The following is a 57671-nucleotide window of genomic DNA, read 5'->3' as shown; positions in this document are numbered from 1 at the left end:
AGGTGTCCCACAGCGAGAACCACTGGTAATAGGTCCAGCCGTCCGCCACATGGTTCTTGTCGTCGAAGCCGCGGTAACGGCCGTCAACGTCTGTCGAAGTGATGGGCTGGAGGAAAGCGTGGTACAGCGCGGTGTAGAAGGTGACATTGTCGTTGGCGGTGCCTCCGTAGGTAGAGGCTTTCTTGAGTTCGGTGTTCCACCCCGCGACCGTCGCATCCTTAACGGCGTCGAAAGGGATGACGGCTCCGCTGTCATCGAGTCCCTCCTTAACGAGGTTGGCGATGGCGCCGGCCATACCGGTGAAGGAGAGTCCGGTCGAGAGCTGAACTGTGCGGTTCTCGCTGGTGTCGAAACTCACCCAGGCGCCCTTCTGCCCGGCGCCGGATGGCTGAGCGGTCGACCCCGGGATGCCGCCGGTCTCATTCCAGGTTCCCGAGGACGCGAAGGGCCGGTCGAACCTCGTAGCGAACCAGGTGGTGTACTCGAAGTCCTTCCCCGAGCAGAATCCCTGCACGCGGATCTCGCTCACGAGGGTGCGGTCGCCGACGATTGTGATCGAGGAGTTCTTCACCTTGAGAGTTTGATTGGCCTGACCGGTGTTGAGGAACACATTGGCGTTGCCGGTCGCGGGGAATGTGTATCGCTGCACCCCGACGCGGGTGGATGCGGTGGCTTCGACGTCGATTCCACCGGAGGAGGTGAGCCTGGTCTTGTAGTAGCCGGCGGTACCGATCTCGCCGTCGTGGGTGAGGGTCGCGGCATATCGGGTGTGGTCGAAGGTGCGCCCGTTGGAGGTGTCGAACGATTTGCCGGGGCCGACCTCGCCGGTCGTGGGGAGCACGGAAAGCAGACCGCCCTGTTCCCAGCATCCGGCGCCCGAGAGGTAGGAATGACCGAAGCCCCGAACCGTCGTGTCGTCATATTGCCAGCCCGCGAAATGTTTGCCAGTCGGACTCACCTGGGCCATGCCGAACGGCGCCGACGCACCCGGGAAGGTGTTCCCTTCGTCCTTGGTGCCAATGAAGGTGTTGACGGACGCTGCGGGGTTGGCGATAGGTTCGGCCGCAAAGGCTGGCTGCGCCACAAAGGCCGGGCCGATCAGCCCCGCCACGAGGGCGATCGCAAGGGATGCCGCTGCGTGCGCCTTCAGGCGTCTGGCCCGTCTCGCCAGGATACGGATCTTCATTTGCTGTGTCCTCCTTGACATAGCCAGAAAGGGCATGGAAACGTTTCCATGCGACGATATCCCAGTATCCATGTGGCGTCAATCGTGCTCCGGCACGCCGGCCGTCTGATGGCCCGCCGTCGAATCCGCTCCGCACCCGCAGACAGGCGTTGTTGGCGCGATCATTAAGCGCTGACGGCAGCCGTGGGCGCCGAACAGGTTCTTCACAACCTGCTCGGCGCCCACGGCGTCGCCTCGTGCGGTCAGAACAGGAACGTCATCGAACGTCGCTACCGCCAGAGCAAGCTGCCGCGCCAGTCCCTCACCGCTGGGCTACGAACCGACCGAGCCCTGGTTCTTATGAACGAGATAGATGGCACCGGTGGTGACGTCTTCCTCGAGTGCTTCCAGGGTGCGGCCACGGGTTTCGGGGACCTGCTTGACGACGAAGACCAGGGCCAGCGCCCCGACGACGGCGAAGAGGAAGAATGTGCCGGTGATCCCGACCCCCGCGACCAGCGACGGGAAGAACAGCGAAAGAAAACCGTTCACGACCCAGAGGAAGAAGATCGAGACGCCGGTGCCGAAGCCGCGCATGTGCAGCGGGAAGACCTCCGACAGGTAGACCCACACCGCGACGTTCAGGAATGTCTGCATGGACCCGACGAAGGCAACCACCAGGAAGAGGATCACGTACGGGCGGATCGGGTTGCCCACGGGCAGCATCATTGAGGCGAACCCGATCAGCAGGTGGCAGCTGGTGGTCAGAGTGAGCCCGAGGATGAAGGTCTTGCGACGGTCGATCCGGTCCATCAAAGTCAACGCGATGACGCCGCCGACCACCGCGATCACACCGGGCGCGATGTTCGCGATGAGCGCGCCGCTCTCGTTGAAGCCCGACTCGACGAGCACCGTCTGGCCGTAGTACATGATCGAGTTGATCCCGGTCAGCTGTTGGGCGACGCCCAGGCCGATGCCAACGAGCAGAATGCGGAACAGGTTCTTGTTGCTGAAGACCGCACGCCAGCCGATCTGCTGGCTTTCCCGCTCCTCCTTGGCGACGTTCTCGACCTCGCCGAGCTCCGCGAGCGCACGGTCCTCGGAGCGGACGGACCGCAGTACCTCGAGGGCCTCATCGTGCCGGCCCTTCTCGACGAGCCAGCGCGGCGACTCAGGCACGCGGAGCATGCCGAAGAACAGCGCGATCGCCGGCAACGCGCAGACCGCAAGCATGATGCGCCAGACGCCGGGGACGTCGCCCCATACGATGCCAATGATGGCGTTGACGACGAAGGCCGCCAACTGGCCGACGACGATCATGAGCTCGTTGCGGCCCGCCAGGGAGCCGCGAATCTCATACGGGGCCATCTCCGCCAGGAACACCGGGACCACTGCCGAAGCGCCACCGACGGCGAGACCAAGCAGGACGCGGCCGACCACGAGCACCCCGAAGCTCGGCGTGAACACGCACACCAAGGTGCCGGCGAAGAACAGCACCGCTAGCAGAATGATCGTCTTGCGGCGCCCCCACCCGTCGGAGATGCGTCCGCCCGAAAGCGCACCGATTGCCGCCGCGAAGACGAGTGAGCTGGCAACGATGCCCTCGGTGAACGGTGTGAGGCCGAGTTCGGCCGTCATTGGCCGGAGCGCCCCATTGATGACACCAGTGTCATAACCGAACAGCAGGCCACCGAAGGTTGCAATCAGTGCGACCAGGCCAAGGCGCTTACGATGCGGGCCGTTGCTCAGTGGAGGAAGCGCGACTGCGCTACTGACTCCCCTGTGGCTTTGCGTAGCAGACATCAGGACTCCTTTGTCTTGTGATGCGGGTCATACACCCGCTCTGAATAACAGACTAACGCGCGAAAGACTTAAATGTAAGGTCAATCTAACAAATGACTTAATTGAGACTTCCTCGCCGTGGGAAGATGAGGGCATGAGTCTTGACCGGCAGCTCCGTCCCGCTACACAGAGCGATGTGGCTCGTGAAGTCGGCGTCTCCCGCACGCTCGTGTCTTTCGCCTTCCGCGATGCTCCCGGTGTTAGCGGCGAGACGAAGCAAGCAATCTTCGACGCGGCAAAACGTCTCGGTTACCGGCCCAACGCGGCCGCTGCCGACCTTGCACGCAAGCATCGCTCCGCCGTCGGGCTCTATTTGATGGACATCCACAACGAGGTTTATGCCGATATCCTCAGCGGCGTAAGGATGGCACTCCCCCAAGCCCGCAACCGGCTCATCCTCAGCGTCTCCCAGTTTATCGACGGCGTGGACGCGGGAGCCGTGGACTCGCTGATTGAGGCGCGGGTGGGGATCATCATCGCCGCAACGCTGCTCGACCCGGACGAACGGGTGCAGGAACTTGCACAAATAGTCCCGATCGTCAGCGTCGCGCGGCCCGTACCCGGCGTCGACAGCGTGTATTCGGACGACGACGCCGGCGCCCGCGCCGCCACCGAACACCTTCTCAGCCTTGGACACACCCGGATCGCCCATCTGGCCGGACCCGACTACGACGGCCATACGGTCCGCCGAAGGAGCTACGAGAAGACAATGCGCGGCGCAGGAATGGTTCCCCGGACCGTACCGGCCGATGACTTCATGCAAGATGCCGGAATGCGTGCCGCAGTTGAAATCCTTGACTCCGCGGACCGCCCGACAGCCATCTTCACCCACAATGACCAGTTCGCATTGGCAGCACGAGAAGCCGCCTACGCGAGGGGCATGGCCATTCCCGGAGACCTGTCACTGGTGGGCTACGACAATTCACGGACCGGCCGGCTCCACGGGATCGACCTGACCTCGGTCGATCTCCACGCAATAGAACTGGGAAACATCGCCGGAGCCGTGGCAATGAACCGGCTCAACAATCCCGAGGCTCCCATCGCGGACGAGCGCCTCACGCCCGAGCTGGTAGTCCGTAGCTCAACGGCGGCGCCCAGGCGCTAATTCCGCGTCATGGACAGATGCCTGGCCCGGTGGGACCATGGCCGTAGATTCGCTCTTGGTCCGGAGGAACGGCCATGAAAAACTTCGCACAGCTTCACGCGGCGATGCACAGGGCCCTCCACAGCTTGCTCCCCTCCCCGGTCCCAAGCCGCCAGATCAAACTCGGCGGCCAGTACGCCAAAGCGGATGGCGTCAATCACGTGATGCCGCTCAAGTCGAACGACTCCCCCATGCTGATCGCGGCATTTCCCATCAACAAACGCGCCGCCGCTGGGCTGCTCCCAGGCAAGGAAATGCGACCCTTCAGCCTCGGCGGCAAAGCCCTGCTGATGGTCATGGTGGTCAACCACACGTCGACGGACATCGGCACATACATCGAATATTCCCTGGCCATTGCCATCACCCACGGCAGCCGGCCCGTCCCGCCGTTTCTGCCGCTCCTCTTCCAGAAGTCGTTCAGGCTTGGCCAGTTCGTGGTGGACCTGCCGGTCAACACCGAAATCTCGGTCAAGTGCGGCAAGGGAGTCTGGGGCATGCCCAAGCATCAGGCCAACCTCGACTTCGTAGTCACGGACGCCACTGTCTCAGCCCAGTACGACCAGGACGGAAGGCTGGGCTGCTATATCGAAATCGAAATGCCTGCTCCGGTCGGGCTCCCGGTGAGGCTCGCGGTCGCCAACTACGGCGCCTTCCGTGGAATGCTCTGGAAGTCGGACAGCTATGTAGAGGGCACCGCTAACGTCGCCTACGGCGGGCAGGCCAAGGCGCGGCTCGTCCTGGGCGACGCTCCCGGCGTCGCGCCCTTGAAAACCCTCCACGTGGCACCCAAGCCGGTGTTCACCGCCTGGCTTCCCGACGCTCATAGCCTCCTGGACGACCACGTCGAAGCGTGGTTCCTCACGGCTACCACGGAAGCAGGTGCGGCGGCCCTGCGCGGCGGAGGCACGATGGACAGCGTAGTCGGGCTTGGCCAGAGCAGGGAGTGGCTGGCACCTCCGGACCGCTCCCTCACAGCGCACTAGGCGTGCAGGATTGACGCCGCGGCGGCGCCTGTGTGATCCAGCTCATTACCGGCTGGTAACCATCAGGGAACGGGCCACCGCCAAATGGCAACAACAGGGAAACACCACCGAAAAACCCCCCGCCTACGCTAGGCACAGGCACATCAACCACAGCTCAGTTCAGCGAAGGGACCCACCATGTCCATCACCCCGTCCGCAGGCACCATCCACCTCGTCATCGCAGGAGCCGGGCCGGCAGCCCAGGCCCTGGTCCGTCGACTGACAGGCAGCAGCACTACTTCGCGACAGCCCGGAACGGCAGTGTTCCATGGCACTATCACCGTCTTGAGCAACCGCGACGAGTGCCCCGATGCCCTCCTGGAGCTAGCCACCCTCCCCCAAGTCTCCGTGCGTTTCGGCCAGGCCGCGAGCTTCATCGATGTCCAGGCCCGCACGGTCACCACCACCGAAGGCCTCGAGTTCCCCTACGATCAGCTGGTGATTGCGACCGGCTCGTCCCCCATGCACCCGCCGGTCCAAGGCGCAGCATGCAGCCTCAACTACTCCACCATCGACGACGCCGAGCAGATCGGCACCGCGGTCAAGGACATCACCAGGGTCCTGGGCCGTCGTCCGCTGGGGATTCTGGTTGGCACCGGTCCGGCGGCCGGCCAGGCCGAGGCCGTGCTGCGCGCCCGCGGAGTCCGCCCCATCCGAACCACTTTGCGTCCAGCTGCCGTCATGCCTTCCGTCGCCGGTTCAGTCCTGCCTGCTACCGGGATCGTCTTCGAGGACGGGAGCAGCATGAACGGCGATCTTGTGGTGCTCGCCGAGGAACGGCTCCCCCGCAATGGGCTCGCTGAAAGCGCGGGCCTGCAGACAGCTCCCGACGGCGGCATCAGGGTGGGGCGCGATTTCTCCACATCGGTGCCGGGCATCTGGGCGATCGGGGACGCCGCCTCGCGGGACGGCATGCGCCTTGGGCTCGTCTTCTCCTCGAATGCCGCCGCGGCACACTGCGCTGCCCGGCTTGAGGAAGACGCCAGGCTCCATTACGCGCGGTCCGGCGTCGCGGCCTGAGGGAATAGCGGGTCCAAGGCGAGGCTGGGGGCCTGAGGGTGGGCTGGGGAGGGAGTCTCACGGAGCCCGATACCCGGCCCGCCAGCCCCGCTGAGGGAGCCTCCGCGGCAGCCGGGCAGTGTGGCAAGATGGTCATTTGACGAGCCGCGACCCTTGCGGCACACCGGGCCCGCCACGGAAGGACCTCCATGAGCAACGAAGCCTCCAGCGCACTGGACAACAGTGCAAGCATCGCTTCATACATCGACCACACTCTTCTCAAGCCGGAAGCCAGCGAAGCCGAAGTGCGCCAAGTCTGTGCCGAGGCGGCCGAGTACAAGTTCAAGTCGGTGTGCGTCAATCCGATTTGGGTCAAGACCGTGACGAAGGCACTCAAGGGTTCCGGAGTGCTCACCTGCTCGGTTGTCGGCTTTCCGCTCGGCGCCACTCCCAGCGACGTCAAGGCTTTCGAAGCACGTGGCGCCGTGTTGGACGGTGCGGATGAAATCGACATGGTGATCAACATCGCCGCGGCCCGTGCCGGCGACAAAGGCGCATTGGTGGATGACATCACGACCATAGCGGAGGCTGTCCACGCCGGTGGCGCCATCCTGAAGGTCATCATCGAGACTGCCCTGCTGAATGACGAGCAAAAGGTCCTGGCTTGCGAGGCATCGGTGGAGGCCGGGGCGGACTTCGTGAAGACCTCAACCGGTTTCAACGGTGGCGGCGCCACGGTGGAAGACGTGGCCCTCATGCGCAAGACAGTGGGCCCGGATCTCGGCGTCAAGGCCTCCGGTGGAGTACGTTCCCTGGCCGATGCACAGGCTATGATTGCTGCTGGTGCAACACGTATCGGTGCGAGCTCCGGAATTGCCATCGTCAAAGGTGAACAAGGTTCATCCGCGTACTGAGTTTCCGGCAGCCGCCATAGTTTTTGAGCCCCGCGGGGCCGAGGAGGAAAGCATGTCCCAGAACGCCAGCCAGCCCATCGAAAAAGAAAACCCTATGGGCCAGAGCATTCTGCTCTTTGTATTCAGCATGGTCCTGTTCCTCGGTGCTATCTACTCCTTGACTTTCCTGACGCTGGAGAACACCTGGCCGATGGCCATTTGCCTGGTCCTCTTTGGCCTTGCCTTCTGGATCCCGCAGACCATTCTCGGCCGCTCCAACTCGGCTGGCGAAAGCTAAGAAAACAACCGCAAAAACTGTGGCCCCGGACTTTCCAGTCCGGGGCCACAGCAGTTTAAATGCGACTCCACCACTTCTGACCTCTTTTGAACGCGGACGACGGCGACACGCCCCAAAATAGGGCGTGTCGCCGTCGTTTTCCCATCAAAGACGGTCAGAAGTGGTGATCGAAACCAAGTATTACCACTCGCTTTGACTGCGAAAGACGGTAATACCACTCGTTGTTAGTTAATGACCGCCCATGCAAGCATTTGGTCATCGATTGAATCGGCAATCGAAGCAAGGGTTGGAAATTTCGAATTCATTGCCGCTGTCGCCTGTTCCGGGGAACACCAATTCAAAAAGGAGTCTCACTCATGCGCAAATTCAGCAAAAAAGGAAAAGTCTACGCGGCAGCAGCAACACTCGCCCTCGTGGCAGCAAGCGGCGGAGCGGCATATGCGTTCTGGACCAACACCGGCAGCGGTGTCGGTTCCGGAGCATCAGGAACAAACACCACCATCACCGTAAACCAGACTGGCGTTGTCACCGGTCTCGAGCCGGGCGGCCCCGCTCAGACCCTTAGCGGCAATTTCACCAACATCAATACGAGCCCGGTTTTTGTTGCAGATGTGACGGCGAGCATCGCGAGCGTGACCAAAGGCGGAGTCGCTGCCGTCGGCTGCGACGCGACCGACTTCACCCTCGCCAACGCGACAATGACCGTCGGCCACGAAGTAGCCAGCGGCACGAATGTGGACAGCTGGCACGGTGCGACGATCGCATTCAACGACAAGGCCACCAACCAGGACGCTTGCAAAAACGTCACCGTCAACTTCGCCTACGCCAGCCACTAGCCATCCAGCTGGTGGGCCCATCGCGGGCCCACCAGCTTGTGCTGTCCGATCGCAGTAGAAACCACGCAGAACCCTAGAGGAGGCCCAGGTGCCGAGCATTCCGGAGTTATTCCACTCGCCGCTTCGCATCGTCCGAGCGGGAGCCAAAGTGCTTCTGGCAGGCCTCCTTTTGGTGACTCTCACATCGGGCGTCGTGCTTGCCGCCAGTAGTAATGGCAATGGCAACCAAAACACGCCCAAAGCCATTACCTTGCAGCTTGCCCCAACCAGCAGATCCGTCACCCAGGGAACGTCTGCAAGCTACAACGTCGTGGTCCAGCCGTCAGGCGGATTTGCTGGCAACGTCTCACTGACAATCTCGGGGCTGCCGGCAGGTGCCACCGCATCGTTTTCGCCCGCAGTCGTCGCCGCCGGTCCAGGATCCGGGTCATCAAACCTCGACGTGTCCACTACTTCCGCCACACCTCTTGGTACCTACTCCCTCAGCCTCAAGGGCAGCAGTGGGACGCTACAGTCCGCCGTCGTCGTCGTATCTTTGACGGTGACCGCCGGCCAGCACCAGCCGTTCACCATCTCAGGAGACCCCACAGGCTTGCTGGCACCGGGCAGCGCTGTACCGATTAATCTTCAATTGACGAATCCGGGCAATTCCAGCCTCAATGTCACGGGCCTTACCGTTTCCGTCACGGGAGTCACCCGGACCGCCCAAGCCGTGGCCAACAACCGGCCGTGCAGTCCTGCGGACTACACAGTGACCCAATTCAGCGGCAGTTATCCGATCTCTGCCCCGCCCGGCAATTCCTCGCTCTCCGGGAGCGGAATTCCGGCAGCTCGGTGGCCACCGATAAGAATGCTGGACACTTCGCTGAACCAAGACGGTTGCAAAGGCGCAACCCTCCAGCTTTCCTACTCCGGAACGGGACAGGGCAATTGAAATGCGGGCAACTGACATGAAAGCGAAAAGGTGGATGAAGGCCGGCTCCTTGGCGGCAGCCAAAGCAGCCGCGACGGCTGCCGTTCTCAGCCTGGTGCTGGGTGTCGGATCGGCCTACGCCTATTGGTCCACGATCGGGATCGGCAGCGGCTCGGCCGCCAGCGCCACCATGCAGACTGTCATCGTGGACGCCTTCGTGGCAGGAGACACCCCCGCAACCACACTCGTTCCCGGCAGTAGCGCCGACGTGATCGTCCGGGCAAGCAATCCGAATGCCTTCGCGGTGCAGGTGTACAGTTTCACCGCGAACGGATCCGCCACCGCGGATGCATCCCACCCGTCGTGCACCACCACGGGCGTGACGTTTAACGCTCCTGCCGCGCCTCTCACTCCAACTGTGTCCATACCAGCGAACACTTCCGTTCTGATCACCCTGCCCGCCGCAGCATCGATGTCGACGGCTTCACAATCCAGCTGCCAGGGCTCCGTATTCCACCTTCCAGTGACGATGGCGGTCCGCAAATGAACAAGCCCCAGCACTCTGCAGGCCGCGGGTACAGGCATGCGCTTCGCCGTCGCATGACCTGGACGCTATTGGCAGTCCTGTTCATTTCCTGGGGCGGCCCGGCCGCCAACGCCTTCTGGCAATCGCTGAGCAGCAGCAACTTCGGCGCAGCAAAGGCCGATAGATTGCCGCAAGGCAACGCACCTTCCGCGTCATTGAGCGGCGCCAATGTCACGGTCAGCTGGGCGGCCGCCACCACAGCGGGCGGACGCGCAGTGGCGGGCTACACCGTGGCCCGCTACTCGTCTGCCTCCGGAGGTACCAAAATCGCCGCTGGAGGAGGCTGCGCCGGTACGGTATCCGGCATCAGCTGCGTAGAACAAAACCTGCCCGGCGGGACGTGGTACTACACAGTCACACCAGTTATCTCTTTGTGGACAGGTGCGGAAAGCACACGGAGCGCAGGCGCCAACACTGATTCGACTCCGCCCACCATCAGCGTGAGTTCAGTTTCCCCGGCGCCGAACAGTGCCGGCTTCAACCGCGCCGGAACGGTCACGGTCAACCTCGCCGCCGTGGACAATACAGGCGGTTCGGGTGTCGCATCCATTACCTACCACGTGGACAGCCTCACCCCAGTCACCGTCAACGCAGCCACAGCGGCGGTGAACGTCAGCGGCGGCGACGGCACCCATACGGTGTTCTACTCCGCCACGGACGTCGCAGGGAACCCCAGCGATTCCCACACTCAAACGGTCAAGATCGACACCACTAATCCGGTCGTGGGGGCCTCAATCTCCCCAACGCCAAACTCCCTGGGCTACAACAGAACCAGCTCGGTGACAGTAAACCTCAGCGCGACGGACATCGGCGGGGGTCGCGTCCATTAGTTTCAAGGTGGACAACGGCACCCTATCCACCGTCAACGCGGCCACGGCGGCAGTGAATGTCAGCGGCGCCGACGGCACCCACACGGTGTCCTACTCCGCCATGGATGTCGCCGGCAACGTCACATCCCAGTCTCAAGCGGTCAACATCGACACGACTGCCCCAACGGTCAGTTCCGTCACCATGGCCAACGGCGGCCCACAAAACTCAAAGGAAGCCGACGCGGGAGACACGCTCACCATCGCCTTTTCGGCAGACATGGACCCACGCACACTGTGCAGTGGCTGGGATTCCTCGTCCGCTTCTTCCCAGACCGCAAGCGGCACCGCCAGCATCAGCCTCGGAAACGCGCTGACTTTCGCCAGTCCGGCCACGTGCTCGGCTTGGTCGTTTGGAAGCGTGGACCTCGTCAGCGCCTATAACACCGGCACGACGCCCCTGAGCTTCGATTCGTCCACGATGACCTGGACATCCGGGACACTGGTCATGACCCTCAAGGGGATCCGTTCAGGCACAGCGGGATCTACCAGCAACAAGGTAAATCCCGTCTACACCCCGGTGTCAGGAGCTGCGGACAAAGCGGGCAACCCTCTGACAGGGAGCTTCTCCGGCGGCATGGCCTCGAGATTCTGAGCTCCACTCACCCACCCGACCCCAACATGAGCCCCAGGAGTGCCGGCCACTGGTTCCGGAGCAATGCCCACGCCGCCAAGCCAAGTCCAACCATGGCGTAGCCGCTCACGGGAATCAGGACCAGCCATTCCCGCCGCGAACCGGCTTTCCCAAGCAAGGGGATGGAGAAGGCGCCGTTGGACCGCCAGATCCCGCTGACCAGGGGCAGCTTGCGCCAGAACTTCGGGGGCTTGATGACGATGGGCCACAGCAGCGGCACTCCACCGGTGGTGATCATGTCGCCGACAATGTGGATCCCGACGCCGGTGAGCATGGACAGGGGCAGCCAGCTCCACTGATGCGGGGCGAACCACGTGACCAGTCCGGCCATGGTAACAGCGAACACCCAGTTGGCGATCCACCCGGTATTCGGGAACAGCTTGAGTGCTTTGGCGGCCAGGTTGATCATGAACATGCACAACAGTCCGGCCCCCACGGACAAACGGCCCACGGGACTATCCAGCTGGAACTGGGCGGCCATGGCGGCGAGGACCACGAAGGCCGAGGCCCCCAACAGCGAATGGGTTCCCTGCCGGTGCCCTCCGCTGGCCTTCTCGATCCCGACGGCGATCACGTTGGACAGCGGCGGTAGGGAGTGGGCGATGGTGCTTGAGCGGTGGTCCCAATCGCACACCAAAGCAGTTCCCGCCGTCGTCATCGCTCCGATGAGGATTCCTGTGGCGTCCAGCGGGTACCAGCCCAAGGCGTACGGGCCGGTTGAAGCGATAGCTATCCACGCCGCGGCCCCGGACGCGGCGTGGTGTCCTCCCATCATCGCTTAGCCTGCGGTCTGCGAAGCGCTGGACGTCGGCGAAGCCGAGAAGAAGATAGCTTCGATCACCGTGTTGGCCCACTCGAGGATCTCGGCGTCCTGCAGGTCGCGGCCGCCGATCCTCGCCGTCTTGGGCTTGGGGAGCAGCACGGCGTCGAGGGCCGGCTTGATTTGCGAGCCGGGGTACAAGCGGTTGAGCCGCATGACTTTCGATTCGGGCAGCTGGGCGGGCGAGAAACGGATGAAGTTGCCTTGGAGCGCGACGTCGGACAACCCGGCCTCGCGGGCACCCACCCTGAAGCGCGCGACGGCGATCAAGTTCTTCGCGGGCAGCGGCGGCTCGCCGTAACGGTCCACGAGTTCAGCCAGCACTTCGTCGATCGCCTGGTTGGTGATGGCCCCGGCCAGCTTCCTGTAGGCCTCAAGGCGCAGGCGTTCGCCGGGCACGTAGTCGTGCGGCAAGTGGGCGTTGACGGGCAGCTCGATCTTCATGTCGGCGGCCTTCTCTTCGGCCTCGCCACGGTATTCGGCCACGGCTTCGCCGACCAGCCGGATGTACAGATCGAAGCCGACCCCTTGGATGTGCCCGGACTGCTCCCCGCCCAGCAGGTTGCCGGCACCACGGATTTCGAGGTCCTTCATGGCCAACTGCATGCCCGCGCCAAGCTCGTTGTGGGCCGCGACGGCCTTGAGCCGTTCGAGAGCCACTTCGCCCAGGGGTTTCTCGGAGGGGTACAGGAAGTAGGCGTAGGCGCGTTCACGGCCACGGCCCACGCGGCCACGCAGCTGGTGAAGCTGGGAGAGGCCGTACTTGTCCGCGCCGTCCACGATCAGGGTGTTGGCATTGGAAATATCCAGGCCGGTCTCAATGATGGTGGTGCAGACCAGGACGTCAAAGCGCTTCTCCCAGAAGTCCACGATGATCTTTTCCAGGCGGCTCTCGGACATCTGTCCATGCGCCACTTCGACGCGGGCCTCGGGGATAAGTTCCCGGATCTGGGCGGCGATGCGCTCAATCGAGGACACACGGTTGTGAACGAAGAACACTTGGCCTTCGCGCATGAGTTCACGCCGGATCGCCGCGGACGTCTGCTTGTTGGTGAACGGCCCGACATACGTCAGCACCGGGTGCCGCTCCTCCGGCGGTGTGGCCAGCGTTGAAGTTTCGCGGATACCCGTGAGGGACATTTCCAAGGTACGCGGGATGGGGGTGGCGCTCATGGCGAGGACGTCCACGTTGGTGCGCATCTTCTTGAGCGCTTCCTTGTGCTCCACGCCGAAGCGCTGCTCCTCATCGACGATCACCAGGCCGAGATCCTTGAACTCGAAGTCCTTGGACAGCAGGCGGTGCGTGCCAATGACCACATCCACGGAGCCGTTCTTGACTCCCTCTATGGTCTCCTTGGCTTCCTTCGCACCCTGGAACCGGGACAGCGGCTTGACGCGCAACGGGAACCCGGAGAAGCGCTCGGTGAACGTCTCATAATGCTGCTGGGCGAGCAGCGTGGTGGGAACCAGCACCGCAACCTGTTTGCCGTCCTGTACCGCCTTGAACGCGGCCCGGACCGCGATCTCGGTCTTCCCGTATCCGACGTCGCCCGAAACCAGGCGGTCCATGGGGATCTCGCGTTCCATGTCGGCCTTGACCTCGTTGATGGTGGTGAGCTGGTCCGGCGTCTCCACATACGGGAATGCTTCCTCCAGCTCCCGCTGCCACGGCGTGTCCGGAGCGAAGGCATGCCCGCGCGAGGCCATGCGGGCCGAGTACAGCCTGATGAGCTCACCCGCGATTTCCTTGACTGCCTTGCGGGCCTTGGACTTAGTGCTCGCCCAGTCCGCCCCGCCCATCTTGCTCAACGACGGCGTATCGCCACCGACGTAGCGGGTCACCTGGTCGAGCTGGTCCGTCGGGACGAAGAGCCGGTCTCCGGGGGCACCGCGCTTGGACGCCGCGTACTCAAGCACGAGGTACTCGCGAAGACCCGCGTCTCCCCCGGACGGACCGGCAGAGGAGCCAGAGACTTTGCGCTGGATCAGCTCCACGAACTTCCCGATTCCATGCTGTTCATGGACCACGAAGTCGCCGGCGTGCAGCTGGAGGGGGTCGACGGCGTTGCGCCGCTTGGAGGGCATGCGCCGCATGTCCTTCGTGGACCCGGCCGAGGTGCGGCCCAGGAGGTCCGCTTCCGTGAGGAGCCCCAGTTTGAGGCCGTCCAGGACAAAACCGCGTCCGACGGCGGCGGTGGTCACCTCGATGATTCCGGCCTGCGGTTCGTGAGCCAGGGATTCGACGCGGGAGCACGGGATGTCGGCATCGTGGAACAACTCGGCGAGACGCTGGGCAGGCCCAGGGCCATCCGTCGCCACCACAATGCGCCATTGGTCCCGCACGTGGGAACCGATGAATTCGAGCATCTCCGCGACGTCGCCCTGGTAGCCGCGCGGTTCACGGGCGTGCAGGTTCAGGACGTCGATGTCGAGGACCAGTTCTTCGTCCGTGGCCAAGGAGGTGATGGACCACCAGGAAACACCGTGGGCCAGCGCCGCGTGCCGGGTGTCCGTCAAGGACTGGAAGCTGGCCGCATGCAACGCCGAAGCGGCTTGGGAGCCCAACACCGAGTCGAGATCGAGGGGCGCCGACCCGCCGTCGGACGCCGTGGACCAGGCCGCTTCGAGGAACTCTTCGTTGGTGGCAGCGAGGTCATGCGCGCGGGTGCGGACCTTTTCCGGTTCGATGACCACACCGATGGAACCTGCCGGCAGCTGGTCCACGAAAGGCACCATCGCGTCCACCAAAACCGGAGCCAGGGACTCCATGCCCTCGACGGCGATGCCGCCCGCGATCTTTTCCAGCATGTCGGCGGCGGCCGGCATCTCGGCCTTGAGCTTGGCGGCCCGGGACATGACCGACGGCGTGATGAGGATTTCCCGGCAAGGCGGGGCGTGCAATTCGCTCGGGTGGTGCACGCTCGGTCCGGAGAGCGAACGCTGGTCTGCCACGGCGAACCAGCGCATCTGGTCCACCTCGTCGCCGAAGAATTCCACCCTGATCGGGTGGTCCTCGGTGGGTGGAAAAACGTCCAAAATACCGCCCCTGACGGCGAATTCACCACGGTGGGTAACCATATCCACGCGCGAATAGGCAGCGTCGGCAAGACGGCGTACCACGTCGGTGAAGGGCATTTCCTGCCCCACCTTCAACGTCACCGGAACCAGTTCTCCCAGTCCCTCTACCACTGGCTGGACCACTGCGCGAACCGGCGCCACGACCACCCGCAGGGGACCCGCCGTCGAGCTCTCCGGGTGGGCCAGGCGGCGCAAAACCGCGAGCCTGCGGCCCACCGTATCCGAGCGCGGGGAGAGCCGTTCGTGCGGCAGGGTTTCCCAGCTGGGGAAGGCCGCCACCGAGTCCGCGGGGAGATAGGCAGCCAAGGCCGCGGTAAGGTCCTCGGCTTCTCGACCCGTGGCCGTCACGGCCAACACCACAGCGCTGGCTTCAAGATCCTGGGAGGCGAGTCCGTCGGCCATCTCCGCGAGCAGCGCCGCCCTCAAGCCTGCCGGGGCGCTGATCTGGTAATCGGAGCTGCGTTCGGCGAAGGCCCGCGAGGCCTCGGGCCTGACCCGGGCGAAGGTCCGGTCCTCACCCAGGGCCCGTCGCAATCCATCAAGGGATGCGACAGTGCCGGCGGGGCTGATTCCGGAGTTGACCGCTGACGGTTGGCCTTTGGGGCTCATGGATGGCACTCCTCGGAAGAGGGAAGTCGGATGGGGAAAGGCAGCACGAAAACCCGAAATTCTCTCGAATCCCGGGGCGTTCCTAGCCTACCCCGCCCACACCGTAGGATGTTTGGGAGCCGCAAGAGCTTTCAACCGAGATATTCACGGAGGACCCCCATGGCCCTGAACGCATCCACCACCCTGCCCTACGGCGTCGACCGCGTAGCCGCCACTTTCATCGATGAAGACTTCCTGCGCCACACGAGCGAGTATGTCGGCGGCACGTTGGAATCATTCAAGATCGACGGCGACGTCGCCGGTGCCTTCACCACCACAACGGTGCGCACCCTTCCCACCACGCGCCTCCCGGAGATCGCCCGCAAGTTCGTCGGCGAGAAGCTCACCGTCACCCAGACCGAGAAGTGGGACGCCCCGACGGCCGATGGCTCGCGGACGAGCAACATCTCCCTGAAGATCTCCGGCGCCCCGCTTGATGTGACCGCGGTGCAGAGCCTGGTGGCCGACGGTGGCAACACCCGCGTCGAGCTCGAAGGTGCCGTAACCTCCTCGGTTCCGTTCCTCGGCGGCAAAATCGCCGAAGCAGCCGAACCGATGGTCGGCAAGGCTTTGAACATCCAGTCCCAGCAGGCCCAGGCCTGGCTCGAAAGCCACTAACGTGCAGCTGGGAGCCGGACTGTCGATTGTGCTGATCGTCGCGGGTGCGTGGTCCCTCATCGTGTGGCCGCAGTTCCTGCGCCGCGTCATGGCAGACTCGCGTGCCCGCGACGCCAACGGGAAAGCCACGAAGTTCCTCACGGTCCACGTCGTGTTGGTCACCATCTCGATGGTGCTCGGACTCGCGACGGCGGTCATCGGGATCGCGGCGCTGCTCACCTAACGCCCCTTCCGGTGCCCAACTGTCCCCACCGCCACCCTCGCCTCGCAAGCTCGGCCAGGGAACCCTGGCGGCGTGGGCCCCCGCAGTTGTTGTCGTTTTGACGGCTCATAACGACATTAACTGCGAGTCAGTTGGGGGCCGCGGCCGGGTGCGAGCCCCCTTCCGCTAAAATGGAATACAGGTGCGCCGGGAAGTCTGGTCGGCAACAGTTTTGTCGACCCGCAACTCCCCAAGGAGCCACATGGCGAACCGCCCGCACCCCGCCGCCCCTTCGAAGGTTTTCAGCCGCTCCAGCTTCCCGGAGTACCAACGGATCCTGGCTATTCTCCGCACTGAAACCGTTGGCGGCGCGCTTTTGCTTGCCGCCACGGTGGCCGCGCTCGTCTGGGCAAACTCACCCCTTGCCAACGGCTACTTCGCGCTGCGCGAAGTCAAGATCGGCTACGCTCCCTGGCATCTGGAATTGAGCTTGGGCCACTGGGCCTCGGACGGGCTCTTGGCCGTTTTCTTCTTCATCGCGGGGCTGGAGCTCAAGCGTGAATTCGTGGCCGGGGAACTGCGGAAGCCCGCAAAAGCGATCGTCCCGGTTGCGGCGGCGGTGGGCGGCGTGATCCTTCCTGCGCTCATCTACGTAGTCATCAACCTCGGCTCGGGCGCGGAAACACTCAAGGGTTGGGCCATCCCTACGGCCACTGACATCGCCTTCGCTTTGGCCGTCCTGGCGGTCATCAACACCCATTTGCCTGCGGCGTTGCGGACCTTCCTGCTGACACTTGCAGTGGTGGATGACTTGATAGCCATCGGCATCATCGCGTTCTTCTATTCGAGCGGCCTCGAGCCCCTCATGCTGCTGGCCGCCGTCGTGCCGCTGGCCCTCTTTGCCTTCCTGGTCCAGAAGCGTGTCCGTAGCTGGTACCTCCTCCTCCCCCTGGCCGCAGCCACCTGGGCCTTCGTCCATGCTTCAGGCATCCATGCCACCGTCGCCGGGGTCCTGCTCGGTTTCGCCGTGCCCGTCGTGGCCTCAGGCAAGAAGGGCGAGCCTGCGGCCGGGCTCGCCGAAAGCTTCGAACACCGCTTACGTCCCTTCTCCGCCGGCTTTGCCGTACCCGTTTTCGCGTTCTTCTCCGCCGGCGTGGCTTTGGGCGGCGCTGAGGGACTGGGAGCTGCCCTGCGCGATCCGGTAGCTGTAGGGATCATCTTGGCCCTCGTCGTGGGTAAGACGGCAGGAGTCTTCGGCACCACATTCCTCATCACCAAGACCACACGCGCACGGCTGGATGACGGCCTGGCCTGGATCGACGTCGCAGGGCTGGCCATGCTGGCGGGGGTCGGCTTCACCGTCTCCCTCCTGATCGCCGAGCTGGGGTTCGGTTCCGGTTCACCGCACGATGACCACGCGAAAGTGGCCATCCTCGCAGGTTCGCTCGCGGCGGCAGTGCTTGCCGCCGTCGTGCTCAAGGCCCGCAACCGGCACTACCGCAACGTAGCGCGGGAGGAAGAAAGGGACGACGACGGCGACGGCGTGCCTGACGTTTTTACCCGCGCCTGACGTGGCGGGGCCGCATACGAGTAGCCCGCATTTTAATTGGAGTAATGCCGCTTTCAATTGGGGTGGTTGGCACGCTGTTTGGGCGGTATCGGCAGGAATACCTTGCTGCTATGGACGCGAATAGTATGGAACGAGTGTGGCATGGGGCCCACAGGAAAACCCAAGAGAAGAACTGGTCATTGTTCTTTGTTTGGGCAATTCTCGGTCTCATGACGATTTCGGTGCTCATCGCAGCGGTACCCAAATGATGCGGTGACTAGGCCAACGGTACAAAAAAGCTCGGACCGGTTATTGCGGGTCCGAGCTTTTCTTTGCCGTACGGTTTTCCAAGCTATAAATAGTCAGCCGTGAACGCCGCAGCATGCTGCGTTGGAGCATTCGCCCCTTACTGCATCAGTCCCGCGACGGCGGCAAGAATTGTCGCGGCGACGAGGGCGAGCAACAATCCCACAACAACGAATTCCGCCCGGCGGACCCGATGCTGGCTCTGGCGCCATTCGCGCCTGCTCTCCAAGGTAATCATGCTTCGAGGCTAAGTCCGGACCACTGCCCGGAATAGAGTGGACGGTACTCGTCCTCGAACCACCCGCATTAGAGAGCCGGGGACACCCCTTGGCTCGCCTCGGCCTGGCGCAGCGCGTCCTCCGCAGCAACCCATGCGAGCATGGCGCACTTTACCCGGGCAGGATATTTGGCAACGCCGGCCAGCGCGGCAGCGTCTTGGAGCAGTTCCTCATCCGCTTCCAGCTTGCCGCGCGAACGCATCAATTCCCGGAAGTGATCGATGGTGTGGCGAAGGACCCCCGGGGACATGCCCGGTGCCATTTCACTGAGTATGGACGCCGACGCCATCGAAATGGCGCAGCCGTCACCGTCCCAATGGATTTCCGTGACGGCCTGTCCGTCTCCGGCGGTGCCGAGACTCAGCCGGAGGGTGATTTCGTCACCGCAAATGGGATTGAGCTGGTGGCTCTGTCCCGTGTAGCTCTGTTCTGTGCGGCTCTGTCCCGTGGCGGGGGCACCCGTTCCGGCAGCCGGAAGCTTGGCAAGGTCTCCGCCGCTGCGGGCCTTGGAATGCTCGAGGATCAGCTGCTGGTACAGGGAATCCAGGCCGCTCATGATGCGGCTCCGGCAGCCGTTACCCCGAAGTAAGCCCTGACCTGGGCAACGGCCTCCACCAGCAGGTCGACTTCGTCGGATGTGGTGTAGAGGTAGGTACTGGCCCGCGTGGAGGCGCTCAGGCCCAGCCTGCGGTGCAAGGGCTGGGCACAATGGTGGCCCACGCGGACAGCGATGCCCAGGTTGTCGAGGTACTGCCCGACGTCGTGAGCGTGCACTCCGGCGACATCGAACGCGGCAAGACCGGTCCGTTCTTCCCCCGGCCCGGGGCCCAGCACACGCACCCCATCGATGGCGCTGAGGCCCGTAACAAGCCGTTGGCCGAGCTCCGCCTCACGAAGGGCGATCCGCTGCATTCCCGTTTCGCTAAGGTAGTTCGCCGCGGCAGCGAGGGCCACAGCCTGCGAAATAGGCTGGGTTCCGGCCTCGAAACGCTGGGGGGCAGGCAGGTATTGGGCTTCCTCCATGGTCACGGTGGTGATCATGGAACCGCCGGTCAAGAACGGGGGCATGGCATTGAGCAGTTCGCTGCGGCCATAGACCGCGCCGATTCCCGTGGGCCCCAGCATTTTGTGGCCGGAGAACACGGCGAAGTCCACGTCCATGGCCTTGAAGTCCAAAGGGAGGTGTGGCGCGGACTGGCAGGCGTCAAGGACCACCAACGCGCCTACTTGCCGTGCCATTCCGACCAACACGTCAACGGGGTTGATATTCCCGAGCACGTTTGAAGTGTGGGTGAAGGCCAGGATCCTGGTGCGCGAGGTCATGAGGCGTGCTGCTTCCTCAAGACGCAGCGCACCGGTGCCGTCGAGGGGAATGTACTTGAGGCTTGCTCCGGTCCGCCGGCACAGTTCCTGCCACGGGATCAGGTTGGCGTGGTGTTCCATTTCGGTGACAAGCACTTCGTCGCCCGGCTTGAGGGCAAAGCGCCCGGCTTCCCCGCCCACCCGGCCCACGCTGGCGTTCGAAAACGAATAGGCCAGCAGGTTCAGACCTGCGGTGGCGTTGGCGGTCCAGATCAACTCATCGTCCTGCACGCCCACAAAACGGGCCACGGTGGCACGCGCTTCTTCGAAGGCGTCCGTGGCCTCTACCGCAAGGTGGTGCGCGCCGCGATGGACGGCTGAGTTCCGCTGTTCATAGAATTCCTGCTCAGCCTCAAGCACGCTCCGGGGGTTCTGCGAAGTTGCGCCCGAATCCAGGTAGACCAGGGGTTTGCCATTGATTTCCTGCCCAAGAACGGGGAAGTCGTTGCGGATGCGGCGGACTTCATCGTCATCAAGTGCGGAAACCTGGGCATCTCCCCACGCGGGGGTGGAAACCATCGTCAAAACCGGTGCTCCTCGTTAGGACTACGTGGCAATCGCCAGCGGCTGACCGCCAGGAGTGGCGGCGTCACCTAGTAATTGTCCCACCAATCGGCTTCTCTGCCTTCATCCGCGGAGCGTTGGCCCTACTCCTCCGGCTTCGCCAACTCGTCCCACAGTTCGGAAAGCTTCTGCCTACGTGACACTCCAAGCTTGCCGTAAACCCGCTGCAGGTGGGCGTTGACCGTGTTCACGGCGATACCCAATCGGGCAGCCACCTCCGCGCTGCTTAGGCCTGAGGCCACCAAGGCAGTCACTTCGCGTTCACGCTGTGAAAGCTTGACCACGCCGGGAAGGACTGAGGACGCGGCCTCCGGACTGGCCGGGCGGGGCTCGTCAAAAACGAAAGCCTCCTCCTCGTCTGACCCTTGCTGAGGTTCACCTATGCTTAGCTGTCCTGTTCCCATTTCCTGTCCTGCTTCCTGTCCCGACGGCATGCCGGACTCGGCGCTCCACACCAGCTCGGACACTCCCGCCCCAAGCTGCCGGTCTCCCCGGCTGCCGGTACGGGCCGCCAGGCCTAGATTCAACATTTCAAGCGCCCGGTGCCCCTTCTTGGCGGCAGACCCGGCAAGTTGGAGCAGTTTCCGGTGCGAGTGCTCAGCGCCAATCAGCACTGACCGGGCGGCGGACGAATAGCTTTCGGCGAGCTGCGAAGCAAGATAGTTCCCTCCGCTGGACCTCGAATCGTAGGTCGCCAGTGCCCGGCGTACCTGGTTGACGTCGCCCAGCAACCACGCAGCCGCGGCAAGTCCGCCCAGGGCCGGTGGGAGGAGCCCTTCAGGGTCGGCTTCATCCAGCCGGGCCTTGGCTTGGCGGAACTGTTCACATGCCAGTTCCAGGCTCCCCTGCCTGGCAAGTACGAGTGCCCTGTAGAGATGCGCAGACCCGCCGAAATAGCTCATCCGGTTGCTAAAGCTGGAACTTCCGGCGCAGAACATTTCGGGGCCACCCCATTGCCCGCGCCAGATCAGATTGGACCCGTGGATGGTCAGCACGGTGGAGTGGAAGTCCACGGGGCACCGTGGCAGCCGCCCCACGGCTTCGAGGGCCAGCGTCGAAAGAGCGACGGCGTCAGCGAACCGCCCGCTGACGGCCAGCCCTTGGGAGACGAGCGCCATCAACAGCACGCCGGCCTGGACGGGCGGTGGCGGATGGTGCTCCGTACGCAATCCAGGATCGACCAATTGGCTATGGCAAAGCCTTTGGAACAGCTCACCGTTGGCTGAAGGCCAGCTGCCGTTCTGGGCATCCAGATACAGCTGGAGGACATCCAGTTCGTCCCGGACAGCAGACTCGTCAAGATGGGCCGGCTCGCCCGGCTGGATGCCGACAGCGGCAGCCTCCAGCCGCCGTCGGGCATCCTGGAGGACCGCCTGCAGGACACTTGCCCCGGGCGATGTCGGCAAAAGGGCACGCAGCAGAAGCCATACCGCGTGGGCGAAGTCAACAGTCAGGACGGCCGGGGTGTTTGCCACCAAACCCTTCAAGACCGTCACCGCCCCGGGGAAATCCCTTGTCTGGTAGAGCGCCCGTGCCAGCTCCACACCGGCAACCAGTTCGAGTTCCGGCGCCCGCACCGCTTCCGCGGCCCGCCGGGCCCTCCGATTGTCGTGAATATCGTTTGCGGTAATGGCCACGGTCAAAAGATCGGCGTCGGGCACCGGCAAACCGCTTGCCTGTTCAAGGTCCACGCGACGGAACAGGGTCCAGAGCGAGTCATCGGCAACGGTTGAGCTCGTCGCGTAGATGCCCCGTCGAAGTTCGAGGATCCGTTCAGGTCCCAGCTGCTGCCGGGCCAGCCGCGCTTCGATGGCGTGGCTGAGCGTTGCCGTCTTCTCACCATCTTTCAGGACTCGGATCGTTCCGTCGGCGCGCAGCGCTTCGATCGCCCGCTTTTGGCCAAGTTGTTCAAGGACGGCCAGCGGTATTGGCTCCCCCACTGCCAGGAAGTCCACGACTTGCCGCTGTGGCACCGAATAGCCCTCAAGCCGGTGGCGGGTCAGCTCGAGCGCTTGCGAGCCGTCTAAGCGGATCGGTCCGGACAACATCCAGGAATCAGCCTGCTCCACGATCTCGCCACGCGCTGCGGCTTCGTCCAACAGCAACTTCGCAGTTTGCAGGTTCCCTCCGGTGAGGGCATGGATGTCCCGGACCAGGCTGCGGGCCGCCCGTCCGCCGAGGCGATCATCAAGGAATTCGCGAAGCTGCTCCTGCGTGAGATCATCCAGCGTCACCACGGACAGCTGCCGCGACACCACGGATTCCATGAGTTCCATTCTCAAGGGCCGGTCGGAGCGGTGGGTGGCAATCAGGCGGATGTCCGGTTCGACAAGCAGCTGGCTCAGGAGCCAAAGAGACATGTCATCGAGGAAATCTATGTTGTCCAGCACCAGCAAGGCAGCGGATCCGGGTGCCGCTGCGCCACGCACTGCTTTGCGGCAATCCGCCACGATGGAACCCGGCCACACCTTGACCCTGGCAGGCAGCTCCGGAACAAGTGCCATGGCGATTCCAAACGGAATGTCCGCGAATGACTCCGAGACGTTGTGCGCGATCAGGCTGAAGGAACCGCTCAGCACTGAGGCCGCTGCGTCCAAGAGCGTGGTCATTCCTGAACCCCCCGGCCCCGAGATGACTACCCCGGCCGGTTCCGGCCCTGACAAGGCAATAGCAATCTCCTGGAGCTCCGCTGCCCGAATGATCGGGGGCGAGGTGTGGGTCCCTTCGGTATCGTCCATGGTCCTGTCTCATCTTCGGGCCGCCGGACACACGTTCCTGACGGCAGTGGCACGGACCGGTGTCATTTCCAAACGTTACCTTCGGGTTTCGATCCTGGATTGAGTGGTAACTACTTGGTTTTGCGGGGCCACTTGCACGAAACATCCCTGCTCCACGGAGCCTCCCCGCGAGGTACCACGGCGTCGTTTCCAACCCGGTTTTCCCGCGGGGATTTGCCTCCTCTGTTACCGCCCTGTGATCTCACTGTGTAAGCTGGTGCCGCAAGAGTAAGTTCCGGCTGGCTACTTCTGGGGAGTTGAAGCGCAGCCGATTTTCCCGACAACTCTGTCGTGCACACCATTTGGCCGTGTACGGCACTGCGGCGTGTTCGCCTGCAGTTCGCCCAATCCGTTGCCCAGGTCTCGTATGTCTATGTCCCCAACAGATATGTCACCCAAAATATGAAACACCTGTTCACAGCTCTCGTCGCCGTGGCGCTTCTTGCCTTCGGCGGCTTCGCCACCATCTCCGCTGTCCAGTCATCACACAAATCCTCCTATCAGGCCGGCGACCGCGGTTCATATTCGCGGCCCAGCTCATCACCCTCCGCTTCATCCGCACCGGCTCCAGCCGCAACAGCCGCCGCCACGCCGGCACCGACGCCGACGCCCAGCAATGCTCCGGCCGCGGCGCCGTCGAGCACGCCCGCTCCAGCTGCGCCTGCTCCGACCGCAACAGCCGCTGGCGCGCCCGCACCAACGGCTGTGCCCCTGCCTGTGACGGGAACATACCCCCTGCACACCAACATCGTGAGCACCACCTTCTGGGTGGGCGAGATCTTCAACGCCAGCCTCTCGGACGGCTCCCAGGTCTGCTCCACTTACAACGGCCAGTGGGCTTTGCAGCACACTGGCGTCAACATGGGAGCCACTCCGTCCAGCGCAAGCGGTTGCCCCGGCAGCACTTACGGCGGTTGCGACGGAGTCAGTTCCGGCACCGGCACGAGCTTCCAGTGCGCCACGGAACAGCGCGTAGCCAGCAATGGGTACTTCCCGCTGCACCAGGCCAAGCCGTTGCAGAACCCGTTCTACTTGGATCTGCCTTACGACGACGTCAATGACAGCGTCGCTTTCGCCGAGCGTTGCAAAGTGATTCCGTGGGCCGCCGCGGACAACGCCAAAACAGGCGTCAACCACTGCGCGGACTCCAGCTACAGCTACATGAAGAACGCATGGGTCCAGATAACCGGCGCCAATGGCGGCGTTTGCTATGGACAAGTTGAAGATGCCGGCCCCTCCAGCGGCTCGCTCTACCACGATTCCGCCTACGTGTTCGGCGCGAACAACGCCCGTCCGGCCAACAAGTCCTTCTCCGGCGACCCGAGCCAGGGTGCAGGCATGGACGTGTCCCCTGCCCTGAACGGCTGCCTGGGCTTCGCTGAGTTGAACGGCGACAATGACCACGTATCGTGGCGTTTCGTTGACCGCGCCAGCGTGCCGGCCGGTCCGTGGCTCAACATTGTCACGACTTCGGGAGTCACCAACTAATATCCCGGGACCCCCGGGTCAGCAGGACACTACGCACTCCGGGAGTGTCGGACGCCCATGCCACACAGCCGCAATGGCTGCCTGGCATGGGCGTCCGCGTGTCCGCACACTAGGCCAACGCCTGTGCCCTACCCTGTCCGCACTACAGAAGGCCCCGGGGTCGCGATTTCCTGAGGTTCGCGTTGGATCCGCCGGACGGGGCTGACCCAGACTCCCGACGAATTCGCCGAGTACGCCCTGGGCAAGACCTGGAGGCAGATGACCGCGTCCAGGATCCGCATCAGCGGAAAGAAAGGAGCCATCAACAGAAAGCGCGGGTTGCGCATCGAAACAGCGGCAAGGACTGTCAAGAAGAGGTCCGGCAAGAAGACTCCGATGAGAACGTCCTGAGGCCGCAGGACACCCGACAGGAAGATAAAAACTTCCGATCGATTGCCAAAAATCCACACTTCGACCGCAGCGAGGGACGATAGCAGGAATGCCGGCACCAGAAGCACGAAGAAGAGGCAGCTGGCTATGAGCTCAACAATGTACAGCCCGAGGACAAACCAGAATCTGCTGAACTGCAGGCCGTGCCGCCTGACGGTCTGCCAGAAACCAAGTATCCACCGGCGCACCTGCTTGATGTAGTCCTTCAGGTTGTCCGGATCCTGGGTGTACGCAACAGCCGCGGAGGGATGGAACGCGATCCGTCCCAGTTTCTTCGCATGGATTTCAAACGTCATGTTGAAGTCTTCGATCACCAGTCCGGGCGCAAGGACCTCGATCTTTGCGAGCGCGCTGGTTCTGTACATGCTGGCAAATCCAGGCACGATGGAGACGACGTTGGCGCCCTGCGCTGCCTGGCCGTACTTGAGCAGCAGTTGGACCACAATGTACAAGCGCTCCCGGTAGGCCACCAGGAAGCGGCCGATCGTCGTCGGAGGCGCCGGGCTCATGATCGACTTGGCGCGTCCCGCGACGGCGACCACGGTGGGATCGTCAAACAACGGCAGCCCGGTTTCGAGGTAGTCCGGTGTCGGGCGGGTGTCTGCGTCCAGGAGCATGACTACCTTGAACCGCCTGCACAGATCGAAATGGGCGATGCCCGCGGCGAGTGCGCCGGCCTTGCCACGGTTTGGTTCGAGGTCAAGGACCTTCACACCTGCGGCCCGCGCAATGGCGGCCGTGTCATCAGTGGACATGTCCGAAACGACGTGGATGTTGCGTCGAGGGACCAAAGCGGACGCAGCGAGGATTGTGTCCCTGATGACCAAAGCCTCGTTGTGGGCGGCCACGAGGACCGCGACATTCGCCGGGGAGATCCGCACCCCCTTCGAACGATGGCGGGCCCGTTGACGTCGAGGGATCGGCAACCTGCCGCCGCGCAGCAGGGCGATCCACCCGCGGATCCGGGAGGACAACCCCTGGACCCGCCACCACTCCTCAGCGGTCAGGCGGACCAGCCCGGCAACGGACCAAAAGATCGTGCTTACCCCCAGAACCAAAAAGATCGAAAGAACTATCACGGCGACGGAGCTCCCACTGTGTCGTACATTTCGTAATCATCGGTAGCAAGCTGGCCATCGCTGAAGAGGTTCATTCCAAAGCTGATGGCCTCGGCTCCTGCCGGAACGGGCGGCGTATCCCAGATCGCCTGCTCATAACTGGTGTTGGCCGCGAACCACGGACTGGCCGTCCAGTAGGTCCACGTGCCCAGCTTGTTGCGGTAATACACTTCGAACTGGGTCTTTGCGGTGGACTGGTACCACGCCCTGAGCGAATAGCTGTGGCCGGCACTCACGCTCGGAGCGCACGCTCCCAGATCGAGGACGGGAAGCAGTTTCGCGTCACCGGACGAATATTCGGTCACGTCCAGGCGACGGGCCACCGCACCACTGTGTCCCGGGGTCAAGGTGCTCAGGACCACGGCATTCTTGCCATAGGACGATACCTGCCAGCATTCCGGTAAGCCATACTTTCCAGCGGTTTCCAGCCCCGGATTCCGAAGGGCGTTCTTCCCAGGTGCTGCCGGCGCCGCCCCAGAACCGTTCACCACGGGTTTCGCCACGCCGCCGATCACGTCATGTACCGTCCGCACGGCCATGGTCCCTTGTTGGGTCCTGGCCGCCAGCCAAGTGGCGAATTGTTCGAACAACGCGGGGCTGATGGAGCGGAGACTGCCGCTGTTGTCGATGTCGTAGAAGGTCAACTGCAACCAGCCCCCGGCCTTTTCGGCCTGCGTTACTGTCGCCTCAAGGTCGGCCAATGTCCACTTGCTGCCGACCTCCGATGTTGCCTTTGTCCGGAACAGGTCGGCGGGGCGGACAGTTTCCGCGGCCGCGCAGCCCGCGCAGTCGATCGGGGTGGTTATCTCGCCGAGTCCACGCGCGCTGTTGTAGCCGCATCCGGCGACCTGTTCTTCCGATTTTGGCGTTGAAGCCGCAAAAGGATAGGCAAAAGAGGTGACCTTGAAGCCCCAATCCGTGAGGTTCACCCGATCGTTGCAGATCTGCCTCGAGGCTTCGTCCGGCTCTACCGAGGTCACATCGGCAAGAGTGACCGTATGGCCACCGATTTCATTCTGATCAGCGGCCAAGCTGTGGAGATTGTCCGTTGTCATGTAGTCAGGTGCGCCAACAAAGCCGGAGTCGATGAAAAAGGTGCCCCGGAGGCCGTGGTCCTTCAAGATCCGGGCCGCCTCCATCTGGCTTGACCGGCCCGCATCAAACGTCAAGCTGACGGATGAGAGCGGGGCGGCAGAAGGTGTTGGGTCGGCGTTCCCGGGCCCAACGAGGGGAGCCTGGCTACCGCCGATCAGCGATGTGGCGCCCGTCAACAAGAGCAGCACCGACACCCAGGAGGCAGCCCACAGGCCTGCCCGCTTCCTCGAAGTGCGGATCGGGCCGGATACGATAACCTTCCCCCGGGAACTCATCGCCAACCCGCGCTGCCGCGGTTCCTGAAGGGGCCGGTGGCGACTGGGGGAAGCCTCGGTCTCAAAGGCTTATTCACCACCGGCCCCCGCTCAGGGGCCCTCTCTAAGAGGGCGCGCTGCCGTTCGGCAGCACCATCAATTGGCGCAGGGTCGATGGGAGGGACTGTGCTGAATCCCCCAAGAGCAGGCTCGAACTCCAGGTAAACGCCTTCTCGGATAAATCCGCCGCGTCCTGTTGCCGCTCGGACCAGAGCGTCCGTTTCCATTGCGAGACCTGTCTTTCCCCCGTTGCCCTCCACCAACTGACACCATCAGCGTATGAATTGAGGCGGCGACGGACACGAGTAGGCCCTACCCGTCTTTACACTCAACCTTGACGTCGGGACAGCGCCACTACTCGTGCGCTACGCGCGAAAACATCGGGATCAAACCCGGGGGGCGCGGCAGGGACGAATCCGATCTGTTCGTGGTCAAATGGTGCAATCAGGGCAGTCGGAGTTTAAGGATGGCGGAAGAGAGTGTCCAGGAAACAGGGAAGCGGCACTTCCGTTACGCCTGAGGCAGGCAGTGCGCGTGAAGTCCGTGGCTGGTCCGCCCAAACCCTTGGACCTCTCCGCCGGCTGTCAGGTTTCGCCCGGGCCTGCATTGCCGCAGTCCTTGTGGTGCTGGGGATGGGAGGGATCCTCGTGTGGCGGTTTACTACGGACGCAAACGGTTCCCTCGAGCCCCCGTGGTTTTCCGGCTACGTCGACGTCACTGTGGTCCCTCAGTACGCTTTCGAGTCACCCGTGGGCGAGGGCACCAAGAATGTCACGCTGGCGTTTGTGGTGGCAATGGCTGGACAGGCCTGCACACCGAGTTGGGGTAGCACATACAGTCTCGATGCCGCGAAGACTTCGCTCAAGCTCGAAGAGCGTATCGCCAAGCTACGGTCAAACGGCGGCGCCTTCGCTGTGTCCTTCGGCGGCTCAGTGAACAGTGAGCTCGCCAACTCCTGCCAGAATGCAACAGATCTGGAAAGGGCCTACCGGGCCGTGCTGGAGCGCTACAACCCCGCAACTATCGACTTTGACATCGAGGGCGACAATCTGGCGGACAGCGCAGCCTGGCAGCGCCGGGCAGCAGCCATCGCTGCCGTCCAGAAGGAGCGGATCCAGGAAGGGCACGCCCTTTCAATTTGGCTGACCCTTCCGGTCACCCCGCAAGGGCTGACCGACGCCGGGACGTCAGCTGTTGACCAGATGCTGGCGGCCGGCGTCCAGCTCTCCGGGGTCAACATCATGACCATGAACTACGGTTCAAGCCGGAGTCAATCGCAGAGCATGCTCGATGCCGGAACCTCGGCGGCCCAGTCCACCCACGATCAGATCAGCATCATCTATCAGCGCGCAGGAACGACCCTCAACAGCGAACAGATCTGGGGAAAGATGGGGTTGACCCCCATGATCGGCCGGAACGATCTCCCAGGCGAGATATTCGACCTCGATGCGGCCCGCGGATTGAACTCCTTCGCCATCAGCAAGGGAGTTCAACGAGTGTCCATGTGGTCCTTGAACCGGGACATGTCGTGCCCGCAGGACACCCCTGAGGATCCGGCCAGCCACGTTTGTAGCGGTATCGATCAAGGAACCCAACGCTTCTCCGACTTGTTGAGTGCAGGATTCCACGCCAAACTGCCTTGACCCCGCCGATTAACAAGCGATCATGCCTGGCTTGGACGTTCCGCCCTGTTCTGGTCCTTGGCTTCGGCCGGGCGGGCGAGGTGCCTCCCGTTGCCGTGTCGAAACAGCTTCTTAAGCCACTGCATGGATACCTCCAATTTTCGAGGGACTGCCCGTACCGGGCTGCTTTACCGGGTTACTTGGACGGCCCCGGCGGCCGGTGCTACTTCACTTGGCTGACCGTGACGATTTTCAGCCACGGTCCCGCGGGAACCTGGTCCCGCGGCACGAACTGCCAGTCGACTTTGTCCGACTCGCCGTCAAGCTCGGAGAAGCCAAGGCACCCGTTAAGCGCAGGCGAGACATCCATTCCGGCTCCGTTGAAGTTCTTGTTGACTGGACGTGCATCATTGGAGCCGAAAACGTAATTTTTGTCGTGATATTGCCCCGGACCGGCATCTTCAATCTGTCCGTAGCATTCGCGGTTGCCCATCCGGATCCTGACCCACTGGTTCTTCATGTAGCTGAAGGAACGGTTCTGGGCATTGCCCGCGAAACCCGGATCGTTGGCCCACGGAATGACGCTGGCCCGTTCGGCGAACGCGGTGGGATCGTTGACGTCATCGTAGGGAAGATCGAGGTAGAACGGGTTCTCCTTCGGAGTCATGCTGGTGGGCGCGTATCCTTTGGCCTGCGTTCTCGCCTCGGTCTTGCAGCCGTTTGTCACGACCCCGTCACAGCCTCCGTAGCTCTGCATCCATTGGGAGTCGTATGTCGACATCACTTGGCTCCCGTCTGCAGCCTTGGGATCAAAGATCTCGCCAACCCAGAAAGTCGTGGACACGATCCCGGTGTGCCAGGGATACCGGCCGGCTGTTGTGGCTGATTGTGTCGGACTCGGGGACGGACTTGGACCGGTGCAGGCCGCCGTCAGCAGGGTCAGGACCGCAAGTACAGACACTCCGCCCCGGCTGTGGCGCCTCGGTCCGGATGCTGGGCGATTCACATCGTGCTCCTGGAAAAGGGTTCGTCGGATCTTTCCTTGGACAGGGGCAGGCGACCGGTCAGCGCATACTCCACTCACCCAGCCGCCTGTCCTTACGCTGTAGGCTTTCCCGTCCGTTGGTTCAAGATGCGAGGGTGATCTTCCAACCTGCGGGATCCAAGACTTTTGCCGGTTTGTAGTCGGCCGCGACGTTGAGGATGATTTCATCCAAGGTGGTCTTCGGCTCGAAGCCAACAAGCCCGAAGGACTTGCTGTTGTCCGGAACCCGCCGGCGCATGTCCTCGTAGCCTTCCGAGTACGCCTGTTCATAAGGCACCAAGGTGATGGTGCTGCCGCTCCCAAGGAGTTCAACAATCCTCTCGGCCAACGTCAGGATGGAAATCTCGTAGCTACCACCGAGGTTGTACGCATTTCCGTAGGCAAGCGGTTCCTCGGAAATACGGACGATGGCGGGAACGATGTCGCCGACGTAGGAAAAGCACCTGGTCTGGTGGCCGTCTCCGTATACAGTCAGGGGCTCACCGACGAGCGCCTGCCGCACAAGTCGCGGAACAACCATTCCGTAGCGGCCCGTCTGCCGCGGGCCCACCGTGTTGAAGAGCCGCACGATGGCAACCGGCAAACCGAATTGGCGCCAGTATGCGTGGGCAAATGCTTCGTCAATACCCTTGGCCGCAGCGTACGTCCACCGGGATTTGAGCGCGGATCCCAGGATGCGGTCCGCTTCCTCCGAGAGGCTGTCCGAGGTGTTCTTGCCGTAGATCTCGCTTGTGGATGCCAGCAACAGCGAGGCACCTGATTCCAGGACCGAGTCCAGGACCACTTCGGTGCCGTGGATATTCGTGCGGAGGCTCTCCAACGGGTGGTCGACAATCAGATTCACGCCAACCGCGGCGGCCAGGTGGAAGACCCTGTCTGTACCCGCAACCACCTTGTCCACTGCGTCACGATCGAGGATCGTACCCTCGATGAAGTGGAAGTTCCTGTGGCCGATGACGCCTTTGAGGTTCTCCAAGCGTCCGGTCGACAAGTTGTCCAGCACGGCGACTTCGTCCCCGGCCGCCAACAAGTACTCAACAAGGTGGCTTCCTATGAACCCGGCACCACCGGTTATTGCTGTTTTCATTACTCCTGCTTCCGTCGAAAACCTGGTGGATCTAGAGCCGGGTTACGTTGTCGGCCTTGGGCAAGCGGTACGTCGTGTCCAGGACTGCTGGTGCTCCGGCCAGCCAGTCAAGTTCCATCTGGCTGTGCCTCGTGTGCAGGATCACCAGGTCCGCAGCCCAGTCGGCAGGCGATTGCTCGGATTGGAGTGTCCCGCCGTGACCGTCGGGCACCGTCTCGCACCAAGGATCGAAGAATGCCACTTCCGCTCCGTCGGCAATCAAGGCGGCAATGATTTCCAACGCCGGGGATTCCCGGAGATCTTCGACGTCGGGCTTGTATGCGACCCCGAGCACCATGACGCGGGCACCGGCAATACCGTGGTTGCGGTCCGACAGGATACGGCGGGCCTTCTCCACCACCTGGTGCGGCCTGCCTGCGATCCCGGCCATCGCTTGCTCGATCACCGGGGCCGTCAATCGGGCCTTGCGCAATTGCCACAGCAGGTAGTGCGGGTCGCACGGTATGCAGTGTCCGCCGACTCCGGGACCGGGGGTGAACGCCATGAAGCCATACGGCTTCGTGGAGGCCGCATCGATGACGTCCATGACTTCCATGTTGAGTTCGTGGCAGATATCAGCAAATTCGTTGGCCAAAGCGATATTGACGGCCCTGAAAGTGTTCTCCACCAGCTTGGTCATTTCGGCGACATCCGCAGACGGCACAACGTGAACCAGTTTGGTGCTGGCGCTCAGGAGCCGTTCGGCAACTTCGCCGCAGGCCGGAGTCACGCCGCCAACTACCCGGGGCACGTCCTCGTGGGAGAACGAATCCACGCCAGGATTGATGCGCTCGGGCGAGAAGGCCACGAACACGTCACGTCCTGGAATGAGTCCCCTCGCAGCCAAGGGCAGAGCCAGAAGGTCGCGCGTGGATCCCACGTAGGTTGTAGAGGTCAGCATCAGCAACTGGCCGGTGGTAGCGAAATCGACCACCGAAGCACAGGCCGCCCGGAGAATACCGAGGTCCGGGACCAAGTACTCGTCCACGGGGGTGGGAACGCAGACAACCACCGCCGCCGCGCGGGCAAGCAACGACAAGTCGCTGCTAAGCATGAAGGTCGGATCCAGCAGCGCGTTGCTGAGCCGCTCCTTGTCGGAGTCCAGAAGATCTGCACGTTGCTCGCGGATCACGGCCAGACGGGCGTCGGATACGTCGAGGCCGAGAACACGCCGACCGGAGGCGTTGATCGCCAGGGCCGTGGGCAGGCCGACATAGCCCATTCCTACGATCGCCACGTCGAAAGTAAAAGCCTGGTCCTGTGTGGTTGTCCGTGTTCCCGCGCCCTCAGACCAAGCTGGTGCCTGCGTGTGTAAGGATTGCGGGCTCCCACCCGGCTGTGCATTGAGGGTCTTTACTTTCGTGTTCGGTGCCATGGTCAGTCGACCTCCCGGTGCCTGTTGTCTCCAATGTGGAAGAAAGCCGGCGGCGAAGCGGGATGTGCCCTGGTCTCAGAGGGCACATGACCGCCCGCCGCCGGCTCGATTGTTGGGGTACCCGCCGGATGGGGGAGACCGGTCGCATTGGAGTTGACTTCTCGCCGGATCACCGGGAGGTTTTCCTGTTGCATAGAATTCTTCCTGCGCTTCATCTCGAGACTCACTTATCCCCAAATGAGTGGCGGTTGCCATCAAGAAAAGCGTATTAACGAACCCCTAGGGCGGGCGCGAGTGGGCTCTACCCGTCTTTGGATACGCGGTCCCTTCCGAGGCTTTTGACTACCCGTCCGGGCGCTTTTAACCACTCGATTCAGTACTCGCTTTTAGGCCTCGCGCCTTTTGCGTGCCTTTTGCTGGAGCGCACGACGGCGGAAGGCGGCTTCCGGGAAGCGGTCACCCCATCGCAGTGGGCATATGGGTCGCGCGTGCGATCAGCCCACGCCCTGCATGCCGTGGCCACCGTTCATCAAGTCTTCCCGGTGGCTGATGCCAAGCTTCGCAAACATTCGGTACAAGTGACCTTCAACGGTGCGCAACGACAGGCCCAAGCTAAGCGCAATGTCCTTGTTGCTCGATCCGGACTGCACGAGCGTTGCGATTTCCTGTTCGCGCCGGGTCAGCTTCTGGAGATCCGGGGAGACTCCTTCAACCGCCGGGCCGGCCTTGTCGAGAGCAGCCGTTCGGCGCTTAAGGAGCCGCTGTCCCTCGAGCTGGCGCGCCTTATCTCCCCTGCTCTCCAGGATCCGCAGGGCGTGGCTCGCGCAGTCAGCGGCGGCAAGCTCCAGCCCGTCCCTGGCTGCCGAATCACTCAGCTCAATGAGGCGATCCGCGTCCTTGTGCGTGAGGGCAAGCCCGACGCTCAAGGCGAACTCCGCAGTGCGGCCTTCGCTGCCCTCGGCTACTGCTATCAGCCGACGCGCCACACCGGGGTCTCCCAGCCTCAGGACCAACATCAGGATGTCTATCTCCGCGCCGATGGCTCCGTCCGCGGCCGCGGAATCCGCAAGGGACATGAGTCTCGCGATCGCTGTTTGCGTTCCGGTATGCTCGGCTCGCGCTACTGCCGCATGACCCTGTGCAAGCAGCGACGGATGCAAGCCTTCCCGGATCAATGCGTCGTATTCGTTTGAGTACGTCATTGCAGTGTCCCGGCGTTTCAGGATCGACGCCGCGTACGCGGCGGCAGCAACGGCGTCGGGCAGGTCGCTTCCCATGTCGGAGACACGCAGCATGCTGACCGCCTGGCGAAGCCGTGGCAGCGCCACCCCCAGGTCTCCCCGGCGCAGGTCCACCATTCCCGCAGCCAGGTGGAACATCCCGCCTGCATAGATCAGGGAGTTCGGTGCCTGGGAAACATGGTTCTTGAGGAACGTTTCCAGGACGCCGAACTCGCCTGCCTGTTGCAAGGCCAGGATGTAGCGGCGCATCACCATTCCTGCGTACTGGAGGCTCCAGTCGCCGCTCGTGGCGACCATCTCCTGTATCTCCATCAGAATCTGGATGGCGGAAACCGGCCGTCCAGTGACAGCCATGGCCTCTGCGAGGAGGGTGCCCGCGACGAGGCGGGACTCGTCGTCGTCCGCTTCTTTCCAGATCTGGCGGAGCTCACGCTCCGTCTCGATGTAGTGGCCTTCGGTTTGGCGGCCTTCCAGCGAAAGGAGCCTGCTTCCCAGCTTTCCGCGTTCCAGCTCATCAGTGCCGATGCCCTGACGGGATTCGGCGAGCCTGGCCAGGGCTGCTTCCCATTCGTACGCGGCCTGTTTGATGGCGTTCGGCCCGACGCCTTGTCGCCCGGCAAGCTGGGCCGCCAACATCGATGCCTGCCGGACCGTCCGCGGATCATTTGTCCGATCCACGACCCCCGCAAGCGACGACACCGCTCCCCGGATGTCGCCCCGGTACCATTTGGCCCGCGCCACCTCCACTTGGGCCGCCAGCCTCAGGGAAGGATCCTTGATTGCGCCGGCTACCCGTTCCACGTAGCTGGGGATGAACAACCGGTTGGCCAGCTGGGCCGCTTCCAGGATGTCGGAGTCCGGAATCTCGGTGCCAGATTCCAATCCCCAGGAGACGTAGCGCAGCAGTCCGTCCATGGTCTGGGGCTTGGACTCCATGAGGTTCACGATGCGCCGCCGGATGGTCATGCTGTGGGCGGTCGGGACCAGTTGGCGAATCACTTCGCCAACCAGCGGCTGGGCAAGCCGGACATGCCGCTCGCGGTCGGACGCGATCTCGATGAAATGCAGTTCCTGCAGTTCGTCCACGGCGCTGGAGTCGCTGGCCTGTTGCACGACATTCAGCGGGACGGGCTCCGCCAGTGCCACGGTCTCCAGGGTCTCACGCTGCGCGGCTCCCAGCATCAGGATCTGGTTCCGGACAAGGTCCATCAAACGCACGCTGGTCCCCCGGAGCTCGCCCGAAAGCATCCAGGCGTCGTTGCGGCAGACCAATTGGCCCAACGATTTGGCGTGCTCGATGAGTTCCAGGAGGAACATCGGGTTTCCGCCGGAGTACTTGCAAAGGACGGCGCTGGTGCCTTGGACGACGGGCGCATCCAAGGCCTGGGCGCAAAGTTGGTTGACTTCCTGCTCGTTGAGCGGCTGCAGGTCGAATCGGTCCACGAGCCCTTCGGACCACATCGAGAAAACCTCTGCCGGCGGCGCGGGATACGGACGGCACAAGAACACGACTTTTGCCGCTTCCGCTGCCGCCAACTGTGCCAGGACAGCGACGCTGCTGTCATCGATGTGATGTGCGTCCTCCACGATCAGCACGGCTGGGGCCGGATGCGGCTGTCCTGCCGGGTTCAACGCCGCGACTACGGCCCTCAGGACCGACAACGGTTCGTTGATCTGGCTTGGGGTCAAGGCCGTCAGCAAGGGTGCCAAGGCAGCAAACGGTACCGAGGCCAGGGTGGGGCCGGCAAAGACCCTGAACGGGCGGACGCGTTGCCCCAATTCATGGACCACTTCGTTAATCAGTGCTGTCTTGCCGATGCCCGCGTCACCGAAAAGCAGGACCCCGGGTCCATTGACGTCAAGAAGGCAGTCGACGACGGCTGCCATCACGTTATATCGTCCGACGAGCGCATCGGCCGCAACCACTTCAGTCATTTCGCACCACCTTCGACGTTTCCAAGCGCGAAGCTCAGCTCGGAGCGTTCAACGATTTTCAGCTTGCCGAAGATCTGGTACAGGTGCCCCTCCACCGTGCGAACTGAAACATGGAGCTTCGCAGCGATACCTTTATTGCTCTCCCGGTTCGCCGCCAGCTTGGCGATCTCCATCTCGCGGGCAGTCAGCTTCAACCCCTCTTGGTTGCCGCTTTGCGGGGTGCGCAAGCGCTGCCGGCACGTCTCCGCGAGTTGCCGCGCCTTCCTGAGGGCCGTCTTGTCCAGCTGAACCTGGTCCAGGTGCAACACGGTCTCAGCGATATCGAAGGCGAACCTGTCGTTCTGCATGTCTTCGGCCAACCGTGCCGCCTCAAGAAGAAGCTCTGCGCTTCTGGACATCGTCGCCCGCGCATACGCAACGCACAGTTCGGCGAATCGCCCCTGGCACCGGAGTGCCGAGTCCAACAACCGTGGAGCCGCTGCAACTGCGCCAAGCCGAACCGCTGAACTGAGGCAAAAGATCTCGTGACCGGGGGCACCTTCGTCCCGGTCGGCGTCGGCCAAGCGGAGGAGCTCCTCGACGGCGGCCTCCGGTCCGTCGACCCGGTCCCGGGCCAACGCCGCGAGGTACCTCTTCGTCCGCTCCTTGCGCCACGTCGGCCGGCGCGGCTGGGTGGAAGCTTCCTTCAGATAGCGCAGGGCCTGCTCCTGCCCACCTTGCAAGGCCGAGGCGTAGGCCGCCGCCGTGCAGGCGACATCCAGCATGCCTTCGTTGTCCTGGACCCGCAACTGGCTTATCACCGGAATGAGCGCGTCCAAACCGTCCTGGCCCCGCCCTTGCAGGCACCGGAAGATCGCTTTGGGAAGATCGATCGCCGTGGGCAGTGCCTCGGCCGCGGAAACCAAGAGGTCATCGCCGGGTTGGACCATTTCCGCCTCTTTATCCCACCGTCCTGCAAGGACGAAGGCGAACCGGAGCCGCGACGTGGCGCGCCGGGCTGCGGCGACCGAAACAGCGGGATCATGGCAGTCAGCCATCAGCTGTTCCGCCATGTCCGCCGCCTCGGATTGCCGTCCCGTCAGGGCCCACGCCTCGCACAGCCAGCTTCCGGCAAGGAGGCGGAATTCGGTGCCGTGCGATTCAAAGTCTTGAAGGACCTCTTCCAGTCTTGCTGCCATCTCGACGTAGGAACCCGAATAGCTGGCTGCCTGCGATTCGGACAGGACAAGTTCCTCGCGCAAGGCGGCGATGTCCTGTCCTTCGCCGACTTCTTCTTCGAGCCGGTGGCGGACGCGGGCCAGCGTTTCGCACCCTTGCGCCGTAGTTTCGGGAAGGGCCAGAAGAACCGCGGCCTCGGCCAGCTTGAGCCGGACCCATTCGGCAAGGGTGGATTCATCCCCGGGTTCATCCAAATGAAGACTCAGCAGGTCCCTGGCCCCGGCGACGTCACCCAGGGTCATCATCGCCCGGGCTTCCTCGGCTAATGCCCCAGGCATCGTCGCGTGGCCTGGAATAGACCGGACCAGGCGCAGGGCCAGCCGCGCATCAAGCTGCCGGTTCGCGATCGCGGCAGCTTCAAGCGCTTCTTCCCTTCCCAGCTTGGCTCCGCAGTCCAAGGCCCACGCGGCCATGGATAGCAGCATCGAGCGTTGGCCAAGGTCCGGATTCATCGACCTAAGGAGCAGGCCCCGGAGTTCGTTGCTGCGGCCAGGGGGAACGTTCGCCCGGACCACGTCACCCACCAGCTGGCTTTGGAGCCGGGCCATCCTGGGCAGCGAATCGTCGACGACGAGGACGCTCCTCTTTTCCAAGGAGTCCACATCGTCCGCCGGGGCGAGTGCCAGCAGGGATTCCAGGGGCACGGCCCTTGCCAGCGAAAGGATCTCCAGGACTTTGCGCTCACCGTCGCCCATTCGCCCAAGCCGCGTGGTGATGAGGTCGGTGATCGCCCTGCCGTGCTGTTCGCTCCGGGAAGTCAGGACCCAGACACCGTCGCTTTTCAGTAGCGAACCGGATTCGGCGAGCTCCGCCGCGAGCATCTTGAGGTAGTGGGGGTTGCCTCCGCTTGCTGTCCAGAGGGCATGGGCGCCGGACGCAGAGACCTGTGCTCCCAGTCCGGCCTCGAGCCAAGCGTGCGATTCCTGGAATGTCAGTGGTTTGAGGTCTATCCGGTGCAGGAACCCATCACCGCAAAGCCGCGTGATCTCGCCGCAGAGGCGCTGCGGGTCGGTGCAGGTGAGGACAAGCTGAGCAGTGCCGTTCCTCGCGAGTTGGGCCACTGTCATCGCCGCCAACTCATCAAGCTCGGCCGCGTTTTCTATGACCAGGTATACCGGCTTTCCCTCGGAGCGCTCACGGAGCAAATTGGTGAGCGCCGACAGCACCAGGACGGGATGCGCCAGGTATCCAGGGTCAAGGTCGCTCAAAAGGATATTGAGGGCGCCGTACGGTGATCTCGCCAACGCTGCGCTGCCCCGGATGACGACGACGAAAGAGCGCCCGCGTAGTTCGTTCACCGCGCGAGTAGTCAAGTAGCTCTTGCCGCTCCCCGACGGGCCCGTAACAAGGACACCACCTTTGGAAGCTGCCAGCGCAACGGCTATGTCTTCAACAGCGGCCCTAGGTCCAATCGGCGGCCAGGCCGTCGAAATTGCCGATTTGCCTCCGGTTCCATCAGGCGAGGACGGAGCCGAAGATGCGTCGAATGCCTGGTACCGGGATCCGCTCCCGGACCGAACGGCATGGACCGTAGATGCACTGCCTGCTGTCAACATGAGCGAGACCCCCAGTGATCGAGTGGTGACACCCCCCAATTAACCAGCTAGCCGTCGGGCCCACACCAGTAGTGAGTACTCGACTTTCATACTGCCGGATACTCGTATGCGGGTGTGAGTACCTTTTCCCCGGGTGGCAGGTACTCGTCACTGGCAGTGGGGCCCGTTCGAAGTCGAGAGTGCACTACTAGTGCCCTGCGGTCATTCCCGGCTTCAGCTTGTACTCGACGCTCCCTGCGCGACGGCGGCGGCCCCTGCAAGTTCGTCCCTGCCGGTGATCCCCAATTTCGAATAACAACGGTACAGATGCCCTTCGACGGTCCGGACCGAGATAAGTAACGTGTCCGCAATCTGCCGGTCGCTGAGGCCCTGAACCGCCAGATTGACAATGTCCCATTCCCTCCTTGTCAGCTTCGGAACTACCGACTCGTTCTGTGTCTCCTCGCTGCCCTGGCCTAGTTCTTCGTTGCAGCGCGCCAGCCCCGCGCGCGCAACGGCACTGAGCTCTTTGGTGCGGCCGCGATCCGGTGCTGCCAACGCCAAACCATAAGCCTTCGCGGCAAGATGGTAGACGGTGGCCGCCTGTAGCTTCTCCCCTGCGGATAGATACCGGGCAGCCCCCCCGAATTTAAGTGCCCGCCCATATTCGGCGAGCGCTTGTGCCCACTCGCCCTCCGTTGCAGCCGCGGTTTCACAAAAGCGGTCCAGCCTGCTGAGATCGCCCAGGCCAAGCGCAAGCTCCAGGGCATGAAGTTCAAGGTACGTGGCGTTTTCCTTCGCCGCGTAGTCAGCGTTGCGGTGCAACCCTTCCACGCCGGAACCGTCGGCGTGGAGGAGTTCAAGCGCGGCGTCGAAAAAACTGTTTGCCTGTGCCGCGAGAAGGTGGGTGCTGTGTTGTCCCCAGTCCTTGTAGTCCGCCCGGAACCGTTCGGCTTCAGTCAACCCGGCGCCGGCTGCGGCGTAGAAAGCCATGGCGGCACACAGTCCGAAGAGATTCTGCGGATCGCTGTCCCTCAAGGCTTCGAGTCCCGCAGTCAGCAAGGGCAAGGCGTCGCCGGACTTTCCCTGCCTGATGGCAATGTACCCGGCCACCACGTAGGCCGCGCCGCCGAAGGTCGCCATCGAGACACCCGACGATTCGTAGTACCTGTCGAGGAGCGTTTGTGCGTCGGCCCAGTCACCTACAGCCAGTGCGCAAATGACGAGGCGGGCAGAAATGAATTCGGGGATGAAGAAGACATCGTTCTCCTGGGGCTGCGCCAAGCCGGCAGCCTCGAGAACCAACAGCCTTGCCTGCCGCCCGTGGCCGAGGGCGCAAAGCATTTCTGCCTTCAGGGCCAGCGCCAGGGCCCTGAATAGGGGGGCCAAAGAGCCTTCCACGGTTCCCGACTGAAGGAGCACGTGCTCCAGTTCGGGGCCCATCCTCTTGTAGTCGCCGTCCACGGAGCCGGCAAGCAGCCCGATCACGGTGACGGCGAGCGTCACCGAGGCTTTCGCGTCCGGCGTCCGCTGGCCCTCGATGCCTGGCTGCTGTTCGCCCCATTCGCGGAGGACCTCGGCCTCTGCCCGTATCACGGAAGCGGACTGCCCGACGGCGGCAAGTGTGACCGCGCGGAGAACGCTGCTGGATACGACGTGGGAGGGTCCGGCAGTGCCATCCACTGTTTCTTGGGTCAAGGCTGCCGCAGCCTCGTCCCGGCGGCCGAGATTGAAGTACGAGCGAGCGATAACCGCCTGAGCAACCGATTGCCATTGCATGTCCTGTACCGCGCCCGCCATGCGCAGTGCCGTCTCGCTCTGCAGTAATCTCGCCGAAAGCACCGCCGCCCGGATCAAAAGACGATCCGGTACGTCCGCTCCGCAGTCGAGTGACCACGTCACCATCCGCAACAAGGAATCCGGGTTGTCCTCCAAAACATCCATCCGGGAGATCAACTGCCGATGCAGTTGGAGGCTCTGCGCGGCCGGAACGATGCTTCTAAGCACTTCTCCGTAGACCGGATTGACGAGTCGAAGGTTTGGCAACCCATTGCCCCCGGGCTTGATTAAATGCTGGTCCACGAGCTCTTGGACGGCCGTTTCTCCGGCCACAACGTTAATCAACGTCTCGTCCACCGGTTCTGCCAATGCGATCAAACTCAACGCTTCCCTGCCCGCGGCCGAAATGCGCATCAGCTGAAGTTTGACAACAGCTTCCAGCTTTACCGTGTGGACCGGTGTCGCGGCTGTTTTGAGCCAAACGCCGTGCCTCTGGACGAGGGTACCCGAGCTCTCGGCTTCGCGGACAAGGGTCTTCAAAAGAAGGGTGTTGCCGCCCGCCTCGGTCCAGAACCCATGGCTTGTGCTGTTCAGGACGATTCCCCCCAGCAATGCCTCGCACAGTTCGTGGCCTTGCTCAGCGGTCAAAGGCTCCAGGTCAAACCACTCGGCAGTCCCCTCGTGCCACAAGCGCAAGAGCGGCCCGGGAACTCCCGGCCGTGGAATGCATGCGGCCACGATTTTGGCCCATCCTGCCTGGACAAGCTCGGTCAGCATCGCGCATGTGGCATCGTCAAGGTAGTGCGCGTCATCGACGAGCAGCAAAGCTGGTCCGGTACCTACGCGGACGCCCTCAAGATGATCCCAGAGTGAGCGAAGCACGGCGACCCGGGAGGATATGTCGGCAAGTGAAAGATGGGCAAGAAAAGGAGCCAGTACCCCGTACGGGACCGCGGTCAGTGACGGACTTCCGTGAATCGGGACAACCGCACGTTCCCCGTCAAAGGCGCTTCCCAGTTGGGCCAGGAGAGATGACGCGCCGAGACCGGAATCGCCCACGATGAAGACGGCCGAACAGTCATCCGCACGGATGGCAGCTGTAATTCCAGGAAGCAAATGCCCATAGTCGAGCCACGGTTCGGGCGGCCTTGTACCGCGTTCTCCGACATGACCATGCACCGCCGCAGCGTTGTCATGACTGCGCGGTTCCTTCAAGCTCGCTCCTCGATGAGATTCCCATTTTCGTGAAGATTTGGTAGAGGTGGCCTTCGACTGTGCGCACGGAAACTTGCAACTGGTTGGCTACCTCTTTGTTACTCAACCCTTGACTGGCCATCTTTGCAACCTGACGCTCCCTTTCCGTCAGTTCGGGTCCGAAAGTGTGTGGTGTCAGGGGTAGTACCGGCACGGTCCCGACCAAGCGGTCCAGCCGCTGTTGTGCCAGCCTGGCGGACGCTGAATCGCCGGCTTCCCGGGCGATGTCCAAGGCCAGGACGGCACAGCGGGACTCTACCGCATCCAATTTCAGTTCCTGGGCAACCGAAGCAGCAAGAAGCAGCGTCTTCGGGTCCTTCTTGCGGGTTCCCTCCGCCACCATCCGGTTCACTGCGGCCATCTTGCCCTGGCGGCGGGATGAGACCTGCTCCAGGAGCAGCAGCTCCTCTTCGGTGCCGTGCACGGTGGCGCCGAAGAGGCTGATTGACGCCGTGGTGATCCGTCCCCTCGCCAAATCCCGGTTGGCCGACTCGATGAGACTTTGCTTCGCCCCGGGATCCTTCAGCCAGCGTCTTGCCATCTTGACGCAGAATTCGGCCATCCAGGCGGGGAACCAGGCTGTTTCCCCTTGTCCCTTTTCCGCCAATTCGAGAAAAGTCCGGGATTCCTTCACGTCTCCGGCCTGGGCGTACGCAAAAGCGAGCGCGGAGTAGGCCAATGCTGGTCCATAGTAGTTGCGCCTGATCTCCAACTGCGCCTGGGCCCCCAGCAGGGTGTCGATCGCCACTGTTGCCCGTCCGGCATAGGTGTAGGAAACGCCAAGGGCAAGTTCTGCGGCACCGCCAAGGTAGTGGATGTTCTTTGGTTGCTGATCGAGGGTTGCCGTCAGCATCCGGGCGAGTTCTTCCCACTGTCCGCTGCATAGGAGTGCGGCAAACAAGCCTTCGGACAACCAGTTATGCAACCGCGGCCTTGCCTTTGCGCGCTGAATCTTGTGCCTCAGCTCGCGCGCCAGCTCGATCGCCTCCATTTCCCTGCCTAGTACTGCCCAGGCCATGGTCAGCAGGCTCCCGCAGCTCAGCCTTTGCTGAAGATCAACGCCATCCCGGTACTCCTGCTCCAAGGCTTCGGCAACTTCGGCATACTCGCCCTGATGGACGTGGAGCTCGAAACCCGCGAGCCTCAGCATCCCGCACGCCCGTTCGATTTCAGTGGCATCGGCTCCGGCTTCCTGCGATCGGCGGGAAAGATCCTCCCCCGCCTCAGCGATGAGGCCCGGGATCTGGAGGTGCCCGCCTGGAATCCACAGCAGCGCACTGCAGAGCTCCTGCACATAGTCCGCATAGTCATACGCCGGGAGGCGCCGAAGCTGCTCGGGCGCCACATCCTTCAATGCGGCCACCGCGGCCTCGTGCTCGGCCAGAATGACGTGGGAAACGCATCGTTGCTGGGCGGCAGCCACCCATTCCTTGTCCTCGCGTCCGATCTGCCGGGCGCATTCCAAGGCGAACCAAGGATCGAATTGCCTGTTCGCTGCCGTCGCAGCCGCGAGGGCCACCCCGGGTTCAAGGGTTTCGCGGACGTTCAGCGTCGAAGAGGCAAAGCCCAGGAGCGCCTCGGCATCCAGGTCCCGTGTAATGCTGCCGATCACCCCGGCGGCGAGCCGCCGCAGTTCATTCCTCCGTGGCAGGTCCATCCAGCCCCGAATGACCTCCCCCATGTACTCGTCGCGCAGCGCCACCCGGCGGGCCCCTGACGCTTCGATGCGGAGGTAGCCGGACCACTCCATCTCGGCAACCACTTCAGGTTCCAGGACGTCCAACAACACGGCGAGTGGGGCCGTTCGAATGAGGGCAAGTAGCTCCAGCGCTTCCCGGACCGCAGGGCTCTCCCTGGCCAGGCGCGAGCGGACCAGATCGGTCAGGACTTCGGCGGATGAAAGGTGGATTTCGCCCTTCATCGCCCAAACCTGCCCGGCCAGGTGCAGGTTGCCTGAGCGGAGCTGTTCAGTGACGATGGCTTGGAGCACCAGGGGATTTCCACCGCTGGACGCGTGCAAAGCGCTTGCAGCCGTAGCGGTCACCCGTTTCCCAAGGACGCCGCTGAGCAATTTGGCAACTTCCGCGCGGGAAAAGACCTGAAGTTCAACCTCGTCCAGGAGGCCGTCTTTCAACAGCCTGACCAGATCTTCGGGCATGTCTGTGGCTTGGCGGACAGTGACGAGGACCTTTGCTGTCCCACTGATTAGTAAGTGCACGAGAAGTGCTGTGCTCATGGTATCCAAAGCGGGAAGTTCCGAAAGGATCAACAGCACTTCGCGTCCCGCGGCGTCCGAACTTATCAAATGCGAGATGCCGTGGATAATCGCGCCAGGGGAATCTGCGGCATCGATTGGCAGCCTCGCGAGCAGATGGGCCAAGGCCCCAAACGGAGTGGTGACGTCCGTGGAGCCGTGCAGGTGCAGTACGTGGGTCCTTGGAGTGAGGCGGGCCTCTACCGAACGGGCAAAAGTCGCTTTGCCCACGCCCGGGGCGCCAACCACCACCACTCCATACAAAGACGGGTCGCCGAGCGCTTCAATAACCGTGTTCTGAAGATCCTGCCGGACCAGCGACGACCATTTTCGACGCTCTGCAGCGCCCAGTGCTTGCCGCTCCGTTGAGGGTCGCTCTGTTTCAGATTCCGGTGTTGCTCGCAATTTAGATCACGCTACCTTCGCAGCTCTGGCGGACGTGACGTTCAGCGGGTCGTTTGCTTTTGTATTTCCTCTTCACCCCCAGCAGTGATTTGCAAAGTATCATAGCGATCGGCGCGAATCAATTAGTCAGCCGACGAACCATCAGAGTACTTGTTAACCATTGAAATGAGTGCGCATGGGGCCCCGCCGCTAGGCCTTGACGGGGTGGAACTTTTGCTGGGCGGCAATCAAACCCTCAGTCATCAATACCTCAACAGCGTCCGCTGCTTCATCCAGGAGGAACGGCAGCTCTTTCCTCTCTGAGGGTGCAAAATCCCTGAGGACATAGTCCGCGGTGTCCATCCTCCCGGGTGGTCTGCCGACCCCCACGCGAACCCGCAAGTAGTCCTTTGTAGCCAAAGCCTTGGAAATATCGCGCAGGCCGTTGTGCCCGCCTTCCCCGCCGCCGATCTTCAATCTAACCGTATTGAAGGGAATATCAATTTCGTCGTGGACAGCAATAACGTGATCCGGAGCGATGTCGAAGAACCTGGCGAGGCCGGAAACGGGTCCTCCGGAAACATTCATATAGCTCATCGGTTTCGCCAGTACTACGCGGGGCCCCCCGATTCCTAGCCTGCCCTCGACCACCTGGGCCCGGGCCTTGTGGGCTTTGAAGCTTCCGCCCATCCGCGAGGCAAGTTCGTCCAGGACCATTTGGCCGACATTGTGGCGGTTGTGGCTGTATTCGGCACCGGGATTGCCAAGGCCTACGATCAGCCAAGTGTCTGTCATGGAGTCATCCTAGGGAATCAAGAGGGTGGAATGAAAAAGAAGTGGCCGGGACCCCTCGGGGACCCGGCCACTCACAAAGGCTAATGCCTCGATTAGTCCGAAAGACTACTCAGCAGCAGGAGCTGCCTCTTCCTCGGCTTCCGAGGTGGCCTCCGAGATGTGGATGACGAGCGTCTCCGGATCGGTGAGCAGCTCCGAGCCAGTCGGCAGGACGATGTCCGAAGCGTGGACGTGCTCGCCGGCCTTGCGGCCTTCGATGCTGATTTCGACAAAGGTCGGCAGGTGGGTGGCCTCGGCTTCGAGGGAAACCGTGGTGGCTTCCTGGTTGGCGACAGCGCCAATGGCAGCTTCCCCGATAACGTGGACGGCCACGTCAACGGTAACCTTCTCGCCCTTGCGGACGGTCAGCAGGTCGATGTGCTCGATGATCTGCTTGATCGGGTCGCGCTGGATGTCCTTCACGAGAGCCAGGTGCTCTTCGCCGTTGACGTCCAAGGCCAACAGTGCGTTGGAGACGCGGACGGCCAAGGTGGTGGCACGGCCCGGCAGGTTGATGTGGAGGGGCTCAGCGCCGTGGCCGTAGATGACGGCCGGGATCTGGCCGGCCGCACGGGCGCGGCGGGCGAAACCCTTGCCGAATTCGGTGCGCAGTTCTGCTGCGAGCTTCTGCTCAGACATGTGTACTCCTTGATTACTGTGGCGCCGGCAAATTGCCGGCAAGTCGATCAGCAAGGGCGGAGGTCTGTGGTGACCTTCCACGCCCGGCAGAGTACCAGCCGCTGAGCAGCAGGTTCAGTCCGCCTTCGTTGAAGGAGATTCAGACCCAGTCGATAACGGAGACCCGCAATCCGGTTTTAACCCGGATGTGCTCTCCCTCGCCAAGGTATCCCCAAGAGTTTAGCAGCCGCGTCCCGCCAAAGGGAAAACGGCCCCGACCCGACCCAACTCACTGGCAGTAGTTGTCGTTTTGAGGGCCGAGAACGACAACTACTGCCAGTCAGTTGGGTGGGGGACTACGCGTTGCCGTCGAAGAGGCTGGTGACGGAACCGTCGTCGAACACTTCGCGGATGGCGCGTGCGATCAAGGGTGCGATCGACAGCACCGTGAGCTGCGGGAAGCGCTTGTCGGCCGGAATCGGCAAGGTGTTGGTGACGACAACCTCGCGGGCACCGGAATCGGCCAGGCGCTGCGCCGCCGGCTCGGAGAACACTGCGTGGGTGCACGCTATGATGACGTCCTTGGCACCGGCGTTCTTGAGGACCTGGACAGCGCCGGAGATCGTTCCACCGGTGTCGATCATGTCGTCGATCAGGACGCAGGTGCGGCCTTCGATCTGCCCGACGACAGTCTTCGAGACAGCCTGGTTCGGGACCGTGAGGTCGCGGCTCTTGTGGACGAACGCCAACGGCGCGCCGCCCAGGCGCTCGGCCCACTGTTCCGCGACGCGGACACGGCCGGTGTCCGGCGAGACGACAGTGATGTTGTCGGCTTCGACCCTGGTGCGGATGTAGTCGGCAAGCAGCGGGATGGCCATGAGGTGATCCACGGGGCCGTCAAAGAACCCCTGGATCTGGGACGTGTGCAGGTCCACGGACATGATGCGGTCCGCGCCGGCGGTCTTGTAGAGGTCTGCCACCAAGCGGGCGGAGATCGGCTCGCGGCCGCGGCCCTTCTTGTCCTGCCGGGCGTAGGGGTAGAACGGCGAAACAACCGTGATCCGCTTCGCCGAGGCGCGTTTCAGGGAATCGATCATGATCAACTGCTCCATGAGCCAGTTGTTCAGCGGGGCCGGGTGCGCCTGGATGACGAAGGCGTCCGTGCCACGGACGCTCTCCGCTGAGCGCACATAGATCTCCCCGTTCGCGAAGTCGTAGGCGTCGATAGGCAGGAGTTCGGTTTCCAACTCCTTGGCGATTTCCTGCGCCAGCTCGGGGTGCGCCCGTCCGGCGGCGAGAACTAGTTTCTTCTCGCCGTGTGCGGTAATTTCGCTCATGCCTGTGTGCCCTCTTCTGTGGTTGCCGGAGTACTTGAGGAATCGGGGGTGGCAGTGGAGCCATGCGCGGCTTGCGCAGCCTGCGCCAGCTGGGCCGAGTTGCTGCCCTGCCGGTTGGCGATGACCCAGCCTTCTGCGTTGCGCTGGGGAGCGACACTCAAGGTGAGGGCTCCGGCGGGAACGTCTTTGCGGATGATTGCGCCGGCACCGCTGTACGCGCCGTCACCAATCGTTACCGGGGCAACGAAGACGGTGTTGGAACCGGTCCGTACGCCGGAGCCGATCACCGTACGGTGCTTCTTCTCGCCGTCGTAGTTGGCCGTGATGTTGCCGCAGCCGATGTTGGTGTCCTCGCCGATCTCGGCATCGCCCGCATAGCCGAGGTGGGACAGCTTCGAACCGCGGCCGATCGTCACGTTCTTCGTTTCGTAGAAAGCGCCGATCTTGCCGGTCTCCCCGAGGACTGTGCCGGGGCGCAGGTAGGTGAACGGGCCCACGCTTGCCCTGGCGCCAATGGTGGATCCGGAACCGTGGGTGCGGGTCACCTTCGCGCCTTCGCCCACCGAAACGTCGGTGAGGGTCGTGTCGGGCCCGACGACGGCGTCGCGCGCCACGGTTGTCGTGCCGTGGAGCTGTGTGTTGGGCAGGAGGCGGACGTCCTCGTCCAAGGTGACGGTGGAATCGATCCACGTGGTGGCCGGGTCAACCACCGTGACGCCGGCACGCATCCAGGCCTCGATGATGCGGCGGTTGTGCTCGGCACCGAGCGCGGCGAGCTGGATACGGTCGTTGGCGCCCTCGACCTGCCAGCGGTCTGCGGTGACGACGGCGGAAACCCGGCCTCCGGCGTCGCGCGCCAATTCGAGAACGTCCGTGAGGTACTTTTCTTGCTGGATGTTCTCAGTGGTCACTTTGCGCAGCTGCTCGCGAAGAACTTTTGCGTCAAAAGCGTAGATGCCGGAGTTGACCTCGCGGATGGAGCGCTCGGCGTCGCTGGCGTCTTTGTGTTCGCGGATGCCCAGCACGGTGCCGTCCTCGGCACGAAGGATGCGGCCATAGCCATTGGCATCGTCGAGAACCGCAGTCAGGACCGTCACCGCATTGCCCTCGGATTCATGCGTGGCGACAAGCTCGGAGAGTAGGGAACCGGTCAGCAAAGGCACATCGCCATACGTGACCACTACCGTGCCAGTGAGTTCGGCCTTCGCGTCCAAGGCGTCAAGGGCTACCTCCACCGCGCGTCCGGTTCCCGGAACATCGTCCTGGTCCACGATGACGGCGTCGGGATCGATCAGTGCAATGTGCGCCGCGACGAGGTCGCGTTCGTGGCGCACCACCAAGGCCAGCTGCCGGGGATCGATGGAGCGGGCCGCGAGGATGGCGTGCGCCACCATCGAGCGTCCGCCGATTTCGTGAAGGATTTTGGGAGTCCGCGACTTCATCCGTGTACCGGCTCCGGCAGCTAGGACAATTACAGCGGCGGGGCCAGTAGTATCGGGGCTCACGAAGTCGCTCTCCTTGCTCGGTTACGTCCGGGCGAACCCGGCTGCGGCATCTGCTCTATCCTACTCTTGCCGATTCACAGCCTTCCGTGCAGCCAGTGGACAGCTTCGGGAGAGACGGTGCCTTCAGAGGCGGCGCCGGCAGACCACCGACAAGTTCCGCCCATAGGATTCGAACCTATACTCCACGGCTCCAAAGGCCGGGGTGCTGCCATTACACCAGAGCGGACCGTGCGCACGTGGCCCTTGCGGACGCAAGGTCCTCGGGCTTCCCGATTGACCGGGTCGCACACACAAGAATCTAGTTTGCCATGACCATTGCGGTGTTCGCGACTTGGTGCATTCTTGAGTCCTTTTCAGCGGCACTGACAAGCCCTCGCGAGGCCGCTGCACGCTTGACATGAGGCATGATGGATGCGTGAGCAACAGCACAGGACTTCCCCGGCAAACGACGGGTTCCAGGGTGATCAACCACGCACCCGCAGCCCAGGTTGTCCGTGCCCGGATGACAGGCTCCCAACGCCGCTCCCAGCTCATCGAAATTGGCCGGGGCCTCTTCGCCGCCCGCGGCCTGGACGCTACGACCATCGACGAAATCGCAGCGGCCGCAGGCGTGTCCAAGCCCGTGATCTACGAGCACTTCGGCTCGAAGGAAGGCCTCTACACGCAGGTTGTGGAGTTCGAATTCCGGATCCTCCTCGACGCCATCAACGAGTCCCTCGCCGCCGAAGCCAAACCGCGCGTCCTCGTTGAACAGGCGGCCCTTGCCTTGCTCGGCTACATCGAAGAGCGAAGCGACGGCTTCCGGATCCTCATGCGCGACGCCCCGCCCTCCCAACCCGAAGGCGCCTTCTCCGCCCTGCTGTCCCACGTGGCGGATCGCGTGGAAAACCTGCTCGCCGAAGAATTCTCCCGGCGCGGATTCAGCGCAGCAGACGGCGCCATGTACGCCCAGATGCTCGTGGGCATGGTGGCCATGACCGGCCAATGGTGGTTGGACCACCGCGAGCCCGACAAGCGCGCAGTAGCCGCCCACCTGGTCAACCTGGCATGGAACGGCCTGACGGGCCTGCAAAAAGAGCCGGAGCTGCGGAGCGAGGGCTAGGGGCTCGGGGTGCCTTGGCTGGTTCACCTCTGTCGCCTTTGCAGTTGGCGTTGCGTCCGTGCTCGCCTTCGCGGCGCAACGGCCCTTTCGCACGTTTCCATGGTCGCCTTCGCGGCGCAACGGCCCTTCGCCGTCGCTTAGACACGAGGCAAATGGGCACCTGCGGTCGCTGAGCGACCTCCAGTGCCCGATGCCTCGCGATGCGCTCCTACCCGAAGGCCCGCAGCACCGCTCTTGCCTGCATTCCGTTCAGGATTCACCCTATGCGCGCCTCGACTTCCGACACCGACGAGCCCGCCGACACGCAGAATCCCTGTCGACACCGGAATCCGCGCATCGGTTTTCTCGATCTTTGTCGCGGGCAAATTTGGGTGTCGGTTCGCTCGTTCGCGACGACCTACCGTCTCCCTTGTGCCTCGAGGTCCACGGCCCCCACCCATCTCACCGCTGGCGGACGACGCCGGAAGTCCGCCGCCTCGCGAGGTGACTTTCCCCGCCGGAGGCGGTTCTTCCGAAAGGAGCGCATCGCGGCCCTTCGTGGGCCGGAGGTCGCTCAGCGACCGCAGGCCCACACATGGGCCGTGTCTAAGCGACGCGGAAGGGCCGGCTCCGGCACCCAAGGTACCCGGCGCCAGGGTCGCGCAACAGCGGGCGCCGGCCGACAGAGCCTACTCCCCCAGGATCTCGGCCGCCTCGAGCCATTCGAGCTCCAGGCCTTCTTTTTCTTCGAGGAGTTCCTGGAGCTTGGTGTTCAGTTCGCCGAGGGCGTCGAAGTCGCCGGATTGGGACTTGGCCGCCATTTGGACGTGGAGCTTCTCTTCTTGTTGGGCGATCTTGCCCAGCTGCCGGTCGATCCGGTTCAGGTCCTTCCGGGCTTCACGCTTCTCTGCTTCGCTCGGACCGGAGGCGGCCGCACTCGAGCCGCTTGCCGCCGTCGGCCTGGCGCTACCGCTCGACGCGCCGCCGGTCACCGCACCGCTCGCGAGCGCGGCTTCGCGCAATTCGAGGTACTGGTCCACGCCGCCCGGAAGTCCGCGCAGCTTGCCATCGCCCAAGAGTGCCATTTGGGAATCCGTGACGCGTTCCAGCAGGTAGCGGTCGTGGCTGACAACGACCAGCGTGCCGGGCCAGCCGTCAAGGACGTCTTCAACGGCGGCCAGGGTGTCGGTATCGAGGTCGTTGGTGGGTTCGTCGAGCATCAAGACGTTCGGTTCGCCCACAAGCAGGCGCAAAAGCTGCAGGCGGCGCCGTTCGCCACCGGAAAGGTCGGTGACGGGCGTCCACTGCTTTTCCTTCGTGAACCCGAGCTGCTCCACGAGCTGGCCGGCCGTGAACTCCTTGCCGCCAACGCTGAAGGAGCGTTTCTCACGTTCGATGACCTCGATGACACGAAGGTCGGACACATCGTCGAGCTCCTTCACGTCCTGGCTGAGCACCGCCGTGACAACGGTCTTGCCGCGCTTGACCTTTCCGGAACTCGGCGTGATCTCGCCGTTGAGCAGCCGCAGCAGTGTGGACTTTCCGGCACCGTTGACGCCCACCAGCCCGAGCCGCTGCCCGGGCGCCAAGCGCAAGGTAACGTCGTCGAAGAGCTTCCGGCCGGCGTCGTCGCCCTTGAAGTCGAGGGAGACACCTTCAAGGTCCAGCACGTCCTTGCCGAGCCGGGCGGTTGCCATCTTGCTGAGGGCCACCGAGTCGCGCGGATCAGGAACATCGGCGATCAGCTCGTTGGCGGCTTCGATGCGGAACTTCGGCTTCGAGGTTCGCGCCGGGGCGCCCCTGCGCAGCCACGCCAGCTCCTTCTTGACCAGTTGTTGCCGTTTGCTCTCGACGACGGATGCGCTCCGGTCGCGCTCGGCGCGGGCCAACACGTAGGCCGCGTAGCCGCCGTCGAACGGGTCCACCATGGCGTCGTGAACTTCCCACGTCCGGTTGCAGACTTCGTCCAGGAACCAACGGTCGTGCGTCACCACAAGGAACGCGCCCTGGTTGGCCCTCCATCGGGTCTTCAAGTGCCGGGAGAGCCAGGCGACCCCTTCCACGTCGAGGTGGTTGGTGGGCTCGTCGAGCATGATCACGTCGTGGTCCTCGATGAGCAGCTTGGCCAAGGCGACCCTACGCTTTTGTCCGCCGGAGAGGGCATGCACGTTGGCGTGCCAATCGACGTCGGCCACGAGGCCGCCCATGATCTCGCGGATTTTGGGGTTCGCGGCCCATTCATGGTCGGCTTGGTCGCCGACAATCGCGGCCCCCACGGTGAGGTCGCCGTCGAGCACGTCGGACTGGTCGAGGTAGCCGACATTGACGTCGCCGCGTTTGGTGACGCGGCCGGAATCCGGCGTCGATCGCAATGCCAGCAAGCGCATCAGCGTGGATTTGCCGTCGCCGTTGCGCCCGACCATGCCGATCCTGTCGCCGTCCTCCAAACCAAGGGTTACGCCGTCGAGGATGGTGCGGGTTGCGAACGAAACGGTGAGGTTTTCACCGCCGAGCAGGTGGGCCACTGGTACTACTTTCTGATGTGAACAGTCAGTGCGACTTGTCAAAGGAGGGTATCGGAGATGATCCGGGCACCGGGAACCGGGCCGTGCACAGCAAGGGCGTTGTGTCCCAGGTGCCGAAGGTCTTCGGCGAGCCCTTCGGCCGCCCGGGGGTTGTGGGCGAGCAAAGCCACGGTGGGGCCGGAACCCGAAACAATCCCGGCGAGGGCACCGCTCGACTCCCCCATCCCGATGGTGTCCCGCAATTGCGGAGACAGCTCGATCGAGGCGCGCTGAAGGTCGTTGACAAGGACTTTGCTCAGGGCGTCGGGATTCCCGTCGCGCAGCGCCTGCAGGATCTTGGCGTCGACCTCGAGCGGTTCGGGGATGTCGAGTCCCTCGGAGTTCCGAAGCCTGTCCAAGGTGTGGAAGACCTCGGGTGTGGAGAGTCCGTAGTCAGCGCAGACCAAAACCCAGTCCATCTGTGCTTTCGCCAGGGCGGGTGAGAGTTCGTCGCCGACGCCAAGCCCGACGGCGGTACCTCCGAGGAGCGAGAACGGCACGTCCGCACCCAACTCGGCGGCAAGGTGGGCCAGTTCTTCACGGGACAAACCACTGTTCCAGAGCGCATCGCAGGCCAGGAGCGTCGCCGCGGCATCGGCCGAGCCGCCGCCCATGCCTCCGGCAACAGGCACGCGCTTGGTGATTTCCAAGTGCACCCCCGTGGCGTTCTCCGAGACATCCCTCATGATGGCGGCAGCCTTGTAGGCCAGGTTCCGCTCGTCCAGCGGGATGTCCACACCGTCGAGGTCCAACGTGCTTGAGGGAGCGATGCTGACCGTGATCCCGGGCCCCTCAGTGCTCGTGGCGGCTACTTCCTCGTACAGGGATACCGCGAGATACACGCTGGCCACCGAGTGGTAGCCGTCGGGCCGCAAGGGGCCGACGTTGAGGGAAACGTTCACCTTGCCGGGCGCCCGGACGCGGACGGTCCGTGCGACGAAGCGGCCGCGGATCGCACCGCTGATTGCCGGATTCATGCGTCCAGGGGGTGGCGTGCCTCGGCGATCCGGACAAACGCGTTGATATCGAGCACCTCTCCGCGGGCCGTCGGATCAACGCCTGCAGCCACGATGAAACGTTCGGCCTCGGCCGCGCTCCCGGCCCAGGTCGCGAGGGCCGCGCGGAGTGTCTTGCGGCGCTGGGCGAAGGCGGCGTCGATGACCGCGAAGACTTGCTCGCGCGTCGCGTGCGTTGCCGGCGGTGTACCGCGGGTGAAGGACACGAGTCCGGAGTGGATCTTCGGCGCCGGCCAGAAGACATTCATGCCGATCACGCCGGCTTTGCGCATGTGGCCGTACCAAGCGGCCTTGACCGAGGGAACTCCGTAGATTTTGGAGCCGGGCCCGGCGGCCAGCCGGTCCGCCACTTCGTCCTGGACCATGACCAGCCCGTGTTGCAGGCTCGGGAAATGCTGGAGCAGGTGCAGGACCACGGGGACCGCCACGTTGTACGGCAGGTTGGCCACGAGGGCCGTGGGCTGTACCGGAAGTTCGGTGATCTTCATGGCGTCGGAGAGGACGAGATGGAAATCGTCCGCGGACTCCGGGCGCCACGCGCGCACCGTGTCCGGCAACTTGCCGGCCAGTACGGGATCGATTTCGACGGCGACAACTGTTTTGGCGGCGTCGAGCAGGCCGAGCGTCAACGAACCAAGCCCCGGCCCGACCTCGAGCACGGTTTCCTCGGGATCGATACCGGCGACGGAGACGATCCTCCGGATCGTGTTTCCGTCGATGACGAAGTTCTGGCCCAGGGTCTTTGTCGGGCGGACACCGATTTCCTCGGCGAGCCGTCGGATGTCCGCAGCTCCCAGAAGGGGTGCGACGGCGGCGTGTTCGGAATTCGGTTCAGTCACCTAGGTATCGTATCGTCTGAGCGACTAGCGGGAGCGCCCGCTCCCCATCTTCGGCACGCGAAAAGGCCGGGCCCGAAGATTCCGGACCCGGCCAATTTCATTTCGTTTAGCTGGAAGCTGCCCAGCCACAGCCCCAAGGTCCGAGGCCGCGCTGCGCGTAGACGCGGTTGGCGATGTCAATCTGCTGGGCCTTGCTGGCGGCGGCTGCGTTGGGAGCGTAAGCGCCACCGCCGGAACCGATCCAGGTCTGGATGTCGAACTGCAGGCCACCGTAGTAACCGTTGCCGGTGTTGATGGCCCAGTTCCCGCCGGACTCACACTGTGCAATCTTGTCCCACATTGCCTCGTTCGGTGCGCCGGTAGGTCCTGAGGCAACAGCCGCGGCGGGGGCGGGCTTCGGGCGCTCCTTGGTTCCGACCGTCACCTTCGCGGAGACCGGCTTGACGGTGACGTCAGAGGAGACCAAAGACCGGGAAGCTTCGCGACCATCTACCAGGACGAGCTTGAACGTCTTGCTGAGCAGTCCGAGGACCCCTTCCTGGGTTACAGTCTTCTGGTCGCTGAACTGAGTGGCGTCTTCCGTCGTGACCGTGTCAAAGGGGACGTTCTCCGTCTCGGTGGCGGTCTTGCTGGTGTCCACCCGGGAAACCTTGATCACCATGTTCTGGACGACGGGAGCCGAGTTGGGCTGCGAAACCCGGTCGTTCGCGCCGAGCGAGACGCCGGCATCGCTGAGGACGGTTCCCACGTCGGCCGCCGTCGTGGTCTTTGAAGAGCTCTGACCGTCGACAATCAGGCTGATCGTCTTGGGGGTAAGGATCGAAACGTAGGATCCGGAGACAGCCAGCTGCGTGTCCTTGGGCTGGGAGACGGCCGATGCGCTCGCCACGCCGAGCTCGGAGACGAGGCCTTCGACGTTCGGGGCCGTGGTGTTGACCGTCCGCTGGGCGCCATCAAGGCTGACCGTTACGGCCTTGGCCAGATTGACGTTGATGATGGAGCCGTTCTGCACCGAGGTGTCCAAGGCCGGGGAAACCCGGTCCTCAGCCTTCAGATCAACCTTGGCTGCCTTGACCACCTGGTCAACGGTATTGCCGAAGGTCTGGACGGAACTCACTTTGCCGTCGACGTTGAGGGTGACTGATTTGTTGTTGCCCGTAAAAGCAACTACTCCCAGCACCAGTGCCAAAAGCACCAGCAGCTGCGCACCGACCTTGACGAAACTGAACTTGCCGCCCGTGGTGAAGAACTTGACCATGTTTGCCCGTAACTTTTGGACCATCCGGGCACGGGGAAAAGCGCACAGGGGCCTCCTGCCGCGGTCCCGGATGCAGGCCGAAGCATGCGTGAGGACTGCAGCGGAGTTGTGCGCCGCCACACTCAATTCAACTGAAAACACCAATTGCGAACGGAGTTAGTTGTCCGAAGGCCTTCCCCGACCCCGGCTACTGGTTACCCACTGTAACCGAAGCGTTATAAAGTGACCAAGATTTTTACATACTGGGTATGCATCGTGAATGCTGCTTAGTCCCAGGATCCGTAGGTGGCGATGGTGTTTTGAGCCAGTTGCGAGCACAGCATCGATAGCTCTGTGCCGGTCACTTCGGCCATGGAACGGACGGTGTACGGCACCATGTAGCTCGCGTTCGGACGGCCCCGGTAAGGGTGCGGCGTGAGGAACGGGGAGTCCGTCTCGACGAGCACCAGCTCCCGATCCGCGATGGCCAGCGCGTCCCTCAGATTTGCGGCGTTCTTGAACGTCATGGTGCCCGCAAAGGACATGTACCAGCCGTTCAAATTACAGATCCGTGCGAGTTCTTCATCGCCCGAGAAGCAATGGAACACCACCCGCTGGGGAGCCCCCTCCTCCCGGAGAACCTGGACCACGTCGTCGTGGGCGTCACGGTCGTGGATCTGGAGGGTGAGGTCCAGTCTCTTCGCGATATCGATGTGGCGGCGGAACGAATGGCGCTGGTGCACCAGTCCGTCGCCATGGGTGCGGAAGAAATCAAGCCCGGTTTCACCGATCGCACGGACCCTCGGATGGGCCGCCAGCTCCTCGATTTCCGCGAGCGCCGATTCCAGCTCTCCGCGGCCCGCGTAAACGGGGGCATCGTTGGGGTGGATGGCGACAGCTCCAAGGAGCCGCCGGTCCGCCTCAAGCGCTTGGACCGTGAACCGCGATGACTCGAGGTCGCAACCTACCTGCACTGCGCCCTGGACACCTACGGCTTCGGCTGCGTCCAGGGCATCCGCCACCACGACTTCGAGCAGGCCGTGCCGGAAGTCGAGGTGCGTGTGGTTGTCCATCACGGGGACCGGAAGCGGTTCGGGAGCGGGCGGGTATTCTTTGCGGGAATCGCCGGTTTCAGGCGCGCGGTAGGAAGCCGGCGGGAGGGAATTGCACATGGATCCACCCTATCTTTCCCTGCTGATGCCTTCCTGATCGCCCAAGTATCCCTCCCTGATCACCCCTGTATCCCTTCCAGCGGAACATGCCTCTGTCTGCGGCGGCCCTAGGCTGGGTAGTCTGGTACAAAAGGCGGTAAATCCCGGCCAGGGCACCGCGGCCCGGCCGGGGTTCTGTCATGGCTGAGGGGATTGTCCATGGACTCAAAGCGACACGGCACCGTTGATGAAGAGTTGCTACGGGATGAGGCCGTGGTTGCCTTGCCGCCTGAGCGCGAGTCCTTCAACGGGCACAAGCCGACGGTCATGGATCCTGAGCAATTCCACGCTGCCAGCGAGAAAATCCTGGCGGCCATCAACAAAGTCATCGACGGCAAAGCCGAGGCCGCCAAGCTTGCCCTCACCGTGCTCCTCGCCCAAGGCCACCTGTTGGTGGAGGACGTGCCGGGTGTCGGCAAGACGCTGCTCGCCAAGACCCTCGCCCGGACCATCGATTGCAAGGTCAGCCGGATCCAGTTCACCCCGGACCTCCTTCCTTCGGACGTCACCGGCGTCTCCATCTACAACCAGTCCTCAAGGCAGTTCGAGTTCCGGATGGGTGCGGTGTTCGCCAACATCGTGATCGGAGACGAAATCAATCGCGCCTCCGCCAAGACGCAGTCCGCCCTCCTCGAATGCATGGAGGAACACCAAGTGACGGTGGACGGCCATTCGTACCAGCTGGGCGAACCGTTCATGGTTGTCGCGACGCAGAACCCCATCGAAATGGAAGGAACGTACCCGCTGCCGGAGGCGCAGCGGGACCGTTTCATGGCCCGCATCTCGATGGGCTACCCGGACAAGCTCTCCGAGATCG

Annotated in this window: 45 protein-coding genes and 1 tRNA gene (2 of these 46 cut by a window edge); 18 read left to right on the top strand and 28 right to left on the bottom strand. The window is 63.2% G+C overall.

Annotated features, from left to right (window positions below; translation table 11 throughout):
• Positions 1-1186: the 5' end (the start) of a GH92 family glycosyl hydrolase gene (locus tag AB4074_RS04380; protein WP_441412270.1), read on the bottom strand. Its footprint begins 1985 nt before the window's first position; 1186 of the gene's 3171 nt are visible here — the first part of the coding sequence; its start codon is at positions 1184-1186; its stop codon lies off the left edge, out of view.
• Positions 1187-1498: 312 nt separating this feature from the next.
• A complete protein-coding gene (locus AB4074_RS04375) occupies positions 1499-2968 on the bottom strand; it encodes a sugar porter family MFS transporter (protein ID WP_441412269.1) in 1470 nt (489 codons plus the stop codon).
• Positions 2969-3101: 133 nt separating this feature from the next.
• Between AB4074_RS04375 and AB4074_RS04370 the strand changes: the two genes are divergently transcribed.
• From AB4074_RS04370 to AB4074_RS04325, 10 genes are all read left to right on the top strand, one after another.
• Entirely contained in the window at positions 3102-4112 is a 1011-nt protein-coding gene (locus AB4074_RS04370; protein ID WP_441412268.1) for a LacI family DNA-binding transcriptional regulator, read from the top strand.
• Positions 4113-4186: 74 nt separating this feature from the next.
• Complete coding sequence (locus tag AB4074_RS04365) at positions 4187-5134, top strand: acetoacetate decarboxylase family protein (RefSeq protein WP_441412267.1); 948 nt, start codon at positions 4187-4189, stop codon at positions 5132-5134.
• Between the two features lie 177 nt (positions 5135-5311).
• Positions 5312-6193 (top strand): FAD-dependent oxidoreductase, encoded by an 882-nt coding sequence (locus AB4074_RS04360; RefSeq protein WP_441412266.1) that lies wholly within the window; start codon positions 5312-5314, stop codon positions 6191-6193.
• A 188-nt stretch (positions 6194-6381) separates the two neighbouring features.
• Complete coding sequence (deoC, locus tag AB4074_RS04355) at positions 6382-7086, top strand: deoxyribose-phosphate aldolase (protein WP_441412265.1); 705 nt, start codon at positions 6382-6384, stop codon at positions 7084-7086.
• Between the two features lie 52 nt (positions 7087-7138).
• Positions 7139-7363, top strand: coding sequence for a hypothetical protein (locus AB4074_RS04350; protein WP_236816379.1), 225 nt, complete (start codon positions 7139-7141; stop codon positions 7361-7363).
• Positions 7364-7719: 356 nt separating this feature from the next.
• The gene (locus AB4074_RS04345) at positions 7720-8199 is read left to right on the top strand and encodes a hypothetical protein (protein ID WP_441412264.1); all 480 of its coding nucleotides are present in this window, start codon (positions 7720-7722) and stop codon (positions 8197-8199) included.
• Positions 8200-8287: 88 nt separating this feature from the next.
• The gene (locus AB4074_RS04340) at positions 8288-9133 is read left to right on the top strand and encodes a COG1470 family protein (RefSeq protein WP_441412263.1); all 846 of its coding nucleotides are present in this window, start codon (positions 8288-8290) and stop codon (positions 9131-9133) included.
• Between the two features lie 16 nt (positions 9134-9149).
• Positions 9150-9659, top strand: coding sequence for a hypothetical protein (locus tag AB4074_RS04335; RefSeq protein WP_441412262.1), 510 nt, complete (start codon positions 9150-9152; stop codon positions 9657-9659).
• Positions 9656-10528 (top strand): hypothetical protein, encoded by an 873-nt coding sequence (locus tag AB4074_RS04330; RefSeq protein ID WP_441412261.1) that lies wholly within the window; start codon positions 9656-9658, stop codon positions 10526-10528. The genes AB4074_RS04335 and AB4074_RS04330 overlap by 4 nt, the downstream gene beginning before the upstream one ends.
• A gap of 7 nt (positions 10529-10535) precedes the next feature.
• Positions 10536-11159, top strand: coding sequence for a hypothetical protein (locus tag AB4074_RS04325; RefSeq protein WP_441412260.1), 624 nt, complete (start codon positions 10536-10538; stop codon positions 11157-11159).
• A gap of 7 nt (positions 11160-11166) precedes the next feature.
• Here the strand turns inward: AB4074_RS04325 and AB4074_RS04320 are convergent, their stop codons facing one another.
• Positions 11167-11973: a metal-dependent hydrolase gene (locus AB4074_RS04320; protein WP_441412259.1), complete on the bottom strand. Its 807-nt coding sequence runs from the start codon at positions 11971-11973 to the stop codon at positions 11167-11169.
• Positions 11974-11976: 3 nt separating this feature from the next.
• Positions 11977-15705, bottom strand: a complete 3729-nt coding sequence (gene mfd / locus AB4074_RS04315; RefSeq protein ID WP_441412258.1) for a transcription-repair coupling factor — start codon at positions 15703-15705, stop codon at positions 11977-11979.
• A 159-nt stretch (positions 15706-15864) separates the two neighbouring features.
• Here mfd and AB4074_RS04310 point away from each other — a divergent pair, with 159 nt between their 5' ends.
• From AB4074_RS04310 to nhaA, 3 genes are all read left to right on the top strand, one after another.
• Entirely contained in the window at positions 15865-16362 is a 498-nt protein-coding gene (locus AB4074_RS04310; protein WP_441412257.1) for a DUF2505 domain-containing protein, read from the top strand.
• A 1-nt stretch (position 16363) separates the two neighbouring features.
• Positions 16364-16585 carry an SCO4848 family membrane protein gene (locus AB4074_RS04305; protein ID WP_441412256.1) on the top strand — a complete coding sequence of 74 codons (222 nt, stop codon included), beginning with the start codon at positions 16364-16366 and terminating at the stop codon, positions 16583-16585.
• A 241-nt stretch (positions 16586-16826) separates the two neighbouring features.
• Positions 16827-18134 carry a Na+/H+ antiporter NhaA gene (gene nhaA, locus AB4074_RS04300; RefSeq protein ID WP_441412255.1) on the top strand — a complete coding sequence of 436 codons (1308 nt, stop codon included), beginning with the start codon at positions 16827-16829 and terminating at the stop codon, positions 18132-18134.
• Positions 18135-18519: 385 nt separating this feature from the next.
• Here the strand turns inward: nhaA and AB4074_RS04295 are convergent, their stop codons facing one another.
• From AB4074_RS04295 to AB4074_RS04275, 5 genes are all read right to left on the bottom strand, one after another.
• On the bottom strand, positions 18520-18657 hold the full coding sequence (locus AB4074_RS04295; protein WP_441412254.1) for a hypothetical protein: 138 nt from the start codon (positions 18655-18657) through the stop codon (positions 18520-18522).
• 68 nt (positions 18658-18725) lie between these two features.
• On the bottom strand, positions 18726-19253 hold the full coding sequence (sufU, locus tag AB4074_RS04290; RefSeq protein WP_441412253.1) for a Fe-S cluster assembly sulfur transfer protein SufU: 528 nt from the start codon (positions 19251-19253) through the stop codon (positions 18726-18728).
• Positions 19250-20584, bottom strand: a complete 1335-nt coding sequence (locus tag AB4074_RS04285; protein WP_441412252.1) for a SufS family cysteine desulfurase — start codon at positions 20582-20584, stop codon at positions 19250-19252. Before AB4074_RS04285 ends, sufU begins: the two co-directional genes overlap by 4 nt.
• Before the next feature lie 122 nt (positions 20585-20706).
• Entirely contained in the window at positions 20707-23361 is a 2655-nt protein-coding gene (locus AB4074_RS04280; RefSeq protein ID WP_441412251.1) for a LuxR C-terminal-related transcriptional regulator, read from the bottom strand.
• 539 nt (positions 23362-23900) lie between these two features.
• Positions 23901-24149, bottom strand: a complete 249-nt coding sequence (locus AB4074_RS04275) for a hypothetical protein (protein WP_441412250.1) — start codon at positions 24147-24149, stop codon at positions 23901-23903.
• Between the two features lies 1 nt (position 24150).
• On the opposite strand from AB4074_RS04275, the gene AB4074_RS04270 reads away from it, so the two are divergent.
• Entirely contained in the window at positions 24151-24888 is a 738-nt protein-coding gene (locus AB4074_RS04270; protein WP_441412249.1) for a hypothetical protein, read from the top strand.
• 128 nt (positions 24889-25016) lie between these two features.
• Here the strand turns inward: AB4074_RS04270 and AB4074_RS04265 are convergent, their stop codons facing one another.
• Positions 25017-26396, bottom strand: a complete 1380-nt coding sequence (locus AB4074_RS04265; RefSeq protein WP_441412248.1) for a glycosyltransferase family 2 protein — start codon at positions 26394-26396, stop codon at positions 25017-25019.
• Positions 26393-27574 (bottom strand): polysaccharide deacetylase family protein, encoded by a 1182-nt coding sequence (locus tag AB4074_RS04260; protein WP_441412287.1) that lies wholly within the window; start codon positions 27572-27574, stop codon positions 26393-26395. Before AB4074_RS04260 ends, AB4074_RS04265 begins: the two co-directional genes overlap by 4 nt.
• Here AB4074_RS04260 and AB4074_RS04255 point away from each other — a divergent pair.
• Both AB4074_RS04255 and AB4074_RS04250 read left to right on the top strand, forming a co-directional pair.
• On the top strand, positions 27522-27833 hold the full coding sequence (locus tag AB4074_RS04255; RefSeq protein WP_441412288.1) for a hypothetical protein: 312 nt from the start codon (positions 27522-27524) through the stop codon (positions 27831-27833). The two genes, AB4074_RS04260 and AB4074_RS04255, sit on opposite strands and share 53 nt — an antisense overlap.
• A gap of 490 nt (positions 27834-28323) precedes the next feature.
• Positions 28324-29487, top strand: a complete 1164-nt coding sequence (locus AB4074_RS04250) for a chitinase (RefSeq protein WP_441412247.1) — start codon at positions 28324-28326, stop codon at positions 29485-29487.
• Between the two features lie 202 nt (positions 29488-29689).
• Here AB4074_RS04250 and AB4074_RS04245 read toward each other — a convergent pair whose 3' ends face one another.
• From AB4074_RS04245 to AB4074_RS04190, 12 genes are all read right to left on the bottom strand, one after another.
• Entirely contained in the window at positions 29690-30472 is a 783-nt protein-coding gene (locus AB4074_RS04245) for a hypothetical protein (RefSeq protein WP_441412246.1), read from the bottom strand.
• A 121-nt stretch (positions 30473-30593) separates the two neighbouring features.
• Positions 30594-31598, bottom strand: a complete 1005-nt coding sequence (locus AB4074_RS04240) for a dTDP-glucose 4,6-dehydratase (RefSeq protein ID WP_441412245.1) — start codon at positions 31596-31598, stop codon at positions 30594-30596.
• Between the two features lie 31 nt (positions 31599-31629).
• Positions 31630-32874 (bottom strand): nucleotide sugar dehydrogenase, encoded by a 1245-nt coding sequence (locus AB4074_RS04235; protein WP_441412244.1) that lies wholly within the window; start codon positions 32872-32874, stop codon positions 31630-31632.
• Between the two features lie 632 nt (positions 32875-33506).
• On the bottom strand, positions 33507-36188 hold the full coding sequence (locus AB4074_RS04230; protein WP_441412243.1) for a LuxR C-terminal-related transcriptional regulator: 2682 nt from the start codon (positions 36186-36188) through the stop codon (positions 33507-33509).
• Positions 36185-38962, bottom strand: coding sequence for a LuxR C-terminal-related transcriptional regulator (locus AB4074_RS04225; RefSeq protein WP_441412242.1), 2778 nt, complete (start codon positions 38960-38962; stop codon positions 36185-36187). The genes AB4074_RS04230 and AB4074_RS04225 overlap by 4 nt, the downstream gene beginning before the upstream one ends.
• A 213-nt stretch (positions 38963-39175) precedes the next feature.
• Positions 39176-41935: a LuxR C-terminal-related transcriptional regulator gene (locus AB4074_RS04220; protein ID WP_441412241.1), complete on the bottom strand. Its 2760-nt coding sequence runs from the start codon at positions 41933-41935 to the stop codon at positions 39176-39178.
• Complete coding sequence (locus AB4074_RS04215) at positions 41913-44477, bottom strand: LuxR C-terminal-related transcriptional regulator (protein WP_441412240.1); 2565 nt, start codon at positions 44475-44477, stop codon at positions 41913-41915. The genes AB4074_RS04220 and AB4074_RS04215 overlap by 23 nt, the downstream gene beginning before the upstream one ends.
• A gap of 345 nt (positions 44478-44822) precedes the next feature.
• The gene (gene pth / locus AB4074_RS04210) at positions 44823-45407 is read right to left on the bottom strand and encodes an aminoacyl-tRNA hydrolase (protein WP_441412239.1); all 585 of its coding nucleotides are present in this window, start codon (positions 45405-45407) and stop codon (positions 44823-44825) included.
• 105 nt (positions 45408-45512) lie between these two features.
• Positions 45513-46085 (bottom strand): 50S ribosomal protein L25/general stress protein Ctc, encoded by a 573-nt coding sequence (locus AB4074_RS04205; protein ID WP_345449601.1) that lies wholly within the window; start codon positions 46083-46085, stop codon positions 45513-45515.
• A 335-nt stretch (positions 46086-46420) separates the two neighbouring features.
• On the bottom strand, positions 46421-47401 hold the full coding sequence (locus AB4074_RS04200) for a ribose-phosphate diphosphokinase (RefSeq protein WP_028266439.1): 981 nt from the start codon (positions 47399-47401) through the stop codon (positions 46421-46423).
• Positions 47398-48906, bottom strand: a complete 1509-nt coding sequence (gene glmU / locus AB4074_RS04195) for a bifunctional UDP-N-acetylglucosamine diphosphorylase/glucosamine-1-phosphate N-acetyltransferase GlmU (protein WP_441412238.1) — start codon at positions 48904-48906, stop codon at positions 47398-47400. Before glmU ends, AB4074_RS04200 begins: the two co-directional genes overlap by 4 nt.
• A 154-nt stretch (positions 48907-49060) precedes the next feature.
• Positions 49061-49132: transfer RNA gene (locus AB4074_RS04190), tRNA-Gln, on the bottom strand.
• A 189-nt stretch (positions 49133-49321) separates the two neighbouring features.
• Between AB4074_RS04190 and AB4074_RS04185 the strand changes: the two genes are divergently transcribed.
• Complete coding sequence (locus AB4074_RS04185) at positions 49322-50008, top strand: TetR/AcrR family transcriptional regulator (RefSeq protein ID WP_441412237.1); 687 nt, start codon at positions 49322-49324, stop codon at positions 50006-50008.
• A gap of 668 nt (positions 50009-50676) precedes the next feature.
• Here the strand turns inward: AB4074_RS04185 and AB4074_RS04180 are convergent.
• From AB4074_RS04180 to AB4074_RS04160, 5 genes are all read right to left on the bottom strand, one after another.
• Positions 50677-52512 (bottom strand): ABC-F family ATP-binding cassette domain-containing protein, encoded by a 1836-nt coding sequence (locus AB4074_RS04180; RefSeq protein WP_441412236.1) that lies wholly within the window; start codon positions 52510-52512, stop codon positions 50677-50679.
• A gap of 38 nt (positions 52513-52550) precedes the next feature.
• Positions 52551-53528, bottom strand: coding sequence for a 4-(cytidine 5'-diphospho)-2-C-methyl-D-erythritol kinase (locus AB4074_RS04175; protein WP_441412235.1), 978 nt, complete (start codon positions 53526-53528; stop codon positions 52551-52553).
• The gene (gene rsmA, locus AB4074_RS04170; RefSeq protein ID WP_441412234.1) at positions 53525-54406 is read right to left on the bottom strand and encodes a 16S rRNA (adenine(1518)-N(6)/adenine(1519)-N(6))-dimethyltransferase RsmA; all 882 of its coding nucleotides are present in this window, start codon (positions 54404-54406) and stop codon (positions 53525-53527) included. Before rsmA ends, AB4074_RS04175 begins: the two co-directional genes overlap by 4 nt.
• Positions 54407-54512: 106 nt before the next feature.
• Entirely contained in the window at positions 54513-55664 is a 1152-nt protein-coding gene (locus AB4074_RS04165; protein WP_345450230.1) for a transglycosylase family protein, read from the bottom strand.
• A gap of 266 nt (positions 55665-55930) precedes the next feature.
• Entirely contained in the window at positions 55931-56815 is an 885-nt protein-coding gene (locus AB4074_RS04160; protein WP_441412233.1) for a TatD family hydrolase, read from the bottom strand.
• 198 nt (positions 56816-57013) lie between these two features.
• On the opposite strand from AB4074_RS04160, the gene AB4074_RS04155 reads away from it, so the two are divergent.
• On the top strand, positions 57014-57671 hold the 5' portion of the coding sequence (locus AB4074_RS04155) for an AAA family ATPase (RefSeq protein WP_441412232.1). Its footprint extends 419 nt past the window's final position; the window shows 658 of its 1077 coding nt (coding positions 1-658); its start codon is at positions 57014-57016; its stop codon lies beyond the right edge, outside the window.

It is taken from the genome of Arthrobacter sp. 2MCAF14 (genome assembly GCF_052115645.1).
Taxonomy (GTDB): domain Bacteria; phylum Actinomycetota; class Actinomycetes; order Actinomycetales; family Micrococcaceae; genus Arthrobacter.
The sequence above is the reverse complement of the archived record's forward strand: the minus strand, read 5'-3'. Positions and strand labels throughout refer to the sequence as shown.

Coding starts and splice junctions, on each gene's coding strand:
- AB4074_RS04375 (WP_441412269.1), bottom strand. CDS start 2,968: ATGTCTGCTACGCAAAGCCACAGGGGAGTCAGTAGCGCAGTCGCGCTT.
- AB4074_RS04370 (WP_441412268.1), top strand. CDS start 3,102: ATGAGTCTTGACCGGCAGCTCCGTCCCGCTACACAGAGCGATGTGGCT.
- AB4074_RS04365 (WP_441412267.1), top strand. CDS start 4,187: ATGAAAAACTTCGCACAGCTTCACGCGGCGATGCACAGGGCCCTCCAC.
- AB4074_RS04360 (WP_441412266.1), top strand. CDS start 5,312: ATGTCCATCACCCCGTCCGCAGGCACCATCCACCTCGTCATCGCAGGA.
- deoC (WP_441412265.1), top strand. CDS start 6,382: ATGAGCAACGAAGCCTCCAGCGCACTGGACAACAGTGCAAGCATCGCT.
- AB4074_RS04350 (WP_236816379.1), top strand. CDS start 7,139: ATGTCCCAGAACGCCAGCCAGCCCATCGAAAAAGAAAACCCTATGGGC.
- AB4074_RS04345 (WP_441412264.1), top strand. CDS start 7,720: ATGCGCAAATTCAGCAAAAAAGGAAAAGTCTACGCGGCAGCAGCAACA.
- AB4074_RS04335 (WP_441412262.1), top strand. CDS start 9,150: ATGAAAGCGAAAAGGTGGATGAAGGCCGGCTCCTTGGCGGCAGCCAAA.
- AB4074_RS04330 (WP_441412261.1), top strand. CDS start 9,656: ATGAACAAGCCCCAGCACTCTGCAGGCCGCGGGTACAGGCATGCGCTT.
- AB4074_RS04320 (WP_441412259.1), bottom strand. CDS start 11,973: ATGATGGGAGGACACCACGCCGCGTCCGGGGCCGCGGCGTGGATAGCT.
- mfd (WP_441412258.1), bottom strand. CDS start 15,705: ATGAGCCCCAAAGGCCAACCGTCAGCGGTCAACTCCGGAATCAGCCCC.
- AB4074_RS04310 (WP_441412257.1), top strand. CDS start 15,865: ATGGCCCTGAACGCATCCACCACCCTGCCCTACGGCGTCGACCGCGTA.
- nhaA (WP_441412255.1), top strand. CDS start 16,827: ATGGCGAACCGCCCGCACCCCGCCGCCCCTTCGAAGGTTTTCAGCCGC.
- AB4074_RS04295 (WP_441412254.1), bottom strand. CDS start 18,657: ATGATTACCTTGGAGAGCAGGCGCGAATGGCGCCAGAGCCAGCATCGG.
- sufU (WP_441412253.1), bottom strand. CDS start 19,253: ATGAGCGGCCTGGATTCCCTGTACCAGCAGCTGATCCTCGAGCATTCC.
- AB4074_RS04280 (WP_441412251.1), bottom strand. CDS start 23,361: ATGGACGATACCGAAGGGACCCACACCTCGCCCCCGATCATTCGGGCA.
- AB4074_RS04275 (WP_441412250.1), bottom strand. CDS start 24,149: ATGTTGGTGTGCAGGGGGTATGTTCCCGTCACAGGCAGGGGCACAGCC.
- AB4074_RS04255 (WP_441412288.1), top strand. CDS start 27,522: ATGAAAAAGGTGCCCCGGAGGCCGTGGTCCTTCAAGATCCGGGCCGCC.
- AB4074_RS04260 (WP_441412287.1), bottom strand. CDS start 27,574: ATGGAGGCGGCCCGGATCTTGAAGGACCACGGCCTCCGGGGCACCTTT.
- AB4074_RS04240 (WP_441412245.1), bottom strand. CDS start 31,598: ATGAAAACAGCAATAACCGGTGGTGCCGGGTTCATAGGAAGCCACCTT.
- AB4074_RS04230 (WP_441412243.1), bottom strand. CDS start 36,188: ATGACTGAAGTGGTTGCGGCCGATGCGCTCGTCGGACGATATAACGTG.
- AB4074_RS04225 (WP_441412242.1), bottom strand. CDS start 38,962: ATGTTGACAGCAGGCAGTGCATCTACGGTCCATGCCGTTCGGTCCGGG.
- pth (WP_441412239.1), bottom strand. CDS start 45,407: ATGACAGACACTTGGCTGATCGTAGGCCTTGGCAATCCCGGTGCCGAA.
- AB4074_RS04205 (WP_345449601.1), bottom strand. CDS start 46,085: ATGTCTGAGCAGAAGCTCGCAGCAGAACTGCGCACCGAATTCGGCAAG.
- AB4074_RS04200 (WP_028266439.1), bottom strand. CDS start 47,401: ATGAGCGAAATTACCGCACACGGCGAGAAGAAACTAGTTCTCGCCGCC.
- AB4074_RS04175 (WP_441412235.1), bottom strand. CDS start 53,528: ATGAATCCGGCAATCAGCGGTGCGATCCGCGGCCGCTTCGTCGCACGG.
- AB4074_RS04165 (WP_345450230.1), bottom strand. CDS start 55,664: ATGGTCAAGTTCTTCACCACGGGCGGCAAGTTCAGTTTCGTCAAGGTC.
- AB4074_RS04160 (WP_441412233.1), bottom strand. CDS start 56,815: ATGTGCAATTCCCTCCCGCCGGCTTCCTACCGCGCGCCTGAAACCGGC.